General features: G+C 36.9%; 45 protein-coding genes, 1 tRNA gene and 1 pseudogene (1 of these 47 running past the window's edge). 31 read left to right on the top strand and 16 right to left on the bottom strand.

Translation table 11 applies throughout. The annotated features are described in order from the left end of the window. Positions 1-664: the 5' portion of an N-acetylmuramoyl-L-alanine amidase family protein gene (locus BLW28_RS11390; protein ID WP_234946487.1), read on the bottom strand. It extends 452 nt beyond the left edge of the window; the window shows 664 of its 1,116 coding nt (coding positions 1-664); it begins with the start codon at positions 662-664; its stop codon lies beyond the left edge, outside the window. Positions 665-891: 227 nt separating this feature from the next. Here BLW28_RS11390 and BLW28_RS11385 point away from each other — a divergent pair, with 227 nt between their 5' ends. From BLW28_RS11385 to rplS, 6 genes are all read left to right on the top strand, one after another. Beyond that, positions 892-3,684 (top strand): putative LPS assembly protein LptD, encoded by a 2,793-nt coding sequence (locus BLW28_RS11385; protein WP_073219420.1) that lies wholly within the window; start codon positions 892-894, stop codon positions 3,682-3,684. Positions 3,685-3,923: 239 nt separating this feature from the next. Then, on the top strand, positions 3,924-5,372 hold the full coding sequence (locus BLW28_RS11380) for a glyceraldehyde-3-phosphate dehydrogenase (RefSeq protein ID WP_073219417.1): 1,449 nt from the start codon (positions 3,924-3,926) through the stop codon (positions 5,370-5,372). 218 nt (positions 5,373-5,590) lie between these two features. After that, on the top strand, positions 5,591-6,784 hold the full coding sequence (locus BLW28_RS11375; protein ID WP_073219414.1) for an AsmA family protein: 1,194 nt from the start codon (positions 5,591-5,593) through the stop codon (positions 6,782-6,784). A gap of 46 nt (positions 6,785-6,830) precedes the next feature. Next, positions 6,831-7,505 carry a tRNA (guanosine(37)-N1)-methyltransferase TrmD gene (gene trmD / locus BLW28_RS11370; RefSeq protein ID WP_073219411.1) on the top strand — a complete coding sequence of 225 codons (675 nt, stop codon included), beginning with the start codon at positions 6,831-6,833 and terminating at the stop codon, positions 7,503-7,505. 40 nt (positions 7,506-7,545) lie between these two features. Continuing rightward, positions 7,546-9,348 carry a DUF885 domain-containing protein gene (locus BLW28_RS11365; RefSeq protein WP_073219408.1) on the top strand — a complete coding sequence of 601 codons (1,803 nt, stop codon included), beginning with the start codon at positions 7,546-7,548 and terminating at the stop codon, positions 9,346-9,348. A gap of 132 nt (positions 9,349-9,480) precedes the next feature. Then, a complete protein-coding gene (gene rplS / locus BLW28_RS11360; RefSeq protein ID WP_073219405.1) occupies positions 9,481-9,831 on the top strand; it encodes a 50S ribosomal protein L19 in 351 nt (116 codons plus the stop codon). Between the two features lie 575 nt (positions 9,832-10,406). On the opposite strand, the gene BLW28_RS11355 is transcribed toward rplS, so the two are convergent. After that, positions 10,407-11,648, bottom strand: coding sequence for a hypothetical protein (locus tag BLW28_RS11355; protein ID WP_073219402.1), 1,242 nt, complete (start codon positions 11,646-11,648; stop codon positions 10,407-10,409). Between the two features lie 390 nt (positions 11,649-12,038). Here BLW28_RS11355 and BLW28_RS11350 point away from each other — a divergent pair, with 390 nt between their 5' ends. Next, positions 12,039-12,356: a YegP family protein gene (locus tag BLW28_RS11350; protein ID WP_073219399.1), complete on the top strand. Its 318-nt coding sequence runs from the start codon at positions 12,039-12,041 to the stop codon at positions 12,354-12,356. Between the two features lie 98 nt (positions 12,357-12,454). On the opposite strand, the gene msrA is transcribed toward BLW28_RS11350, so the two are convergent. The 4 genes from msrA to BLW28_RS11330 form a co-directional block, all read right to left on the bottom strand. After that, positions 12,455-12,994, bottom strand: coding sequence for a peptide-methionine (S)-S-oxide reductase MsrA (gene msrA, locus BLW28_RS11345; RefSeq protein ID WP_073219397.1), 540 nt, complete (start codon positions 12,992-12,994; stop codon positions 12,455-12,457). 142 nt (positions 12,995-13,136) lie between these two features. Next, a complete protein-coding gene (locus BLW28_RS11340) occupies positions 13,137-14,210 on the bottom strand; it encodes a saccharopine dehydrogenase family protein (protein ID WP_234946486.1) in 1,074 nt (357 codons plus the stop codon). Positions 14,211-14,327: 117 nt separating this feature from the next. Further along, positions 14,328-16,598 (bottom strand): translocation and assembly module lipoprotein TamL, encoded by a 2,271-nt coding sequence (gene tamL / locus BLW28_RS11335; protein WP_394331666.1) that lies wholly within the window; start codon positions 16,596-16,598, stop codon positions 14,328-14,330. A 35-nt stretch (positions 16,599-16,633) separates the two neighbouring features. After that, positions 16,634-21,844 (bottom strand): translocation/assembly module TamB domain-containing protein, encoded by a 5,211-nt coding sequence (locus tag BLW28_RS11330; RefSeq protein WP_234946485.1) that lies wholly within the window; start codon positions 21,842-21,844, stop codon positions 16,634-16,636. 164 nt (positions 21,845-22,008) lie between these two features. On the opposite strand from BLW28_RS11330, the gene BLW28_RS11325 reads away from it, so the two are divergent. Beyond that, entirely contained in the window at positions 22,009-22,533 is a 525-nt protein-coding gene (locus BLW28_RS11325; protein WP_073219390.1) for a YceI family protein, read from the top strand. A gap of 75 nt (positions 22,534-22,608) precedes the next feature. After that, positions 22,609-23,484: a pirin family protein gene (locus BLW28_RS11320; RefSeq protein WP_073219387.1), complete on the top strand. Its 876-nt coding sequence runs from the start codon at positions 22,609-22,611 to the stop codon at positions 23,482-23,484. Positions 23,485-23,556: 72 nt separating this feature from the next. Here BLW28_RS11320 and BLW28_RS11315 read toward each other — a convergent pair whose 3' ends face one another. Then, positions 23,557-24,183, bottom strand: coding sequence for a Crp/Fnr family transcriptional regulator (locus BLW28_RS11315; protein WP_234946484.1), 627 nt, complete (start codon positions 24,181-24,183; stop codon positions 23,557-23,559). A 236-nt stretch (positions 24,184-24,419) separates the two neighbouring features. Between BLW28_RS11315 and BLW28_RS11310 the strand changes: the two genes are divergently transcribed. The 3 genes from BLW28_RS11310 to BLW28_RS11300 all read left to right on the top strand — a co-directional run bounded on the left by BLW28_RS11310 (position 24,420) and on the right by BLW28_RS11300 (position 28,883). Next, positions 24,420-26,363 (top strand): heavy metal translocating P-type ATPase, encoded by a 1,944-nt coding sequence (locus BLW28_RS11310; RefSeq protein ID WP_083540738.1) that lies wholly within the window; start codon positions 24,420-24,422, stop codon positions 26,361-26,363. A 979-nt stretch (positions 26,364-27,342) separates the two neighbouring features. Continuing rightward, positions 27,343-27,621, top strand: a complete 279-nt coding sequence (locus BLW28_RS11305; protein WP_073219494.1) for a DUF3817 domain-containing protein — start codon at positions 27,343-27,345, stop codon at positions 27,619-27,621. Then, on the top strand, positions 27,621-28,883 hold the full coding sequence (locus BLW28_RS11300) for a mechanosensitive ion channel family protein (protein WP_073219384.1): 1,263 nt from the start codon (positions 27,621-27,623) through the stop codon (positions 28,881-28,883). Before BLW28_RS11305 ends, BLW28_RS11300 begins: the two co-directional genes overlap by 1 nt. A 1-nt stretch (position 28,884) precedes the next feature. Here BLW28_RS11300 and BLW28_RS11295 read toward each other — a convergent pair whose 3' ends face one another. Continuing rightward, positions 28,885-29,274 (bottom strand): acyl-CoA thioesterase, encoded by a 390-nt coding sequence (locus BLW28_RS11295; protein ID WP_073219381.1) that lies wholly within the window; start codon positions 29,272-29,274, stop codon positions 28,885-28,887. A 304-nt stretch (positions 29,275-29,578) separates the two neighbouring features. Then, complete coding sequence (locus BLW28_RS11290; protein WP_073219378.1) at positions 29,579-30,940, bottom strand: NAD-dependent succinate-semialdehyde dehydrogenase; 1,362 nt, start codon at positions 30,938-30,940, stop codon at positions 29,579-29,581. A 183-nt stretch (positions 30,941-31,123) separates the two neighbouring features. On the opposite strand from BLW28_RS11290, the gene gcvT reads away from it, so the two are divergent. From gcvT to lpxD, 6 genes and pseudogenes are all read left to right on the top strand, one after another. Further along, positions 31,124-32,206 (top strand): glycine cleavage system aminomethyltransferase GcvT, encoded by a 1,083-nt coding sequence (gene gcvT, locus BLW28_RS11285; protein WP_073219375.1) that lies wholly within the window; start codon positions 31,124-31,126, stop codon positions 32,204-32,206. Next, positions 32,206-33,120 (top strand): annotated as a pseudogene (locus BLW28_RS11280) (glutaminase). The gene gcvT and the pseudogene BLW28_RS11280 overlap by 1 nt, the downstream one beginning before the upstream one ends. Positions 33,121-33,138: 18 nt before the next feature. Beyond that, complete coding sequence (locus tag BLW28_RS11275; RefSeq protein WP_073219372.1) at positions 33,139-33,999, top strand: sugar nucleotide-binding protein; 861 nt, start codon at positions 33,139-33,141, stop codon at positions 33,997-33,999. A 94-nt stretch (positions 34,000-34,093) separates the two neighbouring features. Next, a complete protein-coding gene (locus BLW28_RS11270) occupies positions 34,094-34,375 on the top strand; it encodes a 4a-hydroxytetrahydrobiopterin dehydratase (RefSeq protein WP_073219368.1) in 282 nt (93 codons plus the stop codon). A gap of 201 nt (positions 34,376-34,576) precedes the next feature. After that, on the top strand, positions 34,577-35,302 hold the full coding sequence (locus BLW28_RS11265; protein WP_073219364.1) for a YebC/PmpR family DNA-binding transcriptional regulator: 726 nt from the start codon (positions 34,577-34,579) through the stop codon (positions 35,300-35,302). A 245-nt stretch (positions 35,303-35,547) separates the two neighbouring features. Continuing rightward, positions 35,548-36,543: a UDP-3-O-(3-hydroxymyristoyl)glucosamine N-acyltransferase gene (gene lpxD / locus BLW28_RS11260; protein WP_073219361.1), complete on the top strand. Its 996-nt coding sequence runs from the start codon at positions 35,548-35,550 to the stop codon at positions 36,541-36,543. Between the two features lie 111 nt (positions 36,544-36,654). On the opposite strand, the gene lpdA is transcribed toward lpxD, so the two are convergent. Next, positions 36,655-38,055 carry a dihydrolipoyl dehydrogenase gene (gene lpdA, locus BLW28_RS11255; RefSeq protein WP_073219358.1) on the bottom strand — a complete coding sequence of 467 codons (1,401 nt, stop codon included), beginning with the start codon at positions 38,053-38,055 and terminating at the stop codon, positions 36,655-36,657. A 472-nt stretch (positions 38,056-38,527) separates the two neighbouring features. Between lpdA and BLW28_RS11245 the strand changes: the two genes are divergently transcribed. After that, positions 38,528-39,727, top strand: a complete 1,200-nt coding sequence (locus tag BLW28_RS11245) for an aminotransferase class I/II-fold pyridoxal phosphate-dependent enzyme (RefSeq protein ID WP_073219491.1) — start codon at positions 38,528-38,530, stop codon at positions 39,725-39,727. Positions 39,728-39,810: 83 nt separating this feature from the next. On the opposite strand, the gene BLW28_RS11240 is transcribed toward BLW28_RS11245, so the two are convergent. The 3 genes from BLW28_RS11240 to BLW28_RS11235 form a co-directional block, all read right to left on the bottom strand. After that, positions 39,811-41,301, bottom strand: a complete 1,491-nt coding sequence (locus BLW28_RS11240) for a hypothetical protein (RefSeq protein ID WP_073219355.1) — start codon at positions 41,299-41,301, stop codon at positions 39,811-39,813. A gap of 68 nt (positions 41,302-41,369) precedes the next feature. Continuing rightward, the gene (locus BLW28_RS15745) at positions 41,370-41,513 is read right to left on the bottom strand and encodes a hypothetical protein (protein WP_159431765.1); all 144 of its coding nucleotides are present in this window, start codon (positions 41,511-41,513) and stop codon (positions 41,370-41,372) included. Positions 41,514-41,688: 175 nt separating this feature from the next. Next, positions 41,689-43,215, bottom strand: a complete 1,527-nt coding sequence (locus BLW28_RS11235) for a tetratricopeptide repeat protein (RefSeq protein ID WP_143036871.1) — start codon at positions 43,213-43,215, stop codon at positions 41,689-41,691. A gap of 320 nt (positions 43,216-43,535) precedes the next feature. Here BLW28_RS11235 and nhaC point away from each other — a divergent pair, with 320 nt between their 5' ends. From nhaC to hemN, 11 genes are all read left to right on the top strand, one after another. Then, positions 43,536-45,029: a Na+/H+ antiporter NhaC gene (nhaC, locus tag BLW28_RS11230; RefSeq protein WP_073219349.1), complete on the top strand. Its 1,494-nt coding sequence runs from the start codon at positions 43,536-43,538 to the stop codon at positions 45,027-45,029. 142 nt (positions 45,030-45,171) lie between these two features. Continuing rightward, positions 45,172-45,807: a peroxiredoxin gene (locus BLW28_RS11225; RefSeq protein WP_073219346.1), complete on the top strand. Its 636-nt coding sequence runs from the start codon at positions 45,172-45,174 to the stop codon at positions 45,805-45,807. A 6-nt stretch (positions 45,808-45,813) separates the two neighbouring features. Beyond that, complete coding sequence (locus BLW28_RS11220) at positions 45,814-46,125, top strand: thioredoxin family protein (RefSeq protein ID WP_394331665.1); 312 nt, start codon at positions 45,814-45,816, stop codon at positions 46,123-46,125. Then, positions 46,106-46,354, top strand: a complete 249-nt coding sequence (locus tag BLW28_RS11215) for a DUF6952 family protein (protein WP_073219343.1) — start codon at positions 46,106-46,108, stop codon at positions 46,352-46,354. Before BLW28_RS11220 ends, BLW28_RS11215 begins: the two co-directional genes overlap by 20 nt. 202 nt (positions 46,355-46,556) lie before the next feature. Then, positions 46,557-47,057 carry a thiol peroxidase gene (gene tpx / locus BLW28_RS11210; RefSeq protein WP_073219340.1) on the top strand — a complete coding sequence of 167 codons (501 nt, stop codon included), beginning with the start codon at positions 46,557-46,559 and terminating at the stop codon, positions 47,055-47,057. Next, a complete protein-coding gene (locus BLW28_RS11205; protein WP_073219337.1) occupies positions 47,057-47,416 on the top strand; it encodes a diacylglycerol kinase family protein in 360 nt (119 codons plus the stop codon). The genes tpx and BLW28_RS11205 overlap by 1 nt, the downstream gene beginning before the upstream one ends. Before the next feature lie 149 nt (positions 47,417-47,565). After that, positions 47,566-49,926 (top strand): FtsK/SpoIIIE family DNA translocase, encoded by a 2,361-nt coding sequence (locus BLW28_RS11200; protein WP_073219334.1) that lies wholly within the window; start codon positions 47,566-47,568, stop codon positions 49,924-49,926. 11 nt (positions 49,927-49,937) lie between these two features. Beyond that, positions 49,938-50,576, top strand: a complete 639-nt coding sequence (locus BLW28_RS11195; RefSeq protein ID WP_073219485.1) for an outer membrane lipoprotein periplasmic chaperone LolA1 — start codon at positions 49,938-49,940, stop codon at positions 50,574-50,576. Positions 50,577-50,586: 10 nt separating this feature from the next. Beyond that, positions 50,587-52,050: an LptF/LptG family permease gene (locus BLW28_RS11190; protein ID WP_073219331.1), complete on the top strand. Its 1,464-nt coding sequence runs from the start codon at positions 50,587-50,589 to the stop codon at positions 52,048-52,050. Between the two features lie 116 nt (positions 52,051-52,166). Further along, positions 52,167-53,312 carry a 3,4-dihydroxy-2-butanone-4-phosphate synthase gene (ribB, locus tag BLW28_RS11185; protein ID WP_073219327.1) on the top strand — a complete coding sequence of 382 codons (1,146 nt, stop codon included), beginning with the start codon at positions 52,167-52,169 and terminating at the stop codon, positions 53,310-53,312. Positions 53,313-53,453: 141 nt separating this feature from the next. Beyond that, a complete protein-coding gene (hemN, locus tag BLW28_RS11180; RefSeq protein WP_073219324.1) occupies positions 53,454-54,818 on the top strand; it encodes an oxygen-independent coproporphyrinogen III oxidase in 1,365 nt (454 codons plus the stop codon). A 147-nt stretch (positions 54,819-54,965) separates the two neighbouring features. Here the strand turns inward: hemN and BLW28_RS11175 are convergent, their stop codons facing one another. After that, positions 54,966-56,159 (bottom strand): DegT/DnrJ/EryC1/StrS family aminotransferase, encoded by a 1,194-nt coding sequence (locus tag BLW28_RS11175; protein WP_073219322.1) that lies wholly within the window; start codon positions 56,157-56,159, stop codon positions 54,966-54,968. Positions 56,160-56,374: 215 nt separating this feature from the next. Continuing rightward, the gene (locus BLW28_RS11170) at positions 56,375-57,013 is read right to left on the bottom strand and encodes an NAD(P)H-dependent oxidoreductase (protein WP_073219319.1); all 639 of its coding nucleotides are present in this window, start codon (positions 57,011-57,013) and stop codon (positions 56,375-56,377) included. A 170-nt stretch (positions 57,014-57,183) separates the two neighbouring features. On the opposite strand from BLW28_RS11170, the gene BLW28_RS11165 reads away from it, so the two are divergent. Beyond that, a tRNA-Ser gene (locus tag BLW28_RS11165) sits at positions 57,184-57,268 on the top strand. Between the two features lie 103 nt (positions 57,269-57,371). Here BLW28_RS11165 and BLW28_RS11160 read toward each other — a convergent pair. Then, positions 57,372-57,671: transposase (locus BLW28_RS11160; RefSeq protein ID WP_262481114.1), on the bottom strand; the 300-nt coding region annotated here is incomplete at its 5' end.

Genomic DNA, 57,671 nt, shown 5'->3' with positions numbered 1-57,671 from the left:
TTAAAAACCCGAGTTCAACCAAAACACTTGGCATATATGAACTGTGCAACACCCAAAACGGAGCAGACCGAACGCTTCTATCTTTCCTTTTCAGTTTATTTACAATATTATTTTGAATAAGTCCTGCAAGCATTATGCTTTGGTCGAGATATTCTTCCAACATAATAGACAACCCGATTAATGACTCAGGTGAATTAGGGTCGAAACCAGCATATCTTTCTTGATAATTATCTTCCAGATATATTACTTCGTTCTCTTTTTTTGCTGTCTCTAAATTTCTTCCAGACTTATCGACCCCCATTACAAAAGTACCAACCCCATGTGCTTGTGAATTATGAGAGTCGCAATGAATAGAAACAAAAATATCCGCATCTACTTCATTGGCAATAGGACCCCTTCTGCTCAACTCCACAAAAACATCTGTTTTTCGGGTGTAAACAACCTTAATATCTTTATGAGCTTCTAATAACTTCCCAACTTGCAAAGTAACATCAAGCACAATATCTTTTTCATAAAAGCCGTTACCCCTATTTCCAGGATCTTTACCTCCGTGACCAGCATCTAATACAACAATAAATGGCTTCCTAGAGTTTTCTGCTGCGAAAGCAAAAACCCCTGAAAACAAAACAATTGTGAGTAATAAAAAAGGAAAGACTCTTTTCATTTTCATATAATTTTCAACGATTTATATTATTGTTTATTACTTAAAACTTTCGGGAAACTGTTTTAAACATAGCTTGCTACAAAAAACTCATTTAATGGATTAACCAAGAACTTTTGCTCTTCAACGTTATGTTTCTCAACAGCTTGATTACTTTCATAACACATCAAAACCATCCTTTTTCCTAAAATTTCAATTAAAAAAACGTACCCGAGAAAATATGTTTATTTTTGACCGTTTCAAATACTGAGCCAAATCTACAAAATAATCGTATCGAAGCATTGCGGACCAACAAGCTTTACTTAACAATCTTCTTAACATTTCTGCTTTCTAGTGGTGTGTTTTTACATGCTCAAGACATTCCTGTAAAGAATGATACAAACATTCCAAAGACAGAAAAGCAAGAGAAGCAAGAAGCAGCCAAAAACGATACGCTTTCTGTTGACCTGAAACCTATTGCCTCAGAGTTAAACGAACGCGCTCAAGATACCGTAAAAACAGACTCCATAAAGCCGGCAGAAGAAACCCTTACTGATGTTGTTGAATATTTTGGTGAAGATTACGTTTATCTAAATAGAAAAGAAAAGAAGGTATATATGTATAACAACGCATATATTATCTATGAAGATATGCGGATTGACGCTGGATTAATAATCCTTGATTACAACAAAAATGAAGTTTATGCCAAGGGAATAGATAGTTCGGGAGTTTATAGTCAGCGACCAGTCTTTGTACAAGGGACGAATAGAGTTGAACCAGATTCAATTCGATATAATTTTAATTCGGAGAAAGCATTGGTCTTTAATAGCCGCACAGAACAAAGTGGGTTTAACGTAATTTCCGAAGTAACCAAAAAAGTAAACGACTCAGTAATATACCTCAGGAATGTTAAGTTCACCACTTCAAAGAACATCGATGATCCTGAGTATTATTTTTACACCAGGAAAGCCAAGTTTATTCCTAAGAAAAAGATTGTTACCGGCCTTACTAACATGTATATTGCCGATGTACCTACTCCCGTTGGGTTGCCTTTTGCATATTTTCCATTAAGCGAAGATCGAACCTCGGGCGTTATTATCCCTTCGTTTGGAGAAAACAACAGCCGCGGATTCTTCTTTCAGAACGGTGGATATTATTTTGCAATAAACGACTATTTAGACATAAGCTTATTGGGAGATTACTATACTAACGGTAGCTATGCCCTTCGTGGCGAATCGAGTTATGTAATGCGTTACAAGTATCGTGGAAATATAAGTGCTCGATTTGAAAGTTTAGTCGAAGGCGAACGCGGTTTCCCTGGTTATAGCGAAGGTAGCATATACAATATCCGTTGGACGCATTCACAAGACGCCAAGAGCAATCCAAATTCACGTTTTTCGGCTTCTGTAAACTTAGGTAGTAGTAGGTATTTCACCGAATCTATAAACCAGACAAACAATGCAAGTGCCTTAGTAAACACTTTAAGTTCATCTGTTTCGTATTCCAAAACATTCGAGGGAGACCCTCAAGTTAACCTAACACTCGCGGGCACGCATTCGCAAAATACGAATACACAACAAATTTCAATGTCGTTGCCAAATCTTAACGCCAGTGTTTCGAGAATTTATCCCTTTGCCCCAAGTAACGGTGCAAAAAAAGGAATAATTCAAAATATTAATTTTCAGTACAGCCTTTCAGCAGAAAATAGAATTTTAACTACCGACTCACTCTTTTTTAAACCCGAAATGTTCAATGCTGCCCAAATTGGCGCACAACACAACATTCCAATAACAACAAATTTCAAGGTTTTAAAGTATTTGAGTGCTTCTATAGGTGCAAATTACAGAGAAACCTGGATGTTAAAAACCACTCGTAAACGCTACGACCAGAATGCTTTTGATGGTGATGGAGGAATCGTTCAAGATACTGTTCCTGGATTTGACAGCTATCGAACCTACAACTTTTCAACAAGCCTAGGAACTACGCTTTACGGACTTTTCAACTTCGGAAAAGACAGTAAAATTCAAGCGCTTCGACATGTAGTCCGTCCTTCAATTGGGTATAGCGTAAATCCCGCTTTTGACAGGTATTATGATGAGTTCAGAATCCCTTTAACAGCAGATGAAGCCGCTGGAGAAATTGTTGAATATTCAAGATTTGAAAATACAATGTACGGTCCACCAAGCAAAATATTTTCTAGTAGTATTGGATTGGGGTTGAGTAATACTTTTGAAGCTAAAATACGCGATCGTGACTCTACCGCTACTGAACCCAAAAAAGTAACCTTATTAAACAATTTAAACTTTAGTACTGCATACAACCTTGCGGGCGATTCACTTAATTGGAGTGCCGTTCAATTTTCGGGCAGTGTTCCTGTTGTTCCAAAATTAGACCTTAACTTCAGCGGAACCCTTGATCCCTACGCATTAGATAACAACAACAGAAAAATTGACGTTTTTAACATCAATAACGGAGGTAGTTTATTTCGTCTCACAAATGCTAATGTGAGCGTCAACTATTCTTTTTCTAGTAAGGATTTTAATAAAAGATCTGCCAGTAGAAGTCGGACTGAAAACGAAACTTTCAGAAATGGAGGGCGACCAGACGACTTGTTTGGTGAAGCAACAGATATTTATGACGGAAGAATCTATGAAGATGAAACCGAAGAGGAAGAAGAAGCCAGAACCAATGTAGAATGGTATAACTATAGCATCCCTTGGGATATGCGTCTTGCCTATACTATAACTTACGGCAATGAGCGACGACAAAACGAAATAAGTTCGCAATCTATAATGTTAAGTACCAACTTATCTATTGCTCCTCGTTGGACGGTAGGGGTTTCATCAGGATACGACTTCAAAAATAACGGGGTAACCTTAACACAATTTAGATTTCAGCGAGATTTAGAATCTTGGCAAATGAGCTTTAATTGGACCCCAATAGGTAGCATAAACACTGCCTGGTATTTCTTTATAGGAATAAAATCGTCTATGCTTAGCGATATTAAGTACGAAAAACGACGTGAAAGCGATAAACGATTGTAAAATCGAAGCAAACCATCCGTAATAAAAGCAACGGTTTAGTTTAAGCAAACCCCAATTGAAACACGGTTTCTCTCACGCAGCAATGCACAAGCAATAAACATCTTATACATTCTTATAAGACAAAAAAGAATTTCAACAGAACTTCTGATTATTTTTCATTACACGGATGAAAATACCTATTTTTGCAGCAAAATTTAACACGCTCCCAACCATTGTTGGAAGCCTAAAAAATTACAATTATGAGTTTTGATGACGTTTATGAAAAAGAACTGTCCTTTCAAACCGATCGCCGCAAAGCCACGGTAGAATTTATTAAAATCATTAGCGACCTTTGGTACGACAAGTCCATTGAATTGGTGCTTTTCCGCAACCAACTTATCGATCGCAATGTGAGTGAAATCCTCAGCCTACACGAGTATGCAGGCGAATTTGTTCAAAAACCAATTTCTATTTTCGATTCGGTTGAGATTGCACAAGCCATCAAAACCTTAGATCTTCCTCCTTCAAAATTAGACATTGGAAAACTAACCTACGAATTCCACTTAGAAGACGATAAATACTCAAACGCACTAGCCTTTGTTTCAGATAAATTAAAAAACGCCAAAGAAACTAGCAGCATCTCTCCTAAAGACGTTGTTCTTTACGGATTTGGACGAATAGGACGTTTACTTGCAAGAGAGTTAATGACCCGAACAGGTCAAGGAAACCAACTAAGATTACGCGCAATAGTTGTAAGAGGAAAAGCAGACCTAAGTGTTTTAGAAAAAAGAGCCTCTTTATTACAACACGACTCTGTTCACGGAGAATTTCAAGGAACTGTTTCCGTAGATGCTAAAAACAGCGCTTTGGTAATTAACGGAACTAGGGTTCATGTTATTTCTGCTAACAATCCAGAGGAAATTGACTACACTAAATACGGCATTGAAGAAGCTTTAGTTATCGACAACACAGGCGCTTTCCGCGATGAAGTGGCCTTAGGTCGCCACCTAAAAGCAAAAGGCGTTGCCAAAGTATTACTTACAGCTCCTGGAAAAGGGGTGCCAAATATTGTACACGGCGTAAACCACACAGACTACGATCCAAATACAGTAGATATTTTTTCAGCAGCATCTTGTACCACAAACGCTATCACTCCTATCCTAAAAGTAGTTGAAGATACTTGGGGTGTAGTTCGTGGCCATTTAGAAACTATTCACGCTTACACCAACGACCAGAATTTGGTTGACAATATGCACAGTAAATACCGTCGTGGAAGAGCAGCTGCTTTAAATATGGTTATTACCGAAACTGGAGCAGGAAGCGCAGTTGCAAAAGCACTACCTTCATTGGCTGGTAAGTTAACTTCAAATGCTATTCGAGTGCCAGTTCCAAACGGGTCATTGGTTGTTCTAAATCTAGAAGTAGCAAAAGCAGCTTCAAAAGAAGATATCAATGCTGCAATGAAAAAGTATGCTTTAGAAGGCGATTTGGTAGAGCAGATTAGATACGCAATTAGCAATGAATTAGTATCTAGCGATATTGTTGGAACAGCGCAGCCTGCCATATTTGACAGCAATGCAACTATCGCTACCGAAGATGGTAAAAACATGGTGCTTTATATATGGTATGATAACGAATACGGTTACAGCCACCAAGTAATTCGCTTGGCAAAATACATTGCTCAGGTTAGAAGGTATACGTATTATTAAGAAAAGTTCTTTTTGTAAATGAATTAGAAAACCTCCTTTCGATAAACCGAAGGGAGGTTTTTGTTTCACAACCTAAGCACTTTTTCTTTCATTACCGTTTGGAATTTGCAATAATTTCTCTTCCTAAAAGACATAAAGAAAATGCTTTTTTTTTATGACTTCATTAACCCTACGCTAACACCCTTTGAAGCAAATTTACCGAAACAATTAGCTTAAAAATGCCTGAGTCCAATAAGTCTGTGGTTCAACACAAAAGACGATATTTTATAAAAAAACGTTTCATAATTCCCACTATAGTTTTAATCCTTCTGATTGCCTTTCGACTTTACCTCCCTACATTGGTAAAAAACCGTGTGAACAAAGTGCTGGCAGATATTCCAGGCTACTACGGACAAGTTGATGATATAGACATCGCCCTTTTGCGTGGCGCCTATGTTGTTAATGGAATGCAATTAAACAAAGGCACTTCAGAATCTAATATTCCTTTTTTAAATTTTCCGAAAAGCGATATTTCTATTCAATGGAAGTCACTTTTTCACGGAAAATTAGTCAGCGAAGTTATTTTAGACAATCCTGAACTTATCTATATTTTTGAAGAACAAAATAAGAAAATCGGCATCGCTAAAGCAAACGATTGGAAAAAAGCACTTTCCGCCCTTGTTCCATTAGATATAAACAATTTTGAAGTTCACAACGGCAAATTGTCGTTTGTGCAATTTTCCGCCAAGCCAAGGGTGGAATTGCAAATCGGTCAACTTGAACTCACCGCAGACAATCTCAGGATTGTGGTAGAAAAAGAACGAATTCTCCCCTCTCCTATTCAGGCTACAGGAATTTCAACAGGGAACGGTAAGGTGTTTTTAGAAGGGAACATGAACTTGGCAAAGAAAATTTCAGAAATGGACCTTTCTTTTTCCATCGAAAACGCAGATGTTACCGCCTTCAACGATTTTTCAAACCACAACGCCAAATTAAATTTTGAAAAGGGAAATATCAGCGTGTTTAGCGAAGTGGAAATTGCAAATGGTAATTTATTAGGATATTTAAAACCAATTCTTACCGATTCAAAATTGATAGGTGAAGATGAAAATTACTCCGAAAACTTATGGGAAGGCTTTGTTGGCTTTTTCAAATTCGCTTTAAAAAATCAAGATACAGATACTGTAGCAACCAAGGCTTCAATAGCTGGCAACCTAAATAACTTAGAAATTGGCGTTTGGCCAACTGTGTTCAACCTATTCAAAAATGCTTGGATTCAAGCGTTTAAAGAGCAACCACCTCTAGAAATAAATTACGACGAAGTCCTGAAAAATCCAAACTTAACACGAAAGGAAAGACGGGAATTAGAGAAAAAGAAAAGAGAAGCGGAAAAAGAAAAACGCAAAAAACAACAGCAAGTTAAGAAAGGATGATTTTATACGTATTTTTGAAAATTATTTTCACAATTTAATTTCCAAAATGCGAATCGATATTATCACTGTCCTTCCCGAACTACTTCAAAGCCCGTTCGAAGCTTCCATTCTAAAACGAGCTATTGAAAAAGGCTTGGTTGAAGTCCACACCCACAATCTTAGGGATTATTCCACAAATAACTATAAGCAAATTGACGATTATCAATTTGGCGGCGGTGCTGGAATGGTTATGATGATTGAACCTATTGACAAATGTATTTCAGAATTAAAATCTGAAAGAGATTATGACGAAATAATCTATATGACGCCCGACGGAAAGACGTTTAACCAATACGCGGCGAACGAACTTTCGCTTAAAGAAAACATCATTATTCTTTGCGGTCATTATAAAGGTGTAGACCAACGTGTTCGTGATCACTTTATAACACGGGAAATTTCCATAGGCGACTTCGTTTTGAGCGGGGGTGAACTTGCTGCAGCTTTAGTTTGTGATGCCGTAATTCGTTTAATTCCCGGAGTTTTAGGGAATGAAACCAGCGCTCTAACAGATTCTTTTCAAGATAATTTACTTGCGCCACCTATTTATACACGTCCCGCAGAATATAAAGGATGGACCGTGCCAGAAATTCTTACAAGTGGTAATACAGGAAAAATCGAGGAATGGCGCGAGGATCAAGCCTACAAACGCACGCAGGAACGCCGACCAGATTTGCTAGAATAAGTATTTATCAGCACTACACAACAACCAAAATCAACTGAAAATGAAAATCAAACAAATTATACTAATTGTGCTAGCGATTACGTTTTTCGCTTCGTGCAAAAATGAATCGAGCGAAAAAGACAACTCTGAAAACAGTAATGTGAGTGCTGATTTTAACATGATGCTCAACAATTACTACGAAGAAGGTTTAATTCTAAACCCGCTTAAAGCAACTTTTTCTGGTGATACACGCTACAATAATAGCTTTCCAAATTTTCTTTCAGACCAATATATTTCTGGTCTTACAAATTATTACACACGCTTTAAAGAAGAAGCTTTAAAATTTGAAGATGCTACTCTAACCGATACCGAAAAAATGAGTAAAGATGTTTTACTCTGGGAATGCAACATCAATTTAGAGACACTTTCATTCAAAAACAGCACACACTTCCCTATTGATCAAATGTGGTCTGTCAATCTTGTAATGGGACAATTAGCTAGTGGAAAAAGTGCACAGCCTTTTCAAACAGTAGACGATTACAAAATTTGGATGGAACGTGTTGATGGATATGTAGATTGGTTGAAAACAGCGGAAAGCCGAATGAAAGAAGGTATGGCAGCAGGTTATGTGCTACCAAAGTCCTTGATAGTTAAAGTGATCCCGCAACTAAAGGCAATGACCGAACCTAATTTAGATAAAAACCTGTTCTTCTCCCCTGTTAAAAACTTTCCTGATGATTTTCCAGAAGAAGACAAAAAAGCAATTACAGAGGCTTATGCCGAAATGGTTTTAAAAAAGGTAATTCCAGCATATCAAAGTTTATACACGTTTACTTCTGAAGAATATTTAAATTCAGGAAGAACAACTACAGGAATCGAAGATATACCTAATGGAAAAGATTATTACAAACATCAAATAAAACTGTACACAACAACCGAAATGACCGCTGAAGAAATTCACGAACTAGGGCTAAGCGAAGTAGCGCGTATTTCGTCTGAAATGGAAAAAGTGAAAAATGAGATTGGTTTTAAAGGAAATCTACAAGAGTTTTTCAATTTCGTACGAACTAATAAGGACCTCACCCCTTACAGCAAGCCACAACAGATTATTGATAATTTCTATGCTATTCACGAAAAAATGAAACCAAAGCTTGAAGAGCTATTCGACAACAAACCTAAAACAGCTTTTGAAGTAGTACAAACTGAAAAGTTTAGAGAAAAATCGGCAAGTGCGCAATACAATCCAGGCAGTTTAGATGGAACCCGAGCTGGAAGATTTTACGTGCCAATTCCAGATGCTTCTGAATATAATATTTACAGCGATGAATCGCTCTTTTTACACGAAGCAATTCCTGGTCACCATTATCAAATATCCTTAACGCAGGAAAATGAAGATTTACCTATGTTCAGAAAAACACTTTTTTACAGTGGTTATGGTGAAGGTTGGGCACTTTATAGTGAATCGCTTGGCAAGGAACTTGGACTGTACACAGATCCGTATCAATACTTTGGAATGCTAGGAGCCGAAATGCACCGTGCAGTTCGATTGGTTGTTGACACAGGAATGCACTATAAAGACTGGACTCGCGAGGAGGCCATTGAATATTGCTTGCAAAATGAAGCCGAGCCTGAAGCTGGAATCATTTCAGAAATTGAACGCTATATGGCAAATCCTGGTCAGGCACTATCGTATAAGATTGGGCAATTAAAAATCTTGGAACTCCGCCATAAAGCAGAAAAGGAATTGGGCGATAAATTCAAAATAGGTGAGTTTCATAATCAAGTTTTGGAAACCGGCAGTATTCCGTTGGAATTACTTGAATATAAGATTGATAAATGGATAGCACGTTCTAAACAATCGTAAGCTTCACCAATCAAAAAAAAGGATAAAGCACTTGCCAAATTATTTAAATTGTTTACTTTTGCACCCACTTAATCCAACCTCTGGCGAGAACCGCGAATGTTGTTTTAATTTAAACCTTATCAACTCAATAAAATGGAAGAGTTAGTAAAATTTGTTGAAAACGAATTTGTCACCAAAAAAGATTTCCCAGAATTTGGCGCTGGGGACACCATCACTGTTTATTACGAAATTCGTGAAGGTGAAAAAACACGTACACAGTTTTTCCGTGGCGTAGTTATTCAAGTAAAAGGAACTGGACTTACCAAAACCTTTACTATTAGAAAAATGAGTGGTACTATTGGAGTGGAGCGTATTTTCCCTCTTAATATGCCAGCACTTCAAAAAATAGAAGTCAACAAAAAAGGTAGCGTACGTAGAGCCCGTATCTTTTACTTTAGAGGTCTTACCGGGAAGAAAGCCCGAATTAAAGAAAAGCGTAACTAATCTTTTTATTGTTAAAAACTCGAAAAAGCCCTGTAAACGCAGGGCTTTTTCTATTAACAATTGTTAATAACCTATGTTAGTAAGCTGTTGATTTTTAACGACATAAAAATCATTGTTTAACCGAAATTCCGTCTTATATTAGCAGTATCAAAACGGTTTAATTACTAAGTTGATACATTAAAGCGACGTTCTTTTACATTAATTTTCTAAACTTTTAATAGAGCTAACTATCGAAAGAATGTTCGCAACTATGATTTTTTAGAAAGTAAAAGAATTCACTTTACAAGCTTTTTAATCGCTTGAGATACTCAATCTTTAGATTGAATTGTATTGAGATTAAAAAGTTATGGGTTAGTTCTTAAAGTTGCTTAAACTTCAATGTTAATGCAGTTATTAAAAACGAAACCCGTGTAAGTAAATCACGACCGCAAGGAATTAACAAACTTGCCTCGAATTAGCTTTAGGCAAATTGGTTGGTAACGATTTACATTACAAGGAGCCATGTCACAATGCAGTTCATGCTAAAGTGATATGGCTTTTCTTGTTTATAATAACAAAATGAAATAGTCCTATTTCTAAAACTCTACAATGGTAAAGTTTACCTTAGCTCCATTTATATCTACAGGAATCCCAGATTCATTTCTAAACTTAATTCTTAAATTTCCAACACCGTTAAACTTAACCCAACTAACTGATATTGCATCGTTAACACTAGATGCCAAAGTATAATTTAGAGTTGCATTTGTAGTAGATGGCTGGCTTGTAGTTGGAATAGTAAACGGCACTATTACTGTACTATTGGCAGGAATGGTTGTACTGCTTGTAAGTGTTCTTGAAAAACCAGCAATTCCCTTGATAACATTGCCTTTTCTTCCCAGTTTAACATCGCCATTTACATCTAACCGAGCACTGGGTGATTTAGTACCAATACCCACATTTACGGGTGTAACATCAATGCCACCTGGAACTTGTACTTCTCCAATAATTACTGTATTAGGCACATCTGCTACCGCACCAATACCTAAAGCAAAAGAGTTTTCGGCAGAAGCTTTAGTGTTTGGTCCCAGTGAAAATGATTTCACCGCAGTCGCTTCCGCATAAGGTCCTAACGCAACTGCACTAAGTCCTTCGGCTCTAGAACCGCCACCTACAGAAACCGACTCTTCTCCAGAAGCATTCGCTAAATGACCAAAAGCAGAAGCATTTTTTCCATTGGCAGAAGCATTGGTTCCTACTGCAGTTCCGTAATCACCCGAAGCAACCGCATAAGTACCAAGCGCAAAAGTATTACTTCCATTTGCACCACTTCCCAACCCAATAGCGATGTTTTGTTCAGAAACTGCGTTTGCATTACGACCAATTGCAATAGCATTTACACCACCGGAATTACTTCCAAAACCAATTCCAATTTCTCCAGATGGGTCAAAATTGGCAACTTGAACACCATTCGTCTTAAACAATAAAGGCATTTCATTATTAGTACCTAAAGCATAAGAAGATTCTAAAACGGTATTTCCTTCCAACATCCAAGCATCGGTAAGTTCAGTTTTAAGCGTTTCCCATTGCGTCCCATTCCAAAAGTAAAAACCTTCAGCAACGGCGTTACCCGTATTAAAAACGAGTAGACTTAGCGCTGGAGATGCAATTGTTGTCTGATCTGTTATACTGTTTAACGAAACTCGAGGAATTAAAAGTCCCTTATTTGTGGCCGAAATATCCAGCATACTAGAAGAATCGGGATTTGATGTATTAATTCCGACTTGAGAAAAACCGAAAAATGAAACTAAAAAAAGCAAAAAAGTAATTCTATAGAACATAAGAAAATATTTGGAACGTGTTATTATTTACAAAAGCACGAACATAGCTCATTTAATTAATAAGAATTCCTAACCAAAGTCTAATGAACTGTTAATGTTAATCCGTAAAATGAAATTGAATAATCCTACACACTTGCCAGTAAACTTAGCAGTCAATTCATTAGCAAGCTGTTACCGAGAATAAACAGTTTAAACGCTTGTAAACTTTGATTGAATGTATTTTTAAAATGTTTTAGCCCACCAGTAATGATTGTTAATTAGCAACAAATACAAAGATTTCAGATAAGTTTATTTATAATTTATTAGGTCTCTTGTTGTCTACTAAATATATTTTTCCAAGATTTTTATTATATTACACTTTCATTATTTTAATCTAAAAAATCAAAAGCAATGTTTGAACTGAAAGCAAGTGGTGAAAAATTTCACTTTGTACTAAAAGCAGCCAACGGACAAGTTATTTTGTCTAGTCAGATGTATTCCTCCAAAGCTTCTGCTATGAATGGAATTGAATCTATAAAAACGAATGCTGTTAACGACGATCTTTATGAACGAAAGACAGCGGCCAATGGAAAATTTCATTTTAATTTAAAATCCACAAATGGACAAATTATTGGTAGCAGCCAAATGTACGCTTCCGAAAGTGGCGTTTCTAACGGAATAGCATCGGTTAAAAAAAATGCACCAAGTGCAGGCGTAAAAGAAGTTTAACAGTATTAAAATAGTTTTAAAAATACAAAAGGGACTAAAATCTTAATGAATTTAGTCCCTTTTGTATGTTATAAAACTCCTTATGGAATCCCTGACTTCTATTTTAACTTATCTGCGTGCAATCTTCGAAGTTTAGCGAGTTTCGGAGAAATAACAGCTCTACAATATCCCTGCGATGGATTATTAGCATAATAATCTTGATGGTCACTTTCTGCTGGGAAAAATTTTTCTAACGGGGAAAGTTCAGTGACAATGGCTTCATCAAAATAGGATTCCATTTCGGCTAAAACCTTTTCAGCAACTTTTTTTTGATTTTCATCGTGATAAAAAATTACAGAACGATACTGTGTGCCAACATCTGCTCCTTGACGGTTTAAGGTGGTAGGATCGTGACTGGTCATGAAAATTTTCAACAAGTCTTGATACGAAATCAAGGCTGCATCGAAGCTAAGTTGAATAACCTCAGCATGCCCCGTCAATCCACTACAAACTTCTCGATACGTGGGAGTTCCTGGAACAGTACCACCAGAATAACCTGAAACCACTTTTTCTACTCCCTTTATTTGGTCAAAAACCGCCTCTGTACACCAAAAGCAACCTCCGCCAACTGTCATTTTCTGCAATTCTCTATTTTCCATTGTTCAATTTTTCAACAACAAAGTTACTTACTTAAAGTTTGCTTTTAATTAAGGTGTTGTTAAAGCGTGAAAATTGATTGCCTTTACAGAAGTCAAAATTCGTAAATCAAAAATCTTAGTAGGGCTACTCTTCGACTCAAAACTATTTAGGATCCTTATACGTTTCATACATTGACCCAAAATGTGATTTGATAAACATATCGAAAGGTATTTCTTCTTGTTTAATAAACCCTTGATTTTTCAACTTTCCTTCCGAAACCAAATCTACAACGGTTGAAATGCTACAAGCAGTAGTCCAACTTATGGCCCGCCAATCTTTATTATCTAAAGTTATTTTTCGATAAGATTCTGAAAACTCTTTTCTTCTCAATTTACCATCCAAAATACCTTCGACTGCTGCATAGACCAAAACAATATCGTCATCTACCAATGGCAATGCATTGTTTAGAATATCTTTCGCCAACTTTCTGTCATCTTTCAAAAGTAGGTCGTAAAGCAATAACTTCATTCCGTCTCTGTGCCCTGGATATCGTATGGTTTTATAATTTAAAGTATCTACTTTTCCTTCTAATGTTTCGCACATTGTTCCTAAGCCGCCCGAAGTTAAAAAGGCTTCATACTGTCGGCCATTTATATTAATTGACTCCACATCGTCCAACGAACTAAGCATTTTTCGATTTCCGTTTTGAATTACCTCAGCATCATTTAAATATTCATTAATAACCCCTTCTGCACTCCACGTAAAGCTATATCCTAATTGTCCCATTGGGTGCAATGGCAAAGCACCGACACGTAATTTCACCGAACGAATTTCCGAAAACTGTTCGTAAAGCCCAGCACCTAAAATTCCAATAAATCCAGGGGCCAAGCCACATTGAGGTGCTAATACTGAATTGCTATTTTCAGACATTTTCAGAATAGCATTTAGGGTTGGCACATCTTCGGTTAAATCGAAATAATGAACGCCCATATCAACAGCTGTTTCGGCTATTTTAATATTGAGGAAATACGGCAAGCACGAAACTACTGCATCCTTATCTTTTAGAAAATCACGAATGTTCTTATCGTTGGAAACATCTCCTTTTAAAACTTCGAATGGCAATTTATCTTTAACATCAAACTGATCCATTCCTTCTACTTCATACTTTGAACTCAGTAAGGTGGCAACTAGACTGCCTACTTTTCCAAGTCCCAAAACAGCTATTTTTTTTATCATCTTTTATAGTATTAAATTAAGATGAAAGTTAACTTTTTAAAACTAGCAATCCAAAGAAAAGGAGTTGATAAATCTACGTGGTTTTTAAAATAGAATGGGATTAATTCTCTTAACGGTCTAGAACGGATATCCAATTCCAAAATTGAAAATTGGTTGATCAACCTTAAAGTCAAATCGTTGTCCCTTTTCCTGAGATGGGTCGTGGAAAGGAGCTGCTAAATCAAATCGAATTACAAAGCCTTGCACGTCTACACGCAGTCCTACGCCCGCTCCCATTCCTAATTCGCTAATAAAACTGGAAGTAAACTTGTCTTTATATTCATAAACTTCGTTCCCTTCAGAATTCCAAATATTACCTGCATCTACAAATAGAGCTCCTTTCAAAAATGAAATAATTGGGAAACGATATTCAATATTAGCTTCTAACCGAATATTTCCCGTACGGTCAAAATAGTCGCTTTCTTGATCATTTCCTCCACCGTATGTCCCTGGTCCGAGTGAACGTATTCGAAATGAACGCACACTGTAAGGACCTCCAGAATAATATTGTTTTACATAAGGCATTACATCCGAATTTCCATAGGGCAAACCATAGCCACCAAAGAGTCTTGTGGCTATAACTTGATCGCGTCCTATTTTTAAATGATATCTAAAATCGACGTCTATTTTTGCGTATTGGGCATATTCCATTCCCAAAAATGACTTTTTGCCATCCTCATTTTCTTTTCCCAATAAACTGATGCTATTTCCAGCCACATCAACATTGGTATTAAAGAAAAATTGATGTTCACGATACGCATCAACCATTCCGTTATACGTAAATGAATAATTAAGTCCGGAGATAAATTGCTGTTCAAAACTTCGTTTAAGAAAAGGGTTTTGAGTGAGAATAGAGTCAAATTCTACAGAAGTGTTTAGCAACTTGGTATAGTTTACAGAAATAGGAATTATCTCGTGCGTTACATATCTGTTGGCTTGCCAAGAGTATCCAAATTGTGCCGTCGCTGCTAAAAGTGAATACAATTTTGTTCTGCTAAGGTAATCTACACTAATGCTGGTTTTTGTTTTAGGGATATTGTATTTAAAAAAATCACTATTAATTTTTATGGGAAATATAACCCGTGGAAAAATAAGCTCATTCTTTAACCCAAAAACAATACTTTCTGTTCCCTTTTTATCACCACTCGCTGATTGAAATTCATAGCCGAATTTTGCTGTAGTGTTATATGATTCACCTCCTTTAAATAGATTCCTGTTACTATATGTTAAAGAAATTCCAGGTCCAGCAAAATCATTGGATTTGGTTACTGCCTGAAGCTCCGCTCGAATTGAACGTTTATTTAGTGGCGATAAATATATGTTAGCTTCTAAGCTCCCTACACTGTCGGTAAGCACAGAATCTCGCTCAGTGTATTGAATGTTTACGAACTTATAGGCCCCAATAGTGGCAAGCCGCCTAGCCGTGTTTCTTGAGTCGGACGGACTGTAAAGCTGACCTTCTTCCATAGTAATAAATGGATCTAAATACTTTGGCTCGAAGAAGTCTTCGCTATTTATAAAACTTTTTTCATCAAAGCGCACCTTTTCTCTAATCGTAGAATCTTGCACATCGTAATTGGCGTATACATTAATTTTAGAAATGTGATATGGCACTATGGATTTTTTAGGCACCTCTTTTTTTAAGCGTAGAAAAAGATCGTACTTTTTATTTTTATATTGATTTGTATCCGCTTCAAAAATTAAGAAATCGGAATTAAAATTATAATAGCCTTTTTGTTTTAAATCACCATCGATACGCTCTCGTTCCATTTTCATTCCTGCCAAATCAAAACGCATTCCTTTTGAAAGCTTTGTCTGTGAAACGCTTTTTTGAATTTCGGAATATATTGGTTCGGGCAAGGTATCCACTTTATAGCGTTCCATTCTATATGCTGGAAGAACTTTGAGTGTATAGGTAATCGAAGCTTCTTTTTCGGTTTCTTCAAATTCTGAAAGCACAGAGCTGTAGAAAAAGCCTCTATTTTCCAATCGATTAAGAAGGATATCGCTAACTTCGTGCTGTTTAACGTCACTTTGATAAACGGGCTCCTCTCCCAATCTTTTGTACAGAAACTTATTGATGAACCCAGGATTCTCCTGTTGCATTTTATAGTAAAAGTAAAGTCCTAGGTGCATACCCAAGAACTTCTTATTCGGCTCGGGACGTAATGCTTCTGTCAATACAGATTCCAATTGTTTTTGATTCTCTATAATCGAATCTGATTTTATTTCAATAGCTGCTCCAGTGTAAAGTCGCTCCTCTTCAGGAATGTGTTTTTTAATTCCACAGGATTGCATTACAATAATTATTGTAAATAGCAGCGCTAGTATTTTAATGGTAAACTTCAACTTACAACTATTTTTTTAAGTAATATAATTTGCTGTTATTCTTCATCATCTCCCTCTGGCTTGCTATTTTTAATTTGCTTTAATTCTTCCTTCTCTTTTTTCTCCTCTTCTAATTTTTCTTTCGCTTCTTGTTCTTTTTTTACTCTTTTAGCTTCAAGTCGCGCTTCCTTTTCTTCTTTAGTTTCACCTTTCAAAAGTGCTGTCCACAATTCATCAAACCTATTAAATTCTTGTGTAAAAATCAGGGCAATACCGCTGACAATGGTTTGCCCATCAATTACGTTTTCAAATTCGTTTCGTTGAAAACCCTTCAACCTATAGCGGCCGTTTTCAGTTAAAAGATATTCCAAACTTACATTTCCGATAATTGGAGCGGGTTCATTGGAGGGATTACTTCCTTGCAAATCCACCTCGCTACCTACACGCACAATTAATCTATCATTAAAGAGTTTTTTTTGCGCTGCAATGTCCAGCTGGGTGCGTTCTTGAGGTGTATCGCCTTGATAATCTGTATAACTATCCAATCCAAAATCGAGCTCTAAACCAGTATTTCCCAAAAGTTTGTCCGAAAACGTATTCAATTGATCTGAAATCGCATCGTTTAAGTTATCGCGAGCCACAGAAGCAAAGCCTCCACGGCTTCCATCGCTACCTGGTTCAGGATAAAACCGATTTAAAACCAAAAGCGAAAACACTTGTCTATTCAGCTCCCCTTCCTGACTGTTTATTTGCTGTAATCTGCCGTAAACTTGTCCTCCTATGGCACCTTGTTCGTTTTCGGGCATATCCATAGCAAATGAAATTTCGGGTTGTGTTAACTCTCCATCTACATTTAAATAAACATAAAATGGCAATACTTGACGATATTTACTCTTTACAGAAGGGTCTGATCCTGAAGTTACGGGCGCCATTAATGCAGAAGCGGAAGTTTCGACCTTATAAATCGCTCTTACATCCAATTTTGCATCGAATGGATCTCCAGACCAGCTTACACGGCTTTTGGGAGCCAATTCAAATTTTCGGCTTACCAGGTTGTATAAATTCATTTTATAATGACCACCGCTTATGTCATAGACTCCACTCAGCGTCATCTGGCCATTCGGACTAATTCTAAGATCTAGATCTCCGTCACCGAAAACGGCAAAATTATCACCTGTTTCCTGATCTATTATGATATTTACTTTTGCTGCTTTTCCTATTTTTAAAAGTGCGTTTACATCAATACCTGTAAGTGTTCCTGTTTCTTCTTTTGTTTGTGTTAAAATTGCATCTGGATTTTCCCTATTCACAAAAAGCACGACTCCGCCCCGTTCTTCAATAGATACAGATGATGAAGGTAACACGTAGGTAATATCGGTATTGTCGCCCACACCAATTTTCGCATTTAACTTTGGAATTAGTAAATCGCCTGTTAGCCTTGCGTCTAAATTAAAAGAAGCTGTTCCGTATAAAAAGTCATTATCTTCTTTAGTGGCATTGAGAACCTGAAAGTTTTGAGAATTCAATTTTAAATCGAAGGTTGGATTAACAACATTTTCTATTCCTACCTTCCCAGATATTACCAACTTATTTTGATTCTTATCCCGGATTGTAAGATTGTCCATATATAAACCTTTGTTGTCGACCCTCAAAATTTCATCGGCTAATGTAAAAGGAGCGTTGAGCTTTGCAATTGTAAAATCGGCATTATGAAAATGTAAACTACCTTCATAAATTGGCTTTGTTGGACTTCCAGAAACCGTTAGTTTTCCTGAAAAGCTACCTTTACCGTCTTTAATTTCATTCATAGAAAAGCCTTCCAAAGCACGCATCTTGAATTCATTTATATCTAGATCTAAATTCAATTTCGCTTCTCTTTGTTCTGCCAGGTAATCACCCGTTAAATCCAAATCGACATCACCTTCTTTTAGCGCCAAATCGAAGTCGTATCTATCGCCTCCCAACGATTTAGCGTCCACTGTTAGCACTCCCAAATCGACATCGAGAATTTCTAGATTATTTACCGAAAGGTCTGCCAAAAGTCCTAAATCGCCGAAAGGTTCAACAAAAACCAAGTTTCCGTTTAAATCGCCTTTTGCCAGCTCTTCTTCAGGATTTAAATAATTGAGAATTTCACTTAATTTGAATTTTTTGAATTTTACAGCAAAATGCTCTTCTGAAACATCCGAAAATTTGTCGGTAATTTCTACAGATTCATCATTTCGATTAAAATTGAAATTATTGAATACTAACTTATTTTTCGAAATAAGCACTTCATTATCGCTAGGTGTTTGCCACGGGTTTCTGTCTAAGATTAAATTCTCGGGCAATATGTGAAACCTAAGTGTGTCCGACGTTCCCGTAATTTGAGACTGAATATTGATAAACGTACTATCTTTATAAATTGACTTGAAATTAAGAGAAAGTTCGTTGTCTTGCTGCTTTCCTGCTATTTTAGTTTTTGGAATATCTAATGGTCCACCTTTTAAACTCTTGAAACCTAAATCGTACACAAATTTTTCTTGGTCAGTATCCATTGTAAAGGCAAGACTGTCCAGAATAATATCGTTATAATTAATATGTGGTGCCCAAATGTCTGCTTTTAGTTTTCGAGCAGATTCATCAAAATCTACTGCAATTTTTACAGTATCGAGCTTTTTTACATTGACCAAAAACACATCATTTAAAACTGGGGCTTCAGCTATTTTTCCTTTTACACTAAGGATTACTGGATTTCGAAGGGTGTCTGGAATATTCTCTTTTCTTGAAAAATAACTAAAAATGTGTTTTTGAATAGAGGTGCCAAAGGTTGCAGGGTCGGTATTACTTTCCAAACTTAGATTAACGATTTTATTATCAACCCAAATTGAAGTAGTATCGCTCCGCACGTGCGCCGTAGCCAATACGTCACCCAATAAATAAGACTTGTTGTCGTAAACCACTACGCCGTCCCCAATTGTTGAAATCACATCAAAGCCGTCTTTATTTCCTACAAAATCAGCATCGAGTTTTAAGGCTGCGCGCACATCGCGATCCATCAGGCCTAACGATTGAAGATTGACGCCAATAATGTTTAAACTTGCCATAACTTGTGGCGCTATGGAGTCTAGCACGATATCGGCTGTTAAATCTAAATTCAGATTTTTGTCTTTATAATTTGAGATAAGATTTCCTTTACCTTCCTTAATCTTACCATTGATAGCAAGGTCTTCAATAGCATAGCCGTTAAACTTAAAACTAGAAATATTCGCATCCAAAACGGCATCGAGATTATTGATGTCTTTTCCAGAACCTTCTGTTTTTAAGTTAAGGCTCAAGGCTCCCAATTGCTCATCTTGGAGTAATTCACCGAGTTTATATTCAGTAATTTCAAGGTCTGCATCAAATGAAATATCGGCATCGTTTTTAAAATGTCCGTTAAGCGTTGCAATACCTTGCGAAGTTGTTAAATTTACCGATGCAACTACATCTTCAAGATTTCCTTTGGCATTACCTTTAAGCAAAATATCTTTGGGCAGGCTAACCCCCAAATCTTCCTCATTCACAAACTTGATTAAATCATTTCGATTTGTTTTGGCGACAAAAGTTGAAATATTGAATTTCAGGTTATCCGGATCAGTAGCATTTTTTATAGATCCTGCTGCAAAAACTTGAGTCGTATTTCCCCAGCGAACTCTTACATCTGGAAATTGAATAGCAGAAAGATAGCCTGAAGCATTTACGTTTCCGGTTACATACCTCGTGCTTAGCGTTTTTAAATATTCGTTCTTTCTGAGTTCTGGTTGAAATTTAAAAACATCTTTTAAATCCACACGAAATGAAGGAAAGTTTAAAGCAACCTTAGATTGGTCTGGAACCTCAATAACCTTAGCGAGTGAAGAATAATCTAAGCGTGCTTTCCCATTAATTATATTGTTGTTAAGCGCCAATTTTAAACCATCTACTTCCAGGAAATTATCTGTAGCCTCAAGTTTCAACGTCATTTCCTTCAAGTCTAGCCCAGAGCCTTCTTGAAAAGTCAAAGCTTTTAAATTGAGACCTGCTTTCTTATCTTTCAGAAAAATAGAATTGGCTTGTAATTGAAGGTTCTGAAGTGCAATCGCATTTGGATTGAATTCATTTTGCTTCACTTTATCGTTTCCTGCAAAATAGTTCAAATTATTATTTTCAAAATCTATGTTGGCAACAGCAATTTTAAAATCGGGCCACTCAAATTGTTGAATATCTTCTTTTGCATCGTCCTTTACTTCTTGCGCTTTTTGGGTAATGGCATTATTTTCAACCTCAGTGTTTATTGTTATAATGGAGTTTTTCAAATTAAAATCACCAACAACAATATCATTATTGGCCAAATCAGCCTTTTCAAGTTCTAAATAAATGTCGGACACTTCCATCTCTGCTGCGATTCCATCTGCATAGGACTGATAATCGACAAAAATGTTTTTCAGACTGAGTTTATCCAATTCCAAATACGGCAAAGGCGAATCCTCTGATGGCGTTGGTGGCACAGGAGATTGAATGTATTTTATTTTTGAGTTGGAAATAGCAATTGCCGAAGCTCGGAAATCCATTTTTTCCACGTCGGTTTTCTTCATCTGAAGATTCAGTTTTCCTATTTTAAACTGACTGTCAATACCCAAGACCGCATCTTCAAAAACAACGTTAAAATCTCGAAAGTTTATATCGCCAAGAACAATGTTCATCGGAGCAGCCGTCGTGTCTGCTGCTACCGTAGTTGTATCGGCTGTGGCAAAAGCGTCTATTAAAAATTGAAAATTATAACCGTTGATAGAATCCTTACGGATAACGTTCGCTCTTAGCCCTTCCCAATCCAGATAATCGACTCCTATACCATTTCCGCGGATTATTGGCAACAGCGGAACCCCGGCTTCGAGCGATTTTGAATAAACCAAAGTGTCGCCTTTTGTATCTTCCAGATATACGCCTTTCAGCATTATATTGCCATCAAACGTAATAAAGAGTTTTTCAATTTCAACCTTGGTATTGGTTTTATCGGAAACGTATTTCACAGCACGTTGCACAATAATATTTTGTCCCCAAGGGCTGCGAACAAAAAGCACGAGTAGCACAAACAGGAGAATTAGAATCCCGAAAGTCCATCCGATGATTCTTAAAATCCTGTGCTTTTTAGGCTTTTTTTTCTGTTCTTTTTTCTTTTCCAATGGCTTGTTTGGCAATCTCCAAATGTAGGGAAATTCAACTACAGTATTTTTAAATATACCGCTAATCAAAGGGTATTTAGGCATAAACCTATGTTAAAAATTTCACTTGAAACCAAATTAATTCAAAATATCAATATACTGTTAAGTATTCTGCAGGCGTGCCACTTTCTTATCATACATCAATGTGAAGTCGAAAACAGACAGCTACTTTTGTAGTGTAAATAATTAATAACTAAAAACATATAGATATGGAAGAAAGTAAAAACACAACTTGGAAAATTGATTCTACACATTCAGAAGTAGGATTTAAAGTAAAACATATGATGATTTCCACGGTAAGCGGAAGTTTTGAAGAATTTGATGGTGAAGTAAAATCGTCTTCAGAGGATTTCAAAAATGCACATTTTTCGTTTTCAGCAGCTATTGATTCTATAAACACAAAAAATAAAGATCGTGACAATCATTTAAAGTCAGACGATTTCTTTGGTGCGGAAAACCATCCAAAATTGACTTTTACTTCAAAATCATTTGATGGTGAAACAATGGTGGGAGATTTAACCATTAAAGGATTTACTAAAGAAGTAAAATTGGACACAGATTTCAACGGAGTCGCAGTTGATCCGTACGGACAAACCAAAGCTGGATTCGAATTTGAAGGCCAAATAAACAGAAAAGATTTTGGTCTTGCTTGGAGTTCAGTAACAGAAGCTGGAAGTATTGTTGTTGGCGAAAAGGTGAAATTGGTTGTTTCGATTCAATTTGTCAAGCAATAGATTTCAATTCAAGCTTTTGATAAATTTATTGTTCAAATTCCAAAAAAAATAAAAATCCAAAAAGAGATAAAAAAAATGCGAACAAAAAAAATAGAACGCGTAGTAAGTCCGCCTCGACCACACATGGTCGGGGACGGATTTCGAGTTCACAATTTCATTCCTTCAGGACTGCAAGTTGGTTTTGAGCGGATGGATCCATTTTTAATGTTGGATTACAACAGTAAATTTTACTTTCCTCCTACCAATGAAGCCCGTGGCGTGGGTGTACACCCGCATCGTGGTTTCGAAACCGTGACAATTGCTTATAAAGGAAAAGTGGCACATCACGACAGCGCAGGCAATAGCGGCGTAATCGAAGAAGGTGATGTGCAATGGATGACGGCCGCTTCTGGAATACTTCACAAAGAATATCACGAAGAAAGCTTTAGCAAAGCAGGAGGCGATTTTCAAATGGTGCAGTTATGGGTAAATCTTCCTGCGAAGGATAAAATGAGTCCGCCCAAGTACCAAGGCATCGTAAACAGTGATTTACAAAAAGTTGAACTCCCTGAAAACGCAGGTATAGTTGAAGTGATTGCGGGCGAATATCAAGGTATAAAAGGAAGCGCTTCAACTTTTACTCCCGTGCATCTCTTCAATGCAAAATTGAATAAAGGAGGAAAAGCAAGTTTCAGCTTTCCTGAAAACTACAATACCGCTGTTTTGGTAATTGAAGGAAACATTAAAGTGAATAATTCCGAAGAAATAACGACTGACAGTTTGGGGTTGTTAGCCAATGAAGGAGAAGCATTCAGTGTTGAAGCTACTGATAATGCAGTGGTTTTAATTTTAAGCGGAGCACCCATTAATGAACCCATTGCCGCACAAGGCCCATTTGTAATGAACACCCGTGCCGAACTTGTTCAAGCGATGAATGACTTTAATATGGGGAAATTTGGGTATTTGGAATAAACTTGTATTGGAATTATAGCGTTGGATTTTGTTTAGGCCTCATAAGTTTTAAAAAACCTATGAGGTCTTGCTTTATGATGGTTTAAAATTACGACGCGCCAGCTCTTTTCGAACCCTACTCAAACTTTCAGGAGTTATCCCCAGATAAGATGCAATCATCCACTGTGGAACTCGCAATAACAAATCGGGGTACAATTCAATAAAACTTAAATACCGCTTTTCTGCGGGGGCACCGAGCAATAGGTTAAGACGTTTTTGAATGTGCCGGATGTGATTGTGCAATAATTTATCATTAAACTTCCCAAAGTTTTCATCTAACTGCGATGCCCGATTCATAAAATTTTCATCTAATAAAACTACTTGGGAATCTTCAACCGCTTCAATATATATTTCGGAAGGATCATTAAAATAAACACTGCTTCTATCCATAGCAAACCAATTTTCGGGAGCAAATTGAATTACGTGTTCCTTGCCGTCTTCACCAAGGGTATATGATCGCAACAAACCTTTTTCGACAAAAAATGAATGCCGACAGAACTCGCCCGCTCTCAGGAGAAATGCTCCCTTATTAAAGTTTCTTTTTTCTAAATCTTTATACAGCCGTTCCGCATCACTGGCAGAAATTCCCGCATTCATTAGGTATTTATTGAATCCGTATTCTAAAGCATCATTATCCATTGTTTCTTCTCGAATATTCATTTTTAAAAGTACCAATAAACTTTGATTTTTTTTCAATCGAAAATCACCTTCTGAAAGAGTTTTTTAAACCTTAAAAACCTGCAAATTACAAGCGGACATTTGTTAATGCACTTCGGTTGCATTCCTCTATTCCATAGTTTTGGTAAAAATTAATAGTCTTTAAAAGATAAAAGGAGTAACCGAAAGTCAGCGTTATTTCTGATTCTGAAGAATTAAGAAAAAGGATAAAAAAGTAAATGAAAAATATAAATAGCCCTTCTGCAGATATACAGGTTGAAGATGGTTGCTGCGGTTCCACACAAAACCCTGAAAAGGAAAACAAAACAAATTATAAAATCTACCTTCCCGCTTTTATCAGCTTTATAATGTTGATTACAGGAATCGTTCTTGACAACCTCGAACTTCCATTTTTTAAAGGAGGTGTACGTTTGGGATGGTATTTAGTAGCCTATTTCCCTGTGGGGTTTCCTGTTTTAAAACAAGGATGGGAAAGTATTTTAAAAGGCGATTTTTTTACTGAATTCTTTTTAATGGGAATCGCAACTATCGGGGCTTTTGCCCTTGGGCATTATCACGAAGGGGTTGCTGTAATGCTTTTTTATACGTTGGGTGAACTGTTCCAACATTCGGCAGTTCATAAATCGAAGCAAAATATAAAGGCACTTTTAGACATACGTCCTAATGTTGCGATGGTTTTTCGGAATGGCAAATTCACAGCTGTACATCCGCAAGAAGTATTTGTTGGAGAAAAAATTCAAGTGCGAAATGGTGAAAAGGTTCCATTAGACGGAAAATTGCTTTCCAAAAGTGCATCCTTAGATACGGCTGCAATTACTGGTGAAAGCAAGCCAGACACCATTCAAAGCGGCGAAAGTGTTTATGCGGGAAGCATTAATTTGGAAAACGTAATTGAAATAGAAACTACCAAAATTTTTGAAGATAGTTCTATTTCCAAAATATTACATTTAGTTCAAAACGCGACTTCTAGAAAGTCCAAAACAGAACTTTTTATTCGAAAATTTGCTCGGGTTTACACTCCCATTGTCGTGTTTGCAGCGATCGGTCTCACGCTCCTACCCTATTTTTTTGTAGAAGAATATATGTTTCAAGATTGGCTTTATCGGGCTCTGATATTTTTAGTTATTTCCTGTCCTTGTGCGCTGGTAATTTCAATTCCATTAGGCTATTTCGGTGGTCTGGGAGCAGCTTCCAAAAACGGAATTCTTTTTAAAGGAGCCTCATTTTTGGATGGTATCACCAAAATAAATACCGTGGTGATGGATAAAACAGGAACCTTGACTAAGGGTGTTTTTAAGATTAAGGAAATCAAAACATTCGAGATTAATAAAACTGAAATGATGGCGTATTTACAAGCTATTGAAGCTCAATCTACGCACCCGATTGCCCGAGCCATTTTGGAATTTGAAAATGAAACAGAATTCGTCGCCTCGAATGTTACAGAAATTGCAGGAAAAGGACTGAACGGAATTGTAAACAATAAAATGATTTTAGTAGGAAATAAAGCCTTGATGGATTCACATCAAATCGAAATTCCTTCAGAAACCAATCAAATTGTAGAATCTATCGTAATGATTGCTATCGACGGAAAGTTTTCGGGATATGTAACTATTGCAGACGAATTAAAGGAAGATGCACATCAAGCCATTCAACAACTTCGTGAACTGGGCATTAAAAATATAATAATGCTTTCTGGCGATAAGGCTTCCTTAACCGAAAAAATTGGTCGCGAACTTGGACTTGAAGAAGCCATTGGAGGTTTGCTTCCTGAAGATAAATTAAACAAAGTTGAAACCCTTAAAAAGATATCTAGAACCAAAGTTGCATTTGTTGGCGATGGAATAAACGACGCTCCTGTAATTGCCGCCAGTGATGTGGGGATTGCCATGGGCGGTTTAGGAAGTGATGTGGCGATTGAAACTGCCGATGTGGTAATTCAAACAGATCATCCTTCAAAAATTGCACGCGCCATCAAGATTGGCCGTTCCACCAGAAGTATTGTTTGGCAAAATATTGCATTGGCATTTGGTGTTAAGCTAATTGTATTGATTTTAGGCGCGGGCGGAATTGCCACAATGTGGGAAGCTGTTTTTGCTGATGTTGGAGTTGCTTTTTTAGCTATTTTAAATGCTATAAGATTGCAACGAATGAGTTGGAATTAGGATTCAAAAGATGCTGTAGCCAAAAAAATGACTTAGGACTTTTGAAGGTAAGGCGGTTTCGTGAGGTGATATAAAAAACAGGATTTGGCTAAAGCCAATGAATATGCCGTTTTTTTCCCCGAGCTAAAGCTCAGGGTTATTAGAAAAGCATTGATTCTAGCAGGGCAAAAGCTCCTATGAATAAAAGAATATCGAATATATCGAATAACCACGGGCTTTAGCCCGTAGAACAATGCTACAGTGCATTGGCTTTAGCCAAATGTTTACAAATAAAACTGAATCCCATCTTCTTACACCCCCGTAAAGTTATCCTCTATAGCCCCAAACTAAAACCCTGAGTTATTCGACAAACATTAATCATAACTTACTCAAAGCCCCCATGAATAAAAAGGATATCGAATAACCACGGGCTTTAGCCCGTGGAACTACGCTACACTGCATTGGCTTTAGCCAAATAGTTACACATAAAACTGAATCGCATCTTTTTACATTCCCTGTAAAGTTATCGTCTATAACTCCGAACTAAAACCCTGAGTTATTCGACAAACATTAATCATAACTTACTCAAAGCTCCTCACTGAATAAAAGAATATCGAATATATAGAATAACCACGGGCTTTAGCTCGTGGAACAATGCTACACTGCATTGGCTTTAGCCAAATGTTTACACATAAAACTGAATCCCATCTTTTTACATTACACTTAAAGTTATCGTCTATAACTCCGAACTAAAGCCCTGAGTTATTCGAAAAACATGGATCATAACTTACTCAAAGCTCCTTACTGAATAAAAGAATATCGAATATATCGAATAACCACGGGCTTTAGCCCGTGGAACAATGCTACACTGCATTGGCTTTAGCCAAATAGTTACACATAAAACTGAATCGCATCTTTTTACATTACACTTAAGGTTATACGCTCTTTAAATTGGGCTTGCCGATTGCTTAGTGTATATTTGCAAAAAAATTGTTTTGCAATGGATAAATCAGTTAAAGCCTTCCGATTAATCAGTTCTTTAGAAGCCATTTCGTTTCTTGTGCTCCTTGGTATCGCTATGCCTTTAAAGTACATTTGGGATATGCCACAAATGGTTCAATCGGTAGGAATGGCACACGGAATTCTATTCGTACTTTATGTATTAGGTGCTATTTATATGTACAAAAAGTTAAACTGGACACTTACACAACTCATTATTGCAATTCTTTGCTCCGTTGTACCTTTTGGGCCTTTTTATATAGAACGTAAATATTTATAATGGATAAGGAAACAATTCAAAATTATACGTATTGGCTTCAAGATAATCTTGAGGCTTTGGGCATGGAAGTGCAATGGGCTATATTTTTGAATATTATTGTTAATACCATAATTGCGTTAGCCGTTGTCGTGTTTGTTGACATTGTCGCTAGGCGCTTGGTTGTTGGATTTTTCCAAACTTTCAGTAGCAAAACCAAAACTTCATTCGACAATTACCTTTTAAAAAGCAATTTCCCGAAGTTTGTTACGCGCTTACTTCCGATACTTATTCTGCTCAATGTAGTTCCTATTATTTTTGTGGAATTTCCCTTAATTATTGAAATTCTTCAAACTATAGTTAAAATTTACTTTGTAATTCTGTTTGTTCTAATTATAAGAAGCATTCTGCGGACTGTCCGAAATTATCTTGAAGAAAACGAAAGATATGGAGATAAACCCTTAGAAAGCTACGTACAAATTCTGATGATTTTTGCTTGGGGTATCGGAATGTTCTGGATAATTCAATTGCTTACAGGGTATTCCTTAAAAAGTCTTGCAACCTTAGGAGCTGCTTCGGCGGTAGTATTGCTTATTTTCAAAGATACTATTCTCGGGTTTGTTGCAAGTATCCAAGTTTCAGTTAATGATATTGTCCGAATTGGCGACTGGATTACATTTGAAAAATTTGGAGCCGATGGAGATGTAGTCGAAATCAGTTTAGCTACGGTTCGAGTTCAGAATTTTGATATGACTTATACCACCATTCCAACCTACAGCCTTGTTTCAGATTCTTTCAAAAATTGGCGTGGAATGAGCGAAAGCGGTGGAAGAAGAATAAAACGCGCAATTTACATTAAACAATCTTCTATTAAATTTCTTTCGGATGAAGATATTGAACGTTTTAAAAAAATTGAACGGGTAAAACCATATATTCAACACCGACAGCGCGTTATTGAAAAATATAACGAGTCTAAAAATATAAATAGGGAATTACAAATTAACGGCCGAAACCAGACAAATCTGGGGATTTTTAGAAATTACATTAATGCTTACTTAAACGAAAATACCGCGATAAGCCAAGATATGTCGCTTATGGTTAGACATTTGGCTCCGACCGAAAAAGGGTTACCTCTTGAGATTTACTGTTTTAGTAAAGACAAACGTTGGGCCAATTATGAACATATCCAAGCCGATATCTTTGATCATCTTTTAGCAGCGTTATCCTATTTCGACTTAGAAGCATTTGAACTACCAACAGGAACGGATTTAAAACAATTGACTTAAACTATTTTGCAAGTCTATCTTTTGTGAATTCTTTTGCCGTTTTTCCGTGAGCAAAAGGTTTTCCGTTTTCATCTAAAGCCACCATTATAATTTTGGCGATACTGATAATTACTTCCCGTGTCATTTTATTTCGAACCTCACAGCAAAGGGTTAAAGAAGTATTTCCAAATCCAACAATGTCGATTCCTATTTCAATTATATCCCCTTTTTTGGCAGAGCTCTGAAAGTTAATTTCACTCATAAACTTAGTGACCGTCCGTGGATTTTCAAGTTGGATAATAGCGTACAAAGCTGCTTCCTCATCAATCCATTCTAACAACCTTCCGCCAAAAAGTGTTCCGTTAGGGTTAAGATCCTCTGGTTTAATCCATTTACGTGTGTGAAAATTCATTTAATGTTTTTTTAAGGTTTGGGTGCAAATTTAGTGATTGTTAGGTTTTAATTACCTTCAATTATTTTGAAAGGTTCACCTCGAATAAACGAATTATGTGTGAAGTTGAAAAATGTAAGTCCGATAGCCCGCCAGAATAACCTTGTCGGGCTGGCAGTGGAAGACGATATTAATTCTCACTTCAACATTCTACTTTCCTGATTACAGGAAAATTCAACTTCATACAAAATTATCAGATCGCCAATATGATAGATTAGAAGATATTGGTGAATTCGTGGTCCAACTTTTAGCTACTTACTTTTAGCTACTTATTTATATAAACCGTTTTCCGATTCATAAATTCTTTAATTCCGTGTTGGCTAAGCTCACGGCCGTATCCACTTTCTTTAATTCCTCCAAATGGCAAACGCGGATCGCTTTTCACTAATTCATTAATAAAAACCGCGCCTTCTTCAAATTGAAAAGCCAATTTTTCAGCTTCGTCAATATTTTCGGTAAAAATTGAAACCCCTAATCCAAATCGCGAAGTGTTAGATAGTTCAATCGCTTCTTCAATTGTTTCAAACGTGGTTACTGAAAGCACTGGGCCAAAAGTTTCTTCATTAAAAACAGCCATATCTTTAGTTACATTTGTTAAAACAGTAGGTTCAAAATAGGCATTTTGTCGTTTTCCTCCGAGAGCCAATTTAGCTCCAGATTTAATAGAATCATTTACCTGTTTTTCCAATTCTTCCGCAAGATCTTCCCGAGCCATTGTACCAATATATGTGTCTTCATCCATCGGATCACCACTTTTAAGTTCCCGAACTTGCTGCAATAGTTTCGCTGTAAAATCTGATGCAATCGATTCGTCTACAAGTAATCTTTTTCCAGCAATGCAACTCTGACCCGTATTTTGGTATCGCGCTTGCACACAAACATCAATTGTTTTTTCAATATCACAGTCTTTCATCACCACCAAGGCATTGCTTCCACCGAGTTCCAAAACTGTTTTTTTAATATTTTTCCCAGCAATTGAGGCTACGGAGGAACCTGCTGGCCCACTCCCGGTTAAGGTAACGGCTTTTATTTTTTCATTTTCAATAATACTTTCTACTGCATCGCTTCCAACTAGTAAAGTTGTAAAGCAATTATCAGGAAAACCAGCTTTTTTAAAGATTTTCTCAATATTCATTGCGCTACCGAAAACGTTAGAAGCGTGTTTTAATACACCTATATTACCCGCCATTAAAGCTGGAGCAGCGAAACGGAAAACTTGCCAATACGGATAGTTCCACGGCATTACAGCCAACACAACTCCAAGAGGCTCGTAACGTACGTAACTTTTATAAGCATCCGTTTTTACTGTTTCATTTTGAAGTTGCGCCTCAGCATTTTCGGCATAATATTCACATACCCAAGCGCACTTTTCCACCTCAGCGATGGCTTGGGAAATAGGTTTTCCCATTTCTTGCGTCATAGTTTCGGCGTATTCCTGTTTGTTTTTTCTGAGTTCCGAAGCTGCAGCCATCATTAGTTTTTTTCGTTCTGTGAAAGACGTTTCGCGCCAACTGTAAAACCGCCTGTCGGCTTTCAGAATTATGTCTTCAATTTCTTTTTTGGAATGATTTTTATATGTTTTAAACTCTTTCCCAGTATAGGGATTAATCGATGTGGTTGTGGCCATGCTTTTTATTTTAAAAGTACTGAAATCATTGAGAAAACGCCATCGATTAAGATGATTTTAACGGGAAGCTTAATTAAAATATACAGCTAAATAATCGTTAACTTTGTACGATTGTAATACATTTGCTTTTATCACAAAAAATATTTTTAATAACCAAAATAGTCCCGCTTTGGGAAAATTACCATGAAAAATACAGCTCTTACACATATCCATGAACAATTGGGTGCCAAAATGGTTCCATTTGCAGGTTACAATATGCCCGTTTCCTATGAAGGTATAAATATTGAACACGAAACGGTACGCAATGGCGTGGGTGTTTTTGATGTTTCGCATATGGGTGAGTTTTTGCTAACTGGTCCAAATGCGTTGAATTTAATTCAAAAAGTAACGAGTAACGATGCTTCAAAAATGGTAGACGGGCAGGCGCAATACACCTATCTTCCAAATGAAACTGGCGGAGTTGTGGATGATTTAATCGTGTACAAGCTAGCAGACGAAAAATATTTGTTGGTTGTAAACGCTTCTAATATTGACAAGGACTGGGAGTGGATTTCAAAGCATAATACAATGGGTGCCGAAATGCGTAATTTATCCGATGATTACTCTTTGCTTGCCATTCAAGGGCCAAAAGCAATTGAAGCAATGCAGTCAATTACTTCAGAAGATTTATCGGCTATTAAATTTTACAACTTTAAAGTCGCCGATTTTGGCGGAATTGAAAATGTAATAATCAGCGCTACTGGCTATACAGGCAGTGGTGGTTTTGAAATTTATTGTAAAAACGATGAAGTAGAACAAATTTGGAACAAGGTTTTTGAAGCTGGAAAAGACTTCGGAATTAAGCCTATTGGTCTTGCTGCTCGCGATACTCTTCGACTGGAAATGGGCTTCTGTTTGTATGGAAATGATATAGATGAAACCACTTCACCTTTGGAGGCTGGTTTAGGTTGGATTACAAAATTCACTAAAGATTTTATCAATTCTGAAAACCTGAAAAAAGAAAAAGAAGAAGGTATAAAAAACAAACTTATTGGTTTTGAATTGAAAGACAGAGGTATTCCGCGTCACGATTACGAAATTGCCGATAAAGACGGAAACGTAATTGGCAGAGTGACTAGTGGCACTATGGCACCTTCACTTAACAAAGGAATTGGAATGGGCTATGTTACCAAGGAAAACAGCACTCCAGGTACTGAAATTTTTATAAATATCCGAAAAAAACCAGTTGCCGCAATCATTGTAAAAACTCCATTCTATAAAGCATAATGCACGATTACCAAGGTATTTTAAACGAAATTCACACCACTCTCGGCAAGGTTGAGAATAAAGGCGAAGTTGCCAACTACATTCCAGAATTGGCGAAAGTAGATAAAAACAACCTTGGAATTCACTTACAATTAATAACAGGCGAAAGCTATTCAGCAGGCGATGCCTTTGAAAAATTCTCAATTCAGAGTATTTCAAAGGTATTATAGCTGGCAAAAGCATTTCAATTAGTCGGAACAGACCTTTGGAAACGAGTTGACGTAGAACCTTCAGGAAACCCTTTTAACCACCTTTCATTATTGGAATTGGAGAATGGAATTCCTCGAAACCCACTTATAAATGCTGGCGCCATTGTTATTGCCGATGTCTTGCTAACGCATTTAGAAAACCCAAAACAGGATTTTTTAAACTTTGTTCGCAATCTTGCCCACGACCAAAGCATCGATTTTGATGAAACTGTTGCGGAATCTGAAAGGTTAACAGGTTTTAATAATTTCGCCGCCGCAAATTTGTTGAAGTCTTTCGGAAATCTACAAAACGAAGTAGACGATGTTCTAGATTTCTATTTTCATCAATGCTCTATTATGATGAGCTGCGAACAACTTACCAATGCTTTTTTTGTGTTTGCAAACAAAGGAAAGTGCTTGGCAAACGTTCGTCATTTATCTGCTCATAAAGTAAAAAGAATCAACGCCATAATGCTTACCTGTGGCTTTTACGACGAAGCTGGCGAATTTGCATTTGAGGTCGGCCTACCCGGAAAAAGTGGTGTTGGTGGCGGAATTGTGGCACTATTGCCCAGCCATTACACCATTGCAACCTGGGCACCAGCTTTAAATACTCAAGGAAATTCATATTTAGGTATGAAGGCTCTAGAACTTTTTACAACAAAAACCGATTTGACCATCTTTTAAGCAAGTAACGAAATTTTAATGCAGGAAAAGAAGAAGGAGAAGGAGCGGATTTTAATTTTAGGCGGAAGTGGTTTTATTGGAAATTCAATTTACAAGGAGCTCCCCCCCTATTTTCACGTACGCGCCACATACTGCAAACAACACGGACTTTTTTCGGAAAATAAAATTTTTCACCAATATTGTATCGAGGAAAACTCCACGTTCTTATTGTTGAATACCATTCGTCCAACCGTAATTATATCAGCACTCACAGGCAATTATGAAAGCCTATTAAAAGTCCATCGGGAAATTGCCGATTACGCATTGCTCAATCAAAACTGTTCGGTTCTGTATGTTTCGTCTTCTGAAGTATTTGATGCAAAATGGCGCTATCCGTCGTATGAAAATGATGTAACACTTTCCGAATCGTCTTTCGGAAAATTCAAAATTTTGGTTGAAAAGCTATTGCTGGAAAAAGTTCCTTCACAGACTGCTATCTTGCGTTTACCTATAGTACTTGGCATCAATTCGCCAACAATTTTTCACCTACGTCAGTGCATTCGGCACGAGGCCACTTTTGAAGTGTATCCAAATTTGGTGGTTAGCGCGACCACAATTAATAAGGTATGCCAACAAATTCATTATATTATCAATCAATCTTTACACGGAATATTTCACTTAGGGAGTAATGATATGATTCACCACGAAGATCTTTTCAGGGAGATTACGTCCAAAATTGGAGATAATATGCCTATCTTTAAAAGTGTTTTTAGCAGCAATGAAGACAGATACAAGGCAATACTTCCAAAGACGAATAAATTACCAAGACAATATCAAATAACCGTTTCAGAAGTGATAGAAGAAAGTAGTTTAAACGAAGAAATCGCATCAGTTAAATAGGAATGGGGATTGAAGTTGAAATCGCAAAACTTGAACAACCCAATAGGCAGTAATATAATAATCACAATTTAAGAATACTATAAAACAAACAATTATGAAAGCATTGACAAAACAACAAATTGAAGAAAAACTGAAAGACTTTGAAGGATGGGATTACGAAATGGATGCCCTTCACACTGTTTTTGATTTCGAAAATTTTAAAGAAGCTTTTTCGGCTATGACCCGCATTGCCTTCGAAGCTGAAAAATTGGGGCATCATCCAGAATGGACAAATGTGTACAACACTTTAGAAATATTTCTTTCCAGCCACGATGCCGATGGTGTAACTGAAAAAGATTTTGAACTAGCGAAAATCATTGACGACTTGATAGGCTAAAACACCAAATAACAAGAGCCAAAGGGTAAATAAGCACCAAATTTCAAATAAGAACCAAATAACAAAAAACAAATTCCAAATGAGGTTAATTTTTTTGGAATTTGGAAATTCACTTTTGGATTTTTTTATATTTGAAGTCAGAAATTTGAATCAGTTACATTGGCGAATTTATTCTCCAAATAATTTAAAGAAGTATAAGAAATGGGAAGAGCTTTTGAATTTAGAAAAGCGAGGAAAATGAAGCGTTGGTCAGCAATGTCTAAAGCCTTTACAAGAATCGGAAAAGACATTGTAATGGCAGTAAAAGAGGGCGGCCCAGACCCTGATACCAATGCGAGATTACGGGCTGTAATCCAAAACGCCAAGTCGGTTAACATGCCCAAAGATAATGTTGAACGTGCCATAAAACGGGCTAGCGACAAAAGTCTTGGAGATTATAAAGAAGTAATTTTTGAAGGATATGCTCCTCACGGAATTGCGATTTTAATTGAAACTGCTACAGACAATAACACACGAACTGTTGCTAACATTCGTATGCATTTTAATAAGTGCGACGGAAGTTTAGGAACTTCAGGTTCCGTTTCCTTTATGTTTGATCATACTTGTAATTTTCGCATCAATCCGGAAAATATGGACATTGAAGAGCTCGAACTTGAATTAATCGATCACGGTTTAGAAGAAATTTTTGAAGACGAAGACGGTATACTAATCTACGCCCCTTTTGAAAGTTTTGGCGACATTCAATCCTTCTTGGAAGAAAAGAATATCGAAATCCTTTCTTCTGGTTTTGAGCGAATTCCGCAAGTAACCAAAAAACTAACTCCAGAAGAAGCCGCCGCTGTTGAAAAACTCCTAGAAAGAATTGAAGAAGACGATGACGTGCAGAACGTATACCATACAATGGAGGAGTCTTCGGAAGAAGAATAAATCATAAAATAAGAATAATAATGTAAAAGCCATCTCAAGTGAAAATTTGAGATGGCTTTTTTTTGCTGCAACGATACTGAACAAAAACAGATGTTTTATTTTATATTTGAAAAAATTCAAAGGTTTTATTGTCGTGTTGATTTTAAAATCACTAAAAATTGAAGGCATCACGAATTCAATTGAAACAAATTTAGATTATTTGCTAAAAGATTAAAAAACACATTTTAACGAAAACCACTTAGACAATGAAATCCTACTCCATAATCGAAATAAACAACCTTCTAAAAGGTGAATTAATAGGCTATACCGATCATAAAATTGAAGGTCCCGAAGAGATTAAAAAAGCGAATAGTAATCAAATTACATTTATAGGAAGCAAGAAATATGAAAAGTTCTGGGCAGACTCCAAAGCATCGGCAGCACTTGTAGGCCAAAACGCTACACTTGAACCAGGTACGAATCGTGCCTTAATTAAAGTGAAAAATGTAGATTTAGCGATGGCTCAAATCTTGGAACTTTACAATCCACCAGCTCCTGTATTTGACACAGACATACATCCAACAGCAGTTATTCATGAAACTGCAATAATTGGCGAAGGTTGTAAAATTGGCGCAAACTGCTACGTAGGAAAAGATGTTGAGTTAGGAAGTGGTGTACTATTATACCCAAATGTATGTGTGTTCGACGAAACTACTATTGGCAGCAATACTGTGGTTTGGTCAGGAACTGTAATTCGCGAACGCTGTATTATTGGCAGCCACTGTATTTTCCATACCAATGTAAGTATCGGGGCTGATGGCTTCGGATATAGACCAAGCGACGATGGTCGAGGACTGGTTAAAATACCTCAAATAGGAAATGTGATTATTGGACATTATGTTGAAATTGGGGCAAATTCGTGCGTTGATAGAGCAAAATTCAGTTCAACGATTGTCGGTGATGGTTGTAAAATTGACAACTTAGTGCAAATAGCCCACAACTCTGTTATGGGGCGTTTTTGTATTATGGCAGGCCATAGCGGACTCGCAGGCTCGGTAACCTTAGGCGATGGCGTTATTATAGGAGGAAGTGCATCAATTAAAGATCATACAACTATAAATTCTGGCGCGACTGTTGGTGCTGGTTCGGGCGTAATGAACGATGTTGAACCAGGAAAAACCGTTTTAGGATATCCAGCACAAGATGCACGGGATATGTTGAAGCAATGGGTTGCCATACGGCGATTTATGAAAACGCAATAGTTACAACCATATTACGAAGACCAAAAATAGGGTTCACGTTTTTGAAATTTTGATTCCATTTAATAAAAAAGTCCCACAATCGCGGGACTTTTTCAATTCTGTAATAAAGCATTAAATATGCAGTGGTCTGTTTTCTGTTGCTGCAAGTGCGGCTTCTTTAACAGCTTCGGCATAGGTTGGGTGTGCGTGGCTCATTCTGGCTATGTCCTCAGCACTAGCACGATATTCCATTGCCACTACTGCTTCCGCAATTAAATCGGCTACACGGGCTCCAACCATATGGACACCTAGAACCTCGTCTGTTTTCTTATCGGAAAGAATCTTAACAAAACCGTCAAGATCTCCACTCGCACGACTTCTTCCTAAAGCGCGCATCGGGAATTGACCTGATTTATATTCTACCTTGGCTTCTTTTAGCTGCTCTTCAGTTTTTCCAACCGAAGCAACTTCTGGCCACGTATAAACCACTCCTGGAATTAAGTTATAATTAATATGTGGCTTCTGCCCTGCAATAATTTCGGCAACTAATGTTCCTTCTTCCGAAGCTTTGTGTGCAAGCATCGCTCCACGAACCACGTCGCCAATTGCATAAATATTTTTAATGTTTGTCTGTAGTTGGTCGTTTACATCAATCATTCCTCGCTCGGTTACCTTAATACCAGCATTTTCAGCTTTAAGACCATCGGTAAACGGCTTTCTTCCAACAGAAACCAAGCAGTAATCGCCTTTTAAAGTAACTTCCTCATCTTTTTTGTCTGTTGCTGTAATGGTCACTTCCTTCCCTTTCTTGGAAACTGCAGAAACTTTATGGGAAAGATAGAATTTCACCCCTTGCTTTTTCATGACTTTAAGCAATTCCTTGCTTTGTCCGCCGTCCATTGTTGGAATAATGCGATCCATATATTCAACTACGGAAACCTCAGCTCCCAAACGTCGATACACCTGACCTAATTCTAAACCAATAACGCCACCGCCAATTACGACTAGATGTTTTGGTACTTCATTAAGACTCAAGGCTTCTGTAGATGTGATAACGCGCTCTTTGTCTAATTTTATAAATGGAAGCGAACTAGGCTTACTTCCTGTCGCGATGATGGTGTTTTTAGCTTCAATGGTTTGCTCCTTTTCACCAGAGATAACAATATGAGTAGCATCTTTAAAAGCACCAGTACCTGTATATACATCAATTTTATTCTTATCCATTAAATAATCGATGCCTTTGGTAGTTTGCTCAACGACAGCAGCTTTACGAGCTATCATTTTTTTGAAATTCAGTTTAACATCTCCAGGAATTTCAATACCGTGCTCCTCAAAATGCTTTATCGCGTCTTCGTAATGGTGAGACGAATCTAACAAAGCTTTACTTGGAATACAGCCCACATTTAGACATGTGCCTCCCAAAACATTGTATTTTTCAATGATGGCGGTTTTTAACCCTAATTGTGCGCAACGAATCGCGGCAACATATCCACCAGGGCCAGACCCTATTACTGCTACATCATATTTAGACATTTTTTTATGTTTTTTAAATGAAGTAACAAAGGTACGATTCTGCTTAATAGTTTAAAAATTTAGAGGTTTAATATTAGTTTAAAAGTTTATGAGTTTAGAAGTTTATGAGTTTAATACTTGTTTTATCAAATAGCTCTCTTGGGCGCAAAAATTTTCAACAGAACCAGTTACCCTTTATTCTTTATGTTCTTCAAAACCCAGTTCATCCATATAGCGTTCACGTTCGCTATCAATGTGCTAAACTTCTCAATATTACAGGTAAAATAGAACAGAATAAAAGTGAGGAAAAGAAGTAATTAAAATTTCATTCGTTTCATCTAGATTAACTTATGAAGCCTTTAAACTGAAAACATTACAATTGAATTTCTATTTCCGTTTTATAATTACAAATTTGTCTTAAATAATTAAAGTGTCTTTGCTTTTATATCAGTCTCAATTTTTGCAAATTTGTGGAATACCAAAAAAACTTATTATGGCCTTTAAACCAGCAGATAAAATTCAAGATTTACAATATTTCGGTGAATACGGCGGAGTAAATCCTTCAATTTCCGATTCGTCTACATATACATTCCTTTCAGCAAAAACAATGTTCGATACTTTTGAAGGCAATGCAGAAGGGTGTTATTTATATTCTCGTCATTCTACACCTTCAAACCTATATTTAGGACAAGCTTTAGCGGCAATGGAAGGCACAGAAACTGCCAATGTTGCAGCAACTGGAATGGGGGCTATAACCCCGGCAATTTTACAACTTTGTAAAGCAGGAGAACATATTGTTTCCAGCCGCACTATTTATGGCGGAACGTATGCCTTTTTAAAGAACTTTGCCCCTAGATTGAACATTGAAACTTCATTCGTCGATATAACTAAACTAGATGAAGTGGAAGCTGCAATTACCAAGAACACTAAAATTCTGTATTGTGAAACTGTTAGCAATCCACTTTTGGAAATCGCAGATATTGAAGCGTTGTCAAAAATTGCCAAAAAACACAATTTGCAGTTAATGGTTGACAATACCTTTTCGCCATTGAGTATTTCTCCTGCCAAATTAGGAGCAGACGTTGTGTTACACAGTTTAACAAAATTCATTAACGGTAGTAGCGATACCATGGGAGGTGTAGCTTGTGGCTCGCAAGAATTTATAGACAGCTTACGAAATGTGAACGATGGCGCCAATATGTTATTAGGACCTGCAATGGATAGTTTGCGTGCTTCTTCGATTTTAAAAAACCTAAGAACACTTCATATTCGTATTAAGCAACATAGCACGAACGCTTTATTTCTAGCCGAAAAGTTTGAAAAAGACGGATTAAGAACTGTTTATCCTGGGTTAAAATCGCATTCGGGACACGAACTTTTCAAAAAAATGATGAACAAAGAGTACGGTTTTGGTGGAATGCTGACCGTGGATGTTGGTTCTCTTGATAAAGCAAATGAATTGATGGAATTAATGCAAGAGCGCAACCTCGGATACTTAGCTGTGAGCTTAGGTTTCTACAAAACGTTGTTCAGTGCTCCAGGGTCCTCTACTTCATCTGAAATTTCAGAAGAAGAACAAAAGGAAATGGGACTGAGCGATGGTTTAATCCGTTTTAGTATTGGATTAGACAACGATATAGAGCGAACATATACCATGATGCGCGAGTGTATGGTCGAAGTTGGGGTTTTGTAATCCTTAACAAATAAAACGATTGAAAACTCCTGAGCATTAAAACTCAGGAGTTTTTTGTTGAATTAAAATAGCTATGTCAAAGTTTAATCAATTCGTTCAATCGTCATATTAGTCATATCCTTGTGTAAAACAATATTCACTCCGGGATGTGGGTTGGTTTTTCCCACACCAAAATGATAGGTAGCCCAATCGTCCAAGGTTAATATTTTAACAATGGTGATCGTTTTTCTCTTTAAGTCATCATTCAACTCACCGACTACCGAAGTGTTTGCAATCTTATTACCATGTTTTGTAATAAAGAATTCAACTGAATTTACATTCGGATTAGCATCTTGCTTAGAATACGTTATAGTTAAAGTTACTTTATAAACTCCCCCATTACTAGTCAATGTTAAACCACTCCCCGAGGTTGTAATATTTGTTGAGGTATTAGGATTTGCCGTACCATTTGGAGCTGCTATATCATCCGTTTGATTTAAAGTTACTACTTCATCGGTAGTGTAATATCTTTCACCAAAAGAAGAGTTGCCGCCTCCACCGCCTCCCGACGACGATAATGCTTTCCAAACAGTACCAGTCCAATAATAAAACCCAGGTGTTACATCTGAAGCAGTATTTGTATTATAAACCAATAGACTAACAGCTAGTTGTGTAATTGTTCCTTGATCTGTAGTAGATGTTAAAGCAACTCTTGGAATAAGTATCCCTTTGTTTGTAGCACTAATATCTAATACACTCGAAACATGAGGGGTTGAAGTTCCTATTCCAACCTTTGCATCGTTATTTCCCAACCGAATTGTATTAGGTTGCGAAACAGTTGCGCCATAGCCAATTGCGGTAGAAAACTGACCAGAAGCAGACGCCTCTCTACCCAGAGCTGCCGAACCTTCACCCGAAGCATTTGTATCAACTCCTAATGAAATAGCTGAATGACCTGGTGATTTCGCATTATTACCCAATGCTACCGATTCATGGTTCGAAACAACTGCTAAATTTCCAATAGCAATTGACAAATTGCTAGTTGATGTTGACGCATCTGTACCTACTGCTATAGAATTAGAAGTCCCCGCGTTAGAATTTTCACCCAGGGCAATTCCGTTATCATTATTGGCAACGGCATTGAGGCCCAAAGATATTCCACCTTGTGGATGAAACTGCCCAAAATATTTATTATCTATTCTAAATTTTAAAGGTTTATAGTTTTGCAATGTTCCGATGAAGTCGTCATCACTAACAATATTTCCTCGTAAACCCCAACCTTCTGCGCCGCCTCCACCGCCACCAGAAGTCAATAATGATTTCCACCCTGAACCAGTCCAATAATAGAATCCTGGAGTAACATCGCCCGCCGTGCTTGTATTATAAATTAAAAGTCCTTCAGCAGGATTTGTAACAGGTGCTTGAACAGATGTGCTACTTAAACTTACTCTAGGAACAAGTATTCCCTTATCAGTCGCCTGAACATCTAGCATACTAGAAGCGTGAGGATTAGTTGTGCCAATTCCTACTTGAGCATAGATTACGTGAGAAAAACAACAAATAAAAAATAGTAACAATGAGATAATACGTTTCATAATCTGTTAAATAGTTAGTTATTAATTTTAATGAAATTCGTTAGGCTCTAGTTTATGATTTGGATTCCCTAATTATTTTTCGAGTCCTTACGTTTATTTTGAGCTTTCTCCAATTCAAGAATTATTTTTTTCCAAGCACTTTTTTTTTCGGCATTCGCTTCAATAGTTTTATCTAACGAAGACATTTTTTTAAAGGGGGATTTTTTTTTCATGGAACTAATGTTGAATTGAAAAGTGGGTCAAATGTAAAGTGCAGATTATTGAAGCCATAAATTGTAGCCCCAACAAAAACACTCGCATAACAAATTAGTGCCATATTTTTAGCACTCAAAAAACACCAAATAACTATAATTTAGGCGCTTATCGATTTATAAAATGAATAAAAAATTATCCGAAATTGGACAAATAGGAAGATAAATCGGTTTGGGAATTCGTGATATCTAGCTTTTTTCGCAGTCTAATACGTGCGCTTTCTACCGATTTTGTAGATTGTCCCATTACCTGGGCAATCTCTTTTGTTGTAAGGTTCAACTTTAAAAGAGCACAAAGTCGTTTATCTTTTGGAGTGAGATCTGGATGTTTTTCACATAGGTTTGTGTAGAATGACTCGTGAACTTCTTTAAAACGAAGCTCAAATTCATCCCATATATTTGGCGATGTGTCACGCTTTAATCGCTTTACTATAAAGTCGATTGCACTTTGTGTTTCTTTTTTACTCGCCTTTAACCTTACTTCTTTTAAATCTTTTAAAATATCTTCAATGAGCTCTGTACGATGCAATTCTATCATTGCTTTCCCTATAAGTTCTTTATTTTTTAACTCTAAGTTGGAATTTAGTTCCTTTTGCTTCGAAATAAATAATTCTTTTTCTAAATCTGTACGCTTTAATTTATTTCGATAACGGTATAAAATAATTCCTAAAATCAATAACAACACAACGAGTGCGAGAATAAGTATATAAAAATTCAGCCTACTTTTACTTTCCTCTAACTCACGGATCTTATCTTTGGTTCGGTACTCTTCTTCTAAAATAATTTTCTGCACCTTCGCTTTTCTATCCTCAATGTTTAAGCTATCTGAAATTGCAAAAAACTTTTCTAGATTTTTTGAAGCATTCTTAAAGTCTTCCTTCTTAATATACGCTTTATACAATACCTCAACAGCGTTCCGATTTATAACTGTAAAAGGCGCTAGACTGTCTAAAATTGCTACAGCATTTTTTGAATAATAAATTGCAGAATCTATCTTTCCATTTTTTAAATAAAGCTCAGAAAATTCACCGTAAACCCAACCTAGGTCACTATTTATGTTATTAGGGCCAATTTCGTTTATAGCACGATGAAAATAATGTTTCGCCGTTTCATCTTCATCTTTAATAAGATAGCTTTTTGCAAGATTCGTATAAATTAGAAATTTTAAATATGGATATTCAATACCTTCTAATAGTTGTAATGAATTATTAAAATAATAGAATGACGAATCTAAATTTTTACTGCGCCAAGCCATCCCAATATTATTGGAAACCGCCGCTAAATTTTTAGGATTTTTCTGGGTGTGATCGTATTTGTAAATCTTGTGATAGATTTTTAATGCCTTTTCATAATTTTGAGTTTCGGAATAGGCGATTGCTAGATCATTCTCTAACCTATACCGTTCTTTAAGGGGTCTATGTTGATAATACTTGTACGCCTTTACAAAGTTTTCAAGCGTAATATCCAGAGCGTCCTTTTCAGAATAAATCTCAGCAACAGCATTGTAATAATCTGCTTTTACTTTTTCTGATCTTGAACTTAGTGCACTTTTTTCGGCGAGCTCGATGTAGTGAAGAGCTCGCTGCCAATCATCTTTTGCTAACTGTGAAGCGATAATCATGCTCAACCTCGATTTTTCATTATCGGAATTTGATTGGGCCAAGCTATCAAACAGTGTAGGAAGAGGTGTTTGAGCATATAAAAATTGAGTGAAAAATAGAATAAATAATACCCGTAAAATCATTGAGTAAACTTAAAATAATTCAATCATTTCTCAAATAATAATAGTTCTATTAATCACTCTTTTAAGCACAAAAAACAGAATGTATTTTGAAAATCATTGAATTTAAAAACATTACATCGATCAAGTCTATTAAAAAGATTAATTGGAAGTAGTCAATGAACTTTTTAACTTGAGCTTTTTTTTAATTTGCACACCTATTCACAAAATCGTAACATTACATACCATTTTAATATTTTCTTATGCAAAGTCAAGAAATTAAGCCTACCGACCCAAAAAACGAGGAAGTTTTAGACAATAATGAACTCAGTATTTGGGAAGCCCTTATTCCTGTTTTTGCACTTATCGGAATGCTATTCTACAACGTTTTCTTTGCATTTGGAGACGATGCTTTAAGTGGAAGCAATCAATTTATTCTGTTAATGGGCGGTGCTGTTGCCGCAATTGTGGGCTTCTATAATAAGGTAAAATTTGACCAAATGTTAGAGGAAGTAGCTCAAAACATAAAGTCTACGGCGGGAGCTATTTTAATCCTTTTAATGGTTGGAGCATTAGCGGGAACTTGGCTCATTAGTGGAATAATACCAACAATGATATATTACGGTCTTCAGGTTCTAAATCCCACTATATTTTTAGCTTCCTGTGTTATAATTTGCGCCATAATTTCAATTGCAACTGGGAGTAGTTGGACCACTTCTGCTACCGTAGGTATTGCGCTTATCGGAATTGCAAATGCGCTAGACATCTCCTTAGGTATGACAGCAGGAGCTATACTTTCGGGCGCATATTTTGGAGATAAAATTTCACCATTAAGCGACACTACTAATCTTGCCCCAGCAATGGCAGGCACCGATCTATTTACGCACATACGGTATATGCTTTATACTACCGTTCCTACGTTAACAGTAACTTTAATTGCTTTTATAATAATCGGATTAAACCTTGACACAACCGGACCAGCCGACACGCATCAAATATTAGCTGCTGTAAAAGAATCCATAAATATTAGTCCTTGGCTATTTCTAGTTCCAATTATTGTAGTGATTCTAATTGTCAAGAAAACCCCACCTCTAATAGCGCTACTCATAGGAACCTTGTTAGCAGCCATTGCAGCATTAATTTTTCAACCAAATATTGTTGCCGCAATGGGAGGCGGAACTTCTTTGAACCTGGAAAACGGCTATAAAGGAATAATGAACGCTATTACGGTAGACACTAATATACCAACAAATAATGCGGCTTTAAAAGACCTCTTCTCCTCTGGTGGCATGGCCGGAATGTTGAATACAATTTGGTTAATACTGTGCGCTATGACATTTGGTGGTATAATGGATGCTATTGGAGCACTTTCAATTATCAGTAAAAAGTTACTATCACTTTTTCATACTACTTTCGGTTTGTTTGCAAGTACTGTATTTAGCTGTTTAACTCTAAATATAACCGCTAGCGATCAATATCTTGCGATTGTTATTCCTGGGAAAATGTATGCTAAAGCTTTTAAAGATAAAGGACTGGCTCCCGAAAACCTTTCTAGAACATTAGAAGACAGTGGGACCGTAACCTCTGTCTTAATTCCTTGGAATACCTGCGGGGCGTATCATAGTGGCGTGCTGGGTGTAGATACACTGCATTATGCAGGTTACGCAATTTTTAACTGGCTTAGCCCATTTATGACTTTATTGTTTGCAGCTTTCCGCATAAAAATAAGAGAATTAAGCCCTTCAAACAACCCATAGCATATCCTTATTGCTTGTCTAATATACTATCGACAATTCTTATGAGCCGATAGATTAATTCGTTTAACTTCCTTCGGAAGAAGCGGATGTATATGGTATTTTTGCTGTAGAAAAATTATAACCATATAAAACTATAATAACTATGTCATTAGTAGGAAGAAAATTCCCAAATATTGCAGTAGACGCAATGAACGAAATGGGAGACACATTTAAAATTAACGTTCTTGAAGAGGCTAAGAAAAACAAGAAAAAAGTATTGCTTTTCTGGTACCCAAAAGATTTTACTTACGTATGTCCAACCGAAATTCTTTCGTTTCAGGAAGCGTTATCACAATTTGAAGACCGAAACACAATCGTTATTGGAGCATCTTGTGATACACCAGAAGTACACTTTGCTTGGTTAAACACGCCACAAGATAATGGCGGAATTGAAGGAGTTACCTATCCGCTTTTAGCCGATACTAACCGTAACCTTTCAAACGCATTAGGTATTTTAGATGTCGAGCCAAAGAGTTATGACGAAGATCAAGAATATTATCTATTAGAGGGAAGCAACGTAACCTACCGTGCAACGTATCTAATTGATGAGGATGGAAAAATTTTCCACGAAGGTGTTAACGATATGCCTCTTGGAAGAAATGTAAACGAATTCCTTAGATTAATCGACGCGTATACTCACGTTCAAGAAAAAGGTGAGGTTTGTCCAGCAAACTGGGAAACAGGAAAAGAAGCAATGGAAGCATCTCGTGATGGTGTAGCTTCATACTTAAAAAAATAATTGATTATGATAGAGCTTAAAGATGATAGTCTGCAGCAGTTCATCGCTGACGAAAAGAACGTAGTTGTTCAGTTTTCGGCCGGATGGTGTGGCAATTGCAGGATAATGAAGCCGAAATTCAAAAAATTGGCTACTGAAACTGAAGGATTAAAGTTTGTATTGGTAGATGCTGAGAAATTTCCAGAAAGCCGTAAAATGGCGAGTGTGGACAATCTCCCAACTTTTGCAACTTTTAAAGATGGCAAGCTCGTAAACCAAGTACAAACAAACAAATTTGAACTTTTAAAAGGATTAGTAGATGAAGTTGCCAGTAATTAGACATTTTCAAAGAAACAATACTCCTGAGCAAATTGAAAATTGCATAGCGGTATTAGAATCCTACAGCGAGTACAATCGTATAACGGATGAGGAGATGGATGTTGTTGGCGAACTTATCACCAACCTTTGTGGAGCGGTAGAAGTACACCAAATGATAGCAGATGGAATGCCTGAGCGCGACGCTGCAAATACTTTTGCCAAAAAAGTTTTAGGCTCCATAGACCAATAAGGATAATCCCCTTATTTGTTTGAAAATCCCTTCACAACTTATGTGGAGGGATTTTTTGATGGTTACAATAGCGCAAATACACTTTTATATAGTAGACAAATTATATGGGGGAAAAAGGAACAAACAATCTTTAAAAAACGTTTTATTCAAAAACAAAAAACGATTCGTTATCTTTATGCTTCAATTTTAAAAATAAAAAACAATGGCAACAATAAAACTCGGTGGAAACAACATAGAAACTTCTGGGACACTCCCAAAAGTAGGTGAACTAGCTCCAGATTTTACTTTAACAGCACAAGATTTAAGCTCCAAAAAATTATCCGATTATAAGGGGTCTCGTGTAATAATGAATATTTTTCCAAGTATAGACACAAACGTATGTGCTACCTCGGTTCGTAAATTCAACGAAAAAGCCACGGGACTTAAAAACACGAATGTTCTTTGCATATCAAGAGACTTACCTTTTGCTATGAAACGCTTTGCAAACGACGAAGATGTGAACAACGTTACGAATCTATCCGATTTTCGTGATGGCAACTTCGGGAAAAATTACGGTGTTGAAATGGTTTCAGGCGATTTACGCGGACTTCATTCGCGTGCTGTAGTAGTTTTAAATGAAGACGGAAAAGTTATTCACAGCCAGCAAGTACCCGAAATTGGTGCAGAACCAGATTATCTTTCTGCATTAAAAACACTGCTGTAATGTGGAACACCTATTTTGGAAAGCGCCTTAAAGCATTTAAGTTTGCTGCAAAAGGCGCTTTCCTATTGTTACGCTATGAAACAAGTGTACAAGTACAAACGGCAATTGCAATTATTATGACCGTTGCCGGATTCTATTTCTCTATTTCCAGTACCGAATGGTTAATTCAAACCTTAGCCATCGGAATGGTTATCAGTACTGAAGGACTTAATACCGTGGCTGAGAAAATTGCAGATTTTATTCATCCAGATTTCCACAAAAAAATCGGCTTCATTAAAGATATTGCGGCAGGTGCTGTTTTCTTCGCTGCTGTTTCTGCAGTTATTATTGGCTGTATCATATATATTCCAAAGTTATAAAACGCTATTCAATAAGGGTTTAAACACCTATCATTTCTTAATTGAGAGAAATCCGACAAAGTGTAATTTGTATTTTTGTTATTTGAAACTTAATTCGATTTTTACATTTTGATATTTGTATTTTTGCCAATCAAGCAATCCATTTATTAATGGCCAAAAAAAAGAAAAAAAACCTCGAGTCTCAATCTAAAAAATTTAAGACATCCCTCTCAAAGCAACAAAAAATTCTTTTGGGAAGCTTCTTGATTTTATTGGGATTGGCGCTAATACTTTCATTCATTTCCTATTTTTTCACTTGGCAAGCAGACCAAAGTGACATAGGAAATATTGCTGAAAGAAAGCTACAAACACAAAATTGGCTCAATAAATTTGGTGCCAACGTCGGTCATTTTTTCATTTATAATGGCTTTGGTGTTTCAGCTTTTATTCTTGCCTTTCTTATTAGCCTCACCGGTACCCGATACTTTTTTGATTCCCCTAAAAAACCATTGTTAAAAGTTTGGTTTTGGGGAATGATTCTTATGCTTTGGATTTCAGTATTCTTCGGATTCTTTAACGGCAACGCTTCCATTTTAAGCGGAATTATAGGTTTCGAAATCAATGATTTAATGCAAGATTACATCGGACTTGCTGGTACTATAATCACAATGACATTTATACTAATTGTGTACCTTGTTGTTAGGCTAAAATTAACCCCAGAAATGGTTATTAATGCCATAAAAAAGTCTAAAAAAGAAATTGAAGAAGATTTTGTGAGCGAAGAAGTTGCTACAGCGCCAACAGTAGCGCCCAAAGCAAAAACCGAAGTTGATGAAACCAAAGAAGATATAATTGTCGAAAACAAACCAAAAGAAGAAGAAAAACCCGCCCCTACTCCACCTGCACCTACTGAGAAATTAATATTAAAATCTGACGTGGAAGGTGATGTAGAAATGGAAGTAGAACAGGCGGCCGAGGAAGAAGAAGTAGAAAACCTTAGCGAAAAGCTGGTGAAAGATTTTGGCGAATTTGATCCACGACTTGAACTGAGCAACTACAGATTCCCTAGTATCGAATTGTTACGCGATCACACTATTGGCAGCGTAATTACAATTGACCAAGAAGAATTAGAAGAAAACAAAAATAGAATTGTTGAGACCCTTAACAATTATAAAATAGGGATTGCGAATATTAAAGCCACCGTTGGCCCAACCGTTACTCTTTATGAAATAATACCCGATGCCGGAGTTCGTATTTCAAAAATAAAGAACCTTGAAGACGATATCGCACTGTCATTATCAGCTTTGGGAATTCGAATTATTGCACCCATTCCTGGCCGTGGAACCATAGGGATTGAAGTACCAAACAAGAATCCAAAAATAGTTTCGATGCGTTCGGTAATTGCTTCTTCTAAGTTTCAAAATGCTGAGATGGAGCTACCAATAGCTTTCGGAAAAACAATTAGCAACGAAACCTTTGTTGTCGATTTAGCCAAAATGCCGCACATGCTTATGGCGGGCGCAACTGGGCAAGGAAAATCGGTTGGATTAAATGCTGTACTTGCTTCATTATTGTATAAAAAACACCCCGCAGAAGTTAAGTTCGTACTAGTTGACCCTAAAAAAGTAGAACTTACTCTTTTCAATAAAATAGAACGACATTACCTCGCAAAACTCCCAGATACAGACGAAGCAATCATTACTGATACCAACAAGGTTATAAACACCTTAAATTCACTTTGTATCGAAATGGACAATCGATACGACCTGTTGAAGAACGCGATGGTTCGGAACATAAAAGAATACAACACTAAATTTAAAAACAGGAAATTAAACCCGAATGACGGGCATCAATACTTACCTTATATTGTATTGGTAATTGATGAATTTGCAGATTTAATTATGACTGCTGGAAAGGAAGTTGAAACGCCTATTGCTAGGTTGGCACAGCTTGCAAGAGCAATCGGAATTCATTTAATCGTCGCAACACAGCGTCCATCTGTAAACGTAATTACAGGTATAATTAAAGCGAACTTCCCTGCTCGCTTGGCGTTTAGGGTAACTAGCAAAATTGACTCACGAACCATTTTGGACAATGCAGGAGCCGACCAACTTATTGGCCGCGGAGATATGCTATTTACCCAAGGAAATGAACTTGTTCGATTGCAATGTGCTTTTGTGGATACTCCTGAGGTAGCTGATATTACTGATTTTATCGGAGCGCAAAAAGCCTATCCCGAAGCATTCCAGCTCCCTGAGTATGTTGGTGAGGAAGGTGGCACAACTCTTGATAATAACGTGGACGAACGCGACGCATTATTCCGTGACGCGGCAGAAGTACTGGTAATTGCCCAACAGGGTTCTGCCTCTCTACTTCAGCGTAAGCTCAAATTAGGGTACAACCGTGCTGGTAGAATTATAGATCAAATGGAAGCGGCTGGAATTGTAGGTCCTTTTGAAGGAAGTAAAGCGCGCCAAGTATTAGTGCCAACCTTAGAGGCCCTAAACCAACTTTTAGACAATGAAAACTAATGAAATATAAAATGAAAAAAATCAGTGTACTTTTGATTGCCCTATTCGCAATCACATTTTCTCAGGCTCAAGATGCTAAAACCTTACTGAGGGAAGTTTCTGCTAAAGTAAAGAGTTACGACAACATTACAATCGACTTTAAGTACAACCTAAACAACTCAAAGGAAAACGTTAATCAAGACACCCGGGGCGATGTAACCTTACAAGGAGATAAGTATGTTTTGAACATGCTCGGAACCACTAGGGTTTTTGACGGAAAAAACATGTATACTATTGTTCCCGAAGATGAAGAAGTAACTATTTCGGCTTATAATCCAAAAGATGACAAAGAAATAACACCTTCAAAAATGCTGACATTCTATGAAAAAGGCTACAATTATAAAATGGACATTCAGCAAAATGTAAAAGGCCGAAAAATTCAGTACGTAAAACTTATTCCTATCAATTCAAATGCGGAAATTAAGGACATTCTTTTGGGAATAGATGTGCAGACAAAACATATATACAAGTTGATCCAGACCGATTCAAACGGCACATCATATACACTTACGGTAAATTCTTTTAAAACAAACCAGCCGCTTTCCAAGACCTTGTTTACTTTTGACGAGGCCAAATATAAAAAAGACGGCTACTACATAAACAAGCTTTAAAAGCGGACAGGTGAAAATACTGGACAAATATATTCTAACAACCTATTTGAAGACGTTCTTGAGCGTCTTCATTATTTTGATGTTCATATTTGTTCTTCAAACCATCTGGCTGTATATTTCTGAACTTGCCGGAAAGGATCTAGATGTTTGGATCATCCTTAAATTTCTTTGGTACTTCTCGCCAAAGATGATGCCTTTAGTGTTACCTCTCACAATTCTGGTTACCTCGCTAATGGTCTTCGGGAGTTTTTCTGAAAACTATGAATTTGCCGCAATGAAATCTACCGGAATTTCATTACAAAGAGCGATGGGGAGTGTAATGGCGTTTATTCTTCTTATTTCTATAACAGCGTTTTTCTTTGCGAACAATGTAATTCCATATTCAGAATACAAATGGCAAAACCTACGACGAAATATTTCACAATTTCAACCTTCAATGGTTATCGCCGAAGGACAATTCAGTCAGATTGGCGATATGTTCAACATTAAAGTAGAAAAGAAAACGGGAAATCGCGGACAGTATTTAGAGGATGTAATTATTCACAAAAAAAATGAAAAACGCCCCAATGGCAACTTCACTGTTATTAAATCCAAGAATGGAGAACTTACTAGCAAAGAAGGCAGCAACACACTTTCGTTAATTTTAAAAGACGGAAATTACTACGAAGAAATCCAAGCTACAAAAGCAACCGATCAACGTAAAAATCCATTTGCCAAAAGTTATTTTGAAGAATACTCCATAAATATCGACCTTACTGAACTGAACAATAGAGATATTGAAAAAGATCATAATTTGGACAATCAAAGCATGTACAATATTAGCGAGTTACGCTCTGAGATCGATTCACTTTCAAACAGCTACTCACTAGATATTCAGGCGTACACTAAAAATATGTACTATCGAAGTGGACTGGAAAAACTTAGTGAAAATAAAAGTCAGGTAAGTAAACAACCCGATACTTCTGTTAACTCTATTATGGATATTTACAATCTGGTAGAGCAACTTCAAATTGCAAAATTAGCGCTCAATAATTCTAAAGGAACCCTACAAACAATTGAGGCAAAAAAAGTTGAGTTTAAAACGAAAACAAAGCGTTTGAATAAAAATGAGATTGCGCTTCACGAAAAATATGCCCTTGGCGCTGCTTGTATTATTCTCTTTTTTGTAGGTGCGCCGTTAGGAGCTATTATTCGAAAAGGAGGAATGGGGCTCCCAATGGTTGTTGCAATATCTTTATTTTTAACCTATCACTTCATCGGAATTTTCGCTAAAAACAGTGCCGAAGACGGTACAATGGCGCCGTTTATCGCTTCTTGGCTAAGTACCGCGATTATGTTTCCATTAGGTGTTTGGCTCACATATAGAGCAACTACCGATCAAGGTATTTTTGATTTTGACTCCTTTATACAGCGTATTGGGAGATTATTCGGTCTTAAAAAGAAAAAGAAAGAAGAGGTTGGTAGAAAAAAATAGAATTACATAACCCTACTTTTAAGTTCCCTACTATTTTCAATAAACCTATTTCGTAAACATACTTTTAACGAATAACCAACTTACATTTTATACCTTTGCGCCACATATTGTAAATCATGATTTCAACAGAAAAGAATACCATAAAGCTAAACTCTATCGAAGAAGCTATTGAGGACATTAAAAACGGGAAAGTAATCATTGTAGTTGATGATGAAAACCGAGAAAATGAAGGAGATTTTATTGCCGCTGCCGAAATGGTTACACCCGAAATGATAAACTTTATGGCCACTCACGGCCGTGGACTTATCTGCGCTCCGTTAACCGAAGAGCGATGCAACGCTTTGGATTTACAAATGATGGTTGAAAACAACACCGTACTTCACCACACACAATTTACAGTATCGGTAGATTTAATAGGGCATGGTTGTACAACTGGAATATCTGTTCACGACCGTGCAAAAACCATTAAAGCCCTTGTGGACAAAGACACAAAAGGACAAGATTTAGGTAGACCTGGACATATTTTTCCTTTACGCGCAAAACAAGGAGGTGTACTTCGTCGAACAGGCCATACCGAGGCTGCTATCGACCTTGCGCGACTCGCTGGCCTACAACCAGCCGGAATTCTTGTAGAAATATTAAATGAAGATGGAACCATGGCGCGACTTCCACAGTTAGTTGAAGTTGCCAAAAAATTCGATTTAAAACTTATTTCTATTGAAGATTTGGTGAAATACAGAATGGAACACGATTCCTTAATTGAAAAAAAGGAAGATTTCAACATCAAAACCAACTTCGGGGAATTTAGATTACGAGCTTACAAACAAACTACAAATAACCAAATTCATATTGCGCTTACAAAAGGCACTTGGAAAGAAGATGAGCCAGTTGCTGTACGCGTGAATGCCACTTTAGTAAACAGCGATATTTTAGCTGCCCTTACGAATAATGCAGAGCAAAAGTTGGACGATATGTTCAACGCTATTAACAAAGAAGGAAAAGGTGCTATTGTATTCATTAACCAAGAGAGTCAATCACTGAATCTTTTAAGCCGATTAAAGGAATTAAAAGAAATTCAAACACCAGACAAAGTAGCTAAAGCTCCCCGCATTGAAATGGACAGCAAAGATTTTGGAATTGGCGCTCAAATAATTCACAATTTGGGAATTCGGAAAATCCGTTTGCTTTCTAATAGCGAGTATACTAAGCGGGTTGGAATGATTGGATACGGTTTAGAAATCACAGAATATCTAAACTATTAATCTGAAGGACGGCTTCGCTTTTTAAACTACCTTTTCTTGAATAGACCTTAGCTTTGCGCCAATATCGAGCTGAAACCTGACTTTGGTCATTTTCACTGGTAACGGAAGCTTGTACTTTTACAAATTTATAATTGCAAAAGCATGTCTACAAATTTAATTTCAAAATACAACGTCCCAGGTCCTAGGTACACTAGTTATCCAACTGTTCCTTATTGGAATAATGCAGAATTCAGTCAGAAAACTTGGATTTCAGATACAAAACAAAGCTTTAATCAGAGCAACGCTGCTGAAGGAATTAGCCTTTATATCCACTTGCCATTCTGTGAAAGTTTATGCACTTTTTGCGGTTGTAATAAACGAATTACCAAAAACCATAGTGTTGAAACATCTTATTTAGAATCGCTTCAGCAAGAATGGGAGCTTTATTTGGAAATGTTTCCAGAGAAGCCCATTATTAAGGAAATCCATTTAGGCGGCGGAACACCAACGTTTTTTTCACCTGAAAACTTGGCTTCTATGTTGCGAAAACTTTTCAGAAAAGCAATCATTGCCGAGAATCCATCTTTTAGTTTTGAAGGACATCCAAATAATACCTCTCGCGAACATCTACAAACGCTTTATGATTTCGGTTTTACCCGAGTAAGTTACGGCGTTCAAGATTACAATACCCAAGTACAGCTCGCAATTCACAGGTTACAGCCTTTTGTAAATGTGAAGCGTGTAACCGATACAGCACGTGAAATCGGGTATACATCTATTGGTCATGATATCATTTTCGGATTGCCGTTTCAGAAAAAGGAACACATAATCTACACGATTGAAAAAACCAAGGAATTAATGCCAGACCGAATTGCCTTTTACAGTTATGCTCATGTGCCGTGGATAAAAGGGAACGGGCAACGCGGCTTTAAAGAGGAAGATTTGCCTACTGCGTCAGAAAAGAGAGCGATGTACCAAACGGGGAAACAAATGCTGGAGGAAGCAGGATATGTGGAAATTGGAATGGACCACTTCGCCTTAAAAACCGACAGTCTTTACAAAGCAATGGAAGACAAAGTGCTTCACCGAAATTTTATGGGCTACACCGAAAGCAAAACCCAGTTGATGATAGGACTAGGCGTTTCTGCCATTAGCGATAGTTGGTACAGTTTTGCTCAAAATGTAAAGAATGTTGAAGAATACCAAGAGCTGTTGGCTCAAGGGATTTTACCCGTATATCGAGGTCATAAATTAACTTCGGAAGATCTCTTAATTCGCCGTCATATTTTAAACCTAATGTGTAAACTTGAAACTTCTTGGGAAACCTCCGAATTACAGTTTTCTGAATTGCCCGAAGTTTTGACGAATTTAAAAGAAATGGAATCGGATGGATTGATTGAAATTGGAGGCAATTACATTAAGGTAAAAGAAAATGGACGTCCCTATGTCCGAAACGTATGTATGGCTTTTGACTTGCTTCTGCAACGAAGCAAGCCAGAAACGCAACTGTTTTCGATGACGATTTAGTCCAAATTGTAGAAGTCTCTTATGTTATTCCATATAATTATCCGAAAAATCGAATAAAGATTATATATGATAAAATTATCTGAATGAGCCTTTAGGGCTTCGACTGCAATCAACCTTACATTGTTTAAACTATGTAACCATTAATTTTTAGAGTACCGAGGCAATCGCATTACGCATTTTTTCAGCTCTTTCCTTCACTTGGGCTTCGGTCCAGCCAATTTTTACCAAAGCTGAAATTGTTCGACCCAAAACGGCATCACTTTTCGAGAAATCAGTGCTGTTTAAATCCTGCATTTGGTTTCTCACTTCTGAAGAAAGACGCCCTAAACTCTTCATATCCTTTAAATGACTCCAACCTTTGATGTAATGCCAATTATTGGTATACCAGTAAAAACAAGCATCTACACCTTGTGCTGATAACGCTTTATGGGCTTTAACTGCCAGTTCCTCGGTTGGGAGAAAGAAATTCAAAAACGAATAATTTTCGACTCCACCTTCAGGAACTCTTCTAAAGGTCACCCCGTCGATTGTTTCTAAAGCTTCACGAAATAGGGCGTAATTTCTCTTTTGGGTTTTTAAAATGTCGTCCAGTTTTTTTAATTGTGCCAAACCTACGGCAGCATTCAGTTCTGAAATTCGAAAGTTATATCCTATAAACGGATGCCCTTCTGCCCCTCTATCGCCACCAATATGGTCGTGACCGTGATCCTGATAGTGGTCTGCGTGTTTCGCAAATTTTTCATTATTTGTGACAACAGCTCCTCCTTCGCCACAAGTTATAGTTTTCACATAATCGAATGAAAAGCAACCCAAATCGCCATAACTTCCAAGAGATTTTCCTTTATAAGTTCCTCCAAGCGCCTGGCAAGCATCTTCCAAAAGAATTAGATTATGATCAACACAGATAGCCTTTAGCGCGTCCAAATCTGCCATAGAACCGCACATATGTACAGGCATGACACATTTGGTCTTTGACGTGATGGCCGCTTCCACCGCTTTTGGATTGAGGGTAAGCGTATCGTCAATATCTACGAGAATTGGCACTGCCCCAAGGGCTAAAATAGACTCAAATGTCGCAACAAACGTAAAAGTTGGCATAATAACCTCATCGCCTGCGCCAATTCCTGCAGAAGCAAGCGCAACGGTGAGTGCCGCAGTTCCGCTAGAGACTAATTGACAATATTCGGAACCCATTTTTTTAGCAAATTCAGTTTCAAATTCTTTAGCTTTCCACTGGTTGTTCCGCATCCCGTCAAAACCATAGCGCATTAAAACACCAGTTTCTAAAACATCATTTACCTGCTTGCGCTCTTCGGCGCCAAAAATCTCAAATCCGGGCATTTTTTAACGTTTAAATGTTAATAGTTAATGTTTATTGGCTCTAATTTCATTGCTTGCTTTTTATAAATAACTTTAAAAGTTTAGGTGTTTAAGAGTTTAGCTTTGCTCTTATTTCCTTCAAAATATAAACTATTCAATTTATGAATGTGCAATAAATAATAGATGTTCCAAAGATAGTAGATGAGGTATGAAAAGAAATTAAATTCCTGAAAAACTTAGTCAAAATCAATAGTTAATTCATCTACCCCTCGACGCACTTTTTTCAAATTTTTAAAAAAGTCTGATTCATCGCGATACCCTACTGGCATTACTATAACAGATTTTAGTCCCATTTTATCGAGTCCGAGAAACATGTCATATTTTTCAGGCTCAAAACCTTCCATGGGGCAAGAGTCTATTTTTTCAACCGCACAAACAGTTAATAGTGCACCAAGAGTGAGGTATAGTTGATTCACCATCCAGTCTCTAATTTCGTCTGAATCTTTTTCAGTGAAAGAAGCAATCAAATTCTTTTCGAAGGGTTCCAAAATTTCACGCGGTGTATTACGAGTATCTTCCACTCTCCTAAAATGATCAATAATAAAATTATGGTCAATTTTTTCTTCGATACATAAAATCAAAAGATGAGAAGCATCGCGAACTTGAGGCTGATTGAACGATGCTTTCATAAGTTGTTTCTTCAATTCGGCATTGCTCACAACTACAAGTTTTAAAGGTTGTAACCCAAAAGAAGTTGCAGTTAAATTAAACGCCTGCTTAAGAATGTCTATTTGTTCTTTTGACAATATTTTGTTTGGATCGAACCGCTTAGTAGCGTAGCGCCATTGTAACTTTTCTATTGTGTTGTAGGTCATTTAAAATCGATTATAAAATACTTGCAAAAATAGTGATAATAACTCTGAACTGCTCAAATTCGTCAGGCAGCAAAAAGTTTTAAACAAAAAACTGAAAAAGGTTTCGAGAATTAAAAAAGCTTTATATATTTGCAACCGCTTAGAGGAAATCTCGAAGCACGCATACCACTGGAGAAATGGCAGAGTGGTCGAATGCGGCAGTCTTGAAAACTGTTGAGGGTCACACCTCCGGGGGTTCGAATCCCTCTTTCTCCGCTGAAAAACCTCGTAAACGCTATGTTTACGGGGTTTTTACTTTTATAGATAGTAAATTTAGGAGTGGTTTCGGATCAAGTCCAAAAGTTGTGGGATTTCAGGATTATGCAAAAATTGTTGTTAGTCTAAATAGGAAAAAATCTACGTTCCTTACCCCTCTAAATTGTGCTCTGAATGCTTTTATTTTAGCGTTGAATGATTCTGCTGAAGCATTAGTACTTCGATTATCAAAGTAGTTTAATATGTTCATATAATGTATTGACATTGTTCTGGCGATAGTATTGAAGCTTTTAAAGGTCGCCTGTCTTACTTTTTCATACCATTTTGCCAAGCGTATGAGTGCGGATGTCTTATCTTTTGTGTTATTAAATATCCAAGATAGGTTCTGGCATAATTTGTAAGC

The sequence above is a fragment of the Aequorivita viscosa genome (assembly GCF_900106795.1).
GTDB classification, from domain to species: Bacteria; Bacteroidota; Bacteroidia; order Flavobacteriales; family Flavobacteriaceae; genus Aequorivita; species Aequorivita viscosa.
Note: the sequence above shows the minus strand (reverse complement) of the source record. Positions and strands in the feature narration are given on the sequence as shown.

Coding starts and splice junctions, on each gene's coding strand:
- BLW28_RS11380 (WP_073219417.1), top strand. CDS start 3,924: ATGAGTTTTGATGACGTTTATGAAAAAGAACTGTCCTTTCAAACCGAT.
- BLW28_RS11375 (WP_073219414.1), top strand. CDS start 5,591: ATGCCTGAGTCCAATAAGTCTGTGGTTCAACACAAAAGACGATATTTT.
- trmD (WP_073219411.1), top strand. CDS start 6,831: ATGCGAATCGATATTATCACTGTCCTTCCCGAACTACTTCAAAGCCCG.
- BLW28_RS11365 (WP_073219408.1), top strand. CDS start 7,546: ATGAAAATCAAACAAATTATACTAATTGTGCTAGCGATTACGTTTTTC.
- rplS (WP_073219405.1), top strand. CDS start 9,481: ATGGAAGAGTTAGTAAAATTTGTTGAAAACGAATTTGTCACCAAAAAA.
- BLW28_RS11355 (WP_073219402.1), bottom strand. CDS start 11,648: ATGTTCTATAGAATTACTTTTTTGCTTTTTTTAGTTTCATTTTTCGGT.
- BLW28_RS11350 (WP_073219399.1), top strand. CDS start 12,039: ATGTTTGAACTGAAAGCAAGTGGTGAAAAATTTCACTTTGTACTAAAA.
- msrA (WP_073219397.1), bottom strand. CDS start 12,994: ATGGAAAATAGAGAATTGCAGAAAATGACAGTTGGCGGAGGTTGCTTT.
- BLW28_RS11340 (WP_234946486.1), bottom strand. CDS start 14,210: ATGATAAAAAAAATAGCTGTTTTGGGACTTGGAAAAGTAGGCAGTCTA.
- BLW28_RS11330 (WP_234946485.1), bottom strand. CDS start 21,844: ATGCCTAAATACCCTTTGATTAGCGGTATATTTAAAAATACTGTAGTT.
- BLW28_RS11325 (WP_073219390.1), top strand. CDS start 22,009: ATGGAAGAAAGTAAAAACACAACTTGGAAAATTGATTCTACACATTCA.
- BLW28_RS11320 (WP_073219387.1), top strand. CDS start 22,609: ATGCGAACAAAAAAAATAGAACGCGTAGTAAGTCCGCCTCGACCACAC.
- BLW28_RS11315 (WP_234946484.1), bottom strand. CDS start 24,183: ATGAATATTCGAGAAGAAACAATGGATAATGATGCTTTAGAATACGGA.
- BLW28_RS11310 (WP_083540738.1), top strand. CDS start 24,420: ATGAAAAATATAAATAGCCCTTCTGCAGATATACAGGTTGAAGATGGT.
- BLW28_RS11305 (WP_073219494.1), top strand. CDS start 27,343: ATGGATAAATCAGTTAAAGCCTTCCGATTAATCAGTTCTTTAGAAGCC.
- BLW28_RS11300 (WP_073219384.1), top strand. CDS start 27,621: ATGGATAAGGAAACAATTCAAAATTATACGTATTGGCTTCAAGATAAT.
- BLW28_RS11295 (WP_073219381.1), bottom strand. CDS start 29,274: ATGAATTTTCACACACGTAAATGGATTAAACCAGAGGATCTTAACCCT.
- BLW28_RS11290 (WP_073219378.1), bottom strand. CDS start 30,940: ATGGCCACAACCACATCGATTAATCCCTATACTGGGAAAGAGTTTAAA.
- gcvT (WP_073219375.1), top strand. CDS start 31,124: ATGAAAAATACAGCTCTTACACATATCCATGAACAATTGGGTGCCAAA.
- BLW28_RS11275 (WP_073219372.1), top strand. CDS start 33,139: ATGCAGGAAAAGAAGAAGGAGAAGGAGCGGATTTTAATTTTAGGCGGA.
- BLW28_RS11270 (WP_073219368.1), top strand. CDS start 34,094: ATGAAAGCATTGACAAAACAACAAATTGAAGAAAAACTGAAAGACTTT.
- BLW28_RS11265 (WP_073219364.1), top strand. CDS start 34,577: ATGGGAAGAGCTTTTGAATTTAGAAAAGCGAGGAAAATGAAGCGTTGG.
- lpxD (WP_073219361.1), top strand. CDS start 35,548: ATGAAATCCTACTCCATAATCGAAATAAACAACCTTCTAAAAGGTGAA.
- lpdA (WP_073219358.1), bottom strand. CDS start 38,055: ATGTCTAAATATGATGTAGCAGTAATAGGGTCTGGCCCTGGTGGATAT.
- BLW28_RS11245 (WP_073219491.1), top strand. CDS start 38,528: ATGGCCTTTAAACCAGCAGATAAAATTCAAGATTTACAATATTTCGGT.
- BLW28_RS11240 (WP_073219355.1), bottom strand. CDS start 41,301: ATGAAACGTATTATCTCATTGTTACTATTTTTTATTTGTTGTTTTTCT.
- BLW28_RS15745 (WP_159431765.1), bottom strand. CDS start 41,513: ATGAAAAAAAAATCCCCCTTTAAAAAAATGTCTTCGTTAGATAAAACT.
- nhaC (WP_073219349.1), top strand. CDS start 43,536: ATGCAAAGTCAAGAAATTAAGCCTACCGACCCAAAAAACGAGGAAGTT.
- BLW28_RS11225 (WP_073219346.1), top strand. CDS start 45,172: ATGTCATTAGTAGGAAGAAAATTCCCAAATATTGCAGTAGACGCAATG.
- BLW28_RS11220 (WP_394331665.1), top strand. CDS start 45,814: ATGATAGAGCTTAAAGATGATAGTCTGCAGCAGTTCATCGCTGACGAA.
- BLW28_RS11215 (WP_073219343.1), top strand. CDS start 46,106: ATGAAGTTGCCAGTAATTAGACATTTTCAAAGAAACAATACTCCTGAG.
- tpx (WP_073219340.1), top strand. CDS start 46,557: ATGGCAACAATAAAACTCGGTGGAAACAACATAGAAACTTCTGGGACA.
- BLW28_RS11205 (WP_073219337.1), top strand. CDS start 47,057: ATGTGGAACACCTATTTTGGAAAGCGCCTTAAAGCATTTAAGTTTGCT.
- BLW28_RS11200 (WP_073219334.1), top strand. CDS start 47,566: ATGGCCAAAAAAAAGAAAAAAAACCTCGAGTCTCAATCTAAAAAATTT.
- BLW28_RS11195 (WP_073219485.1), top strand. CDS start 49,938: ATGAAAAAAATCAGTGTACTTTTGATTGCCCTATTCGCAATCACATTT.
- ribB (WP_073219327.1), top strand. CDS start 52,167: ATGATTTCAACAGAAAAGAATACCATAAAGCTAAACTCTATCGAAGAA.
- hemN (WP_073219324.1), top strand. CDS start 53,454: ATGTCTACAAATTTAATTTCAAAATACAACGTCCCAGGTCCTAGGTAC.
- BLW28_RS11175 (WP_073219322.1), bottom strand. CDS start 56,159: ATGCCCGGATTTGAGATTTTTGGCGCCGAAGAGCGCAAGCAGGTAAAT.
- BLW28_RS11170 (WP_073219319.1), bottom strand. CDS start 57,013: ATGACCTACAACACAATAGAAAAGTTACAATGGCGCTACGCTACTAAG.